We start from the raw sequence: 57671 nt of genomic DNA on the forward strand, positions 1-57671 counted from the left end.
CAGCACCTCGTACCGCATTCACGCCCCCGTATTTGATAATCATTCTCATTATCAAATAGAACCGGCGGGCGATTTTTCGATCGAGGGGCTTTTCCTATCGATTCCGGGCATACCGGATCGCATTGTTCACGTCAGTGTTCGGACTCGGCCGGCCGGACTTCGGCACCCACATCGGCGGGCGGTGGTGCGTCGGACGGCCGCCCGGCGCGGGCGAACGTCGCGTACCACGCATCGGACTCGACCAGTTGCGCGTGTGTGCCCGTCGCACGCACCCGGCCCGCGTCGAGCACGACGACCGTGTCGGCGGCCGCCGCGAGCGCCGGCTGGTGCGTGACGACGATGCGCGTGCGCTGGCCGCGCAGCGCGACGAGGCTGTCGCGCACGCGCCGCGCGCTCAGTTCGTCGAGACTCGCGGTCGGCTCGTCGAACATCAGCACCGGCGCACGCGCCAGCAGCGCGCGCGCGAGGCACGCACGCTGGCGCTGCCCGCCCGACAGCAACTTGCCGCCCGGCCCCACGTCGGATTCGAGCCCGTCCGGCAGGCGCTCGGCGTCGCGCAGCAAACCGACCGCGTCCAGCGCGTCGTGTAGTTCCGCATCGGTCGCGTCCGGGCGGCCCATCCGCACGTTCCACGCAAGGCTGCCGCGAAACAGCCCGTTGTCCTGGAACACGAGGTTGCGCGTCGCGGCGAGCGTCGCCTCGCTCAGGTGCCGTACATCGGAGCGGCCGAGCAGCACACGCCCGGTGCCCGGATCGTCGAGCCGTGCGAGCAGGCCCAGCAGCGTGCTCTTGCCGGCCCCCGTGGGGCCGACGATCGCGACGAAGCCACCCGCCGGGCAATGCAGGTCGACGCCGTCGAGCAGCGTCGCGCCGCTGGCCGACCGGTAGCCGACGCGCACCGCCTCGACGCTCGCATCGCGTAGCGGCGTACCGCGCTCGGGGCTGTCGAAGCGCGGCGCATGCAGCACCGCGAGCACCGTGTCGAGCGCGCGCCAGCCGCCGCGCAGCGCCTGGTCGAGCTGCGTGAGCTGCGCGAGCGGCTCGATGAAGCGCACGAGCAGCACGAGCACCGCCACGGCCGTCGCGGCATCGAGCCGGCCGGCGGAGACGGCCCATGCGCCGCCGACCAGCATCGCGACGAACACGCCCTGCACCGCGCCCGCGAAGCCGAGCTCGATCGGCAGCGAGCGCCGCATCAGCGCACGCGTGCGGCGATGCTGCTCGTCGAACGCATGCTGCAAAGCCGCCCGCGCGGCGCCTTCCCGGCCCGCGAAGCGCAACAGCCCCTGATGCGCGGCGAAGGTCTGAAGCTGCACGGCCATGTCGCGATCGCCCGCCGCGCGATCTTGTTCGAATGCGAGCGTGCGCGTGCCGCCGCGTTCGAGCAGCGCGAACAGCAGCACGGCCGCGGCCGCGAGGCACAGCGCGATGCGCCAGTCGATCCACGCGAGCCCCACGACGACCGCGAGCGGCGTCACGACCGCGCCGATCAGCGGCCCGAGCAGGTGCGCGGGAATCCCCATCGCCTGCATGACCGGCCCGCGTAGCAGCCCGGCCGGATGACTGTCGCGCACGGCCTGCCACGACGCGATGCGCGGCAGGTGCCGCACGAGGCGCTCGACGAGGCCGGCCGCGAGCGCGCCGCCCGCGCGATAGCCGCCGCGCTGCGCGACGTACAGCACGAACGCGTGGCACAGCGTCAGCGCGCCGAGCGCGATCGTCCAGTGCAGCACGGCCGTCTGCGCGCCGGCAAACCATGCGCGGATCAACGGCACGAGCAGCAACCCGCAAGCGCCGTCGAGCAACGCGGCGGCCACCGCCCAACCGGCGCCGCGCCACAGCGCGCGGCGCGCTTCGGATGGCAAGCACTGCAAACGTTTGAGCGATTTCGTCATCATGCGGCCTCCCCGCCTGCGGCACCGCGTTCGCGCCATAGCCGCGCATACAGCCCGCGCGCGGCCAGCAGCGCCGCATGCGTGCCGCGCTCGACAATGCGGCCGCGATCCATCACGAGAATCTGGTCCGCATGCCGGATCGCGTCGAGATCATGGCTGACGATCACTCGCGTGCGCCTGTCGCCGCGCAGCGCATTGCGCAACGCAAGCCCGGTGTGAGGATCGAGCGCCGAGGCCGGTTCGTCGAGCAGCAGCAGCGGCGCGGGCGACAGCAGCGCACGTGCAATCGCCAGCCGCTGCAGTTCGCCGCCGGACAGCCGCGCGTCACGACCGCACACGCAGTCGTAGCCGCCCGGTAGCGTGTCGATGCGTTCGTCGAGACAGGCCGCGCGTGCGGCTGCGCGAATCGCGTCACGATCGGCATCGGGCCGGTAAAGCGCAATGTTCGCGGCGATCGACACGTCGAGCGCGGCGGCCTGCTGGAACACCATCGCCACCTGCTCGCGCAGCGTATCCGACGCGAGCAGCCGAAGATCGGCGCCGCCGAGCCGCACCGTGCCGTGGTCCGGATCCATGAAGCGCGCGAGCAGCATCAGCAGCGTGCTCTTGCCCGCGCCCGACGGCCCGACGATCGCGGTGGTCGTGCCGGCCGCGATCATCGCATCGATATCGCGGAGGATCGGCGTGCCGTCGATGTCGACACTCGCGCCCAGTATCTCGATCGACGCATCGCGCGGCACCTTTGCGGCGCCATTGGCTGGCTCGGGCAAGGCCGGCTGCGCGAGCAAGGCGTCGAGGCGTTCGGCAGCAGCGCGTGCTTCGCGCAATGCGTCGGCACCGTGACCGAGCGCACGCACCGGCGCCGCTACGGCCCATATCAAAAGTGCGAACGCGCACAGCTCACCGACGGGCAAGCGGCCTGAAGTGAGCCACATCGCGCCGAACACGACCCACGCGAGCAGGAACGGCGTGCCGAGCAGCACCTGCGTGCACGCACCGGGCCCGCCGACGCGGCCGACCCACACCGAAAACGCCTGTTCGAAGCGCCCGGTCGACGCCAGCGCGGCCGCCTCGATGCCGGCGCCCGGATACTGCCGCACGAGCGCCGGGTTCTGCGCGAGTTGCGCGTAGTCGCCCATCAGCTGTTCAAGCGCCGCGTTGCGTGACGCGACGGCCGGCGCGAACCGCGCCGAACGCATCCAGCGAAACAGCGCGGCGCCCGCGACGAGCGGCACGAGCGCAAACGCAAGCAGCGCGGGATTCAGGTAAAGCAGGCACGCGAGCGCCGCGCACGGCACGACGATGAGTTGCGTGACATCGGCAGGCGCATGCGCGACGAGCTGGTGCAGCGCACGCACATCCTGGTCGACGTGACGCGCGATGCGATCGCTGCCCGCCCGCGCGAACCAGCCGAGCGGCAAGCGTTGCAGATGATCGGCGAGGCGCCTGCGCAGGCGATCGGCGAGATCGGCGTCGACCCGGTGCGTCAGATGCAGCGCGACCGTCTGGCCGCCCAGCCAGCACACGCCGGCCACCACGGCCGCGACGAGCCAGCCGCGGGCGGTCGCGTCGAGCTGCGCCGTCGCGCGCCACGCGTCGGCGAACCAGCCGAGCGCGAGCCAAGGCACGAGCGAGGCGACACCGGCCAGCGCCTGCAGCACGACCGCCGCCACGAGCGGCACCGCGAACGGCCGCAACATCGAAAACAACGGCCGCTTCATGCGGCGCGCTCCAGCAGCATGCCGAGCGTGGCCGCGCACGCGTCGCCCGGTGGCTGCTCCGGAAAGCCGAGCTGCATCGTCAGTTGCTGCCAGACACGCGTCACGTCGATGCTGCGCTGGTTGCACGCCTGCAGCCCTTCACCCGCAACGAGCCGATCGACCGCGCGCACGGCCGCTTGCGGCCAGCTGCGCGCATGAATCGCGCCCCACGTGTCGCGCGCGTCGTCGCAGATCTGGATGCTCGGCATGTCGCTGCCCGTCGCATCGCCGAAGATCGGGAACAGCCCGTGTTCGTCGATCTCCGGCTCACGCAACGCGGGGGCCCACCACAGCGGGCCGTGCGGCGACGCGAGCGTCCACGTGCCGGCGTCCGTCGTCAGCGTGATGCCGAACAGCAGGCTCATCCGGCCATCGTCGGCCGCCGCCATTTCGTTGTGCACGCGCAGCGACACCGGTGTTTCGGCCAGCACCATCGCGCACTCGCGCATCGACGACAGTGCCGGCCCGACCGGCTCGACCGACCACGGGCCCACGCCCTGCAGCGCGGCCGCGAGCACGTCGAGCGCCGCGAAACTGGCCTGCACCGAGCACACCACATCCGCATGCACCGGCGCGCTCGTTTCGCGCAGCCGTCGCGCGACGGCGATGAAGCGCGAGACGACCGGCAGGTTCGGATAGAAGCTGTTGAGCAGGCAGCGGCGGCCATGACGCGACGCGGTGCGCAGCACGCGACTCCATTCGTCGGGCAGCAGCGGATGCTCGATCACGACGTCGATTCCGCGTTCGAGCAGCCGGCACGCGAGCGCGGCCCCGTCGGCGCCGCGCGCCGCACCGCCGACCGCCACGCACGCGACGCGCACATCCTCCGGCAGCGATTCGGGTGCGTCGAACACGGGCGCGCCGACACGCGCGGCCAGCGCGGCGGTGCGCGCGCTGCCTTGCCCGAGGATGCCCGCGACACGATACGCGCCGGACGCAGCGAGGCCCGCCGCATAGAACTGGCCGAAGCGTGAGCCGGCCACGACGACCGGCAGCGGATGGACCTTCATTGCGCCTCCTTCAGGCGGGTGTCGACAAACGCGGCATTCAGGCAGTCGAAATGACCGCCGGGGATATCGACGGCCGTGATGCCGCCGAGCGCCTGCGCCGTCCAGTATTCGGTGAGCGCGGCGCGCTGCTGCGGAATCAGCGGGTTGCAGCGCTCCGGCACGAACAGCCGCAACGCGCCCGCATACGGCGCGTCGCCGGCCCAGTGGCTCGCCTGCACCGAATGCATGAAAAGCCGGTACAGCCGTTCGCGTTCGTCGAGCAGCGGATGCGCGACCGTGTCCTGCATCGACAATCCGGCGGCCGTGCGCAGCACGCGGCTGCGCAATGCATCGAGCGGCTCGCAGCGATCGCCGAAAATTTCCAGTTGCGCCTGCAGGCTGCCGGGCGCGAGACGCGCGGGGTCGGCCTTCAATGCGTCGGCGAGCGCGTCGGCCAGCACGTACGTTTCCGGAAACCCGAGCGCATCGAGCGGCAGCCCGAGCGTCGCCGCGAAATTGAACAGCACGAGCCGTTCGTCTTCGATCAGGTACGGAATCCGGTAGCTCGACACGATGTCCAGCGCGCGCACTTCGACGCCGAGCTGCGCCAGCGACTTCGCCATTTCGAGCGCGACCAGCCCGCCCGAGCAGTAGCCGAGCACGTCGACCTCGCGCACGCCGGTGCGCCACAGCGCATCGGCATAGCGCCGGCCGAACGTCGCATTCAGGTGGCATGCCGGCACATCGAGATAATCCTGCGCGTCGCGTACTGCGAAGCCGAGCACCGGGCCGAGCCGCGCGAGCGCCGGCATCACCGGTCGATACGCATGCACGGTGCCGAGCCCTTCGTGCACGATCACGCGCGGTACGCCGTCGCCCGGTGCGAGCGGAATCGGACGCACGTCGGCACGCACGCGCGGCGCGGGCGCATGAATGACCGCCGACGCGTGAGTCGTGCGCGGGGCGGCAGGCGGCGTTCCAGCCGCTTTCTGCTCACCCGCATCGCGCAGGCATTGCGCAAACGCAGCGGGCGTCGGTTGCGCCAGCACCCAGCGCAGCAGCCGGTCGAACGGATACGCTTGTGCGAGCGGTTCCTCGCCACGCAGCCGCGACACGAGCTGCGCGATCAGCAGCGAATCGCCGCCCGCCGCAAAGAAGTCCTGGTCCGGCGTGACGTTGCGCGTATCGAGCACCGCTTCCCACAAGCCGATCAACCGGGCCAGCAGCGGATCGGCGGCGGTCTGTGCGTGGGCCGGTCGCGCGGCCGCCGGCTCCGGTTCGCGGATATCGGCAATGCCGGCCAGCGTACGGCGGTCGATCTTGCCGTTCGCGGTCACGGGCAGACGGTCGAGCACGCGCAATTGAGACGGCACCATGTAGCCCGGCACGCGCTCCGCGACGAACGCCAGCAGCGCGTCGGGTGCGATGCGTGCCGCGCCGCGCTTCACGTGCGCGAGCAGGATGTCGTAGCCGAGCACATCGAGCGGCGTGCCGGGCGCCACGCAACCGAGCGCGCGATCGCCGCCGTCCGACTGCAACCATTCGAGCCACTGCGCGCGCGGCACGAACAGCCGCGCCGACCCGGCACGCGCGTCGTTCGGCGTTTCCATCATCAGCCCCTGGCTGATGCTGATCTCCGGATGCTCGGTCGTCAGTTCCTGGATCACCCACCACGCATCGGCCGCCGACAGCGCACGCAGCCCGGCGATCAGCGCGACCGTATCGCGCGCATTGTTCAGCGCGCCCGAGCTGATCGTGACGTCGATCGAATGCGGCGCGATGCCCTGCGCGTCGAACGGCGCGTTCATGTCGAACCGCACGAACCGCATCCACGGATACGCGGCGAAGCGCTCGCGCGCCGCTGCAAGGAAATAGCTCGACACGTCGCTGAACAGGTAGTCGATCCGCGCACCCGCTTCGACCAGCGGTGCAAGGGCATCGACGATCGAACGCGTCGCCGCGGCCGTTCCCGCGCCGATCTCGAGGATGCGCCACGGACGCTGCGGCTCGCGCTCGACGACCGCGCGCACGGCGCGTGCCATCCCGTTGTGCAGTGCATGCGCATGTTCGCCGTCGCTGTACATCGCATCGGCAATATGCGATGCGCCTTCCGGGAACATCAGGCCGGCAGGCGACACGCTGCCGTCCACCTGCACGTCGATGCATCCCGCGCTGTCGCGGAAATAGTCGATGAGGACGGCCGGCCACAGTTCGGGCGATGCGTCTTGCGCGAATGCATCCCAGCATGCGTGTGCGTCGACGTGGCCGGCATCGGGCCGCAGACGCCAGCCCCCCGCTTCGGCATCCGCGCGCAGCACGCCATGCTTGTCGAGCATCGCGAGCCAGTGACGCAGCAGATGCCGGCGCGGCGCCGGCACGCGCAACCGTTCGCACAACGTCGCGAAATCCGTCGCAGCATCCTCGGTCAGCTCGCCTGCCGGCACGATCCACGCGGCCAGGGACGCAACGCAGGCCGCCTCGAGCCGGGCGACCGACCGCGCCACGTCCGCATGCGCGGGCAAGCGCGCGGCGTCGAACGCCGTACGCACGTGCTTCGCGATCTCGTGCAGCGCGTCGTCCTGCGCTGACGCAGACGGCTCCACGGCGTGCAGCGAAGCGAAGCTCGCGAGCCGGCGCTCCGCACCTTCGCCGAGCACGATCGTCGCGGCTGCGCTGACGAGCGGATGCGCGGTCAGCGCAGCGTCGATCTCGGCCAGCTCGATCCGGTAGCCACGGATCTTCACCTGATCGTCCTGCCGCCCGAGGAATTCGAGCGAACCGTCGGCGCGCACGCGGCCAAGATCGCCGGTGCGATACAGCCTGCGCCCGTCGCGATGACGGATGAAGCGTTCGGCCGTGCGCTCGGGATCGTTCGCGTAACCCGTTGCGAGCCCGACACCGCCGATATGAATCTCGCCGCGCACGCCGGGCGGGCACGGCCGGCCGAGTGCGTCGAGCACTTCCATCGTCTGCCCGGTCAGCGCGCGACCATAGGGAATGCTGGCAAGCTGCGTGTCCGCTGAACGAATCGGATGCTCGATCGACCAGATCGACGCCTCGGTCGCGCCGCCCAGGCTGAACAGCGCGCTGTCGGGCCAGCGCCGCCACCAGCGCGCGGGCAGCGTCACCGGAATCCAGTCGCCCGACCACAGCGCGCGGCGCGGGCCCGGCACGTCGAGCGCCGGTTCGCCTTCGAGGTAATCGATCAGCATCTGCCCTTGCGCGGGCACCGAGTTCCACAGCGTCACGCGATGGCGCACCATCAGCTCGGCCCAGTGCGACGGATCGTTGCCGCGCGACGGATCCGGCAGCACGATGCACGCGCCGCGCGCGGTTGCGCCGAAGAAGTCGTAGACGGACAGGTCGAAGCTGAGCTCGGCCACGCCGAGCACGACGTCGCCGTCACCGACTTCGTGGCGCGCATTGATGTCGGCGAGCGTGTTGCACACGGCCGCGTGGCTCAGCATCACGCCCTTCGGTTCGCCGGTGGAGCCCGACGTGTAGATCACGTAGGCGAGCGCGTCGCCGTCGATCTCGCGCGCCGCGCGCGGCGGCCATTGCGTGTCGATCGGCAACGTGTCGATATCGATGCGCGCGCACCCATCATGTTCGAAGTCGAGCGCCTGCACGCTGACGACCGCACGCACGCGCGCGTTGCGCAGGATCGCCTGTTGCCGTAGCGCCGGCTGGCGGCTGTCGACCGGCACGTACGCGGCACCCGCCTGCACGATCGCGAGCACGGCCGCGAGCTGGTGCGCGCACTTCGGCATCAGCACCGCGACCGTGTCGCCCACGCCGACGCCGGCCTGCTCGAGTGCAGACCGCAGCGCCGCCGCGTGCTGCGCGACATCGCGATACGTGCGCGCCCCCTGCGCATCGATCACCACCGGCGCATCGGGCGTACGCAATGCCTGCGCGGCGAAGCCGGCCGCGATATGCGTATCCGCATCCGGATGGATCTCGGCGGCGGGCGCGGTGGACGGCAGCACGACGTCACCCTCGCGCGACCACCATTCGGCGTCAGCCGCGAGCCGTTCCAGCAGCGCGACGTACGCGTCGAACATCGCCGCGGGCATGCCGTCCGGAAACAGGTCGTCGCGCACATCCCAGCCGATTTCCAGCCCGCCGAACTGGTCGGTCACCTGGCAGTCGAGCCAGACCTGCGGCGTCTGGCTGATCATGTAGAGAGGCGGCTCGGCGCGGCCCGCGTGCTCGCCGAGCAGGCGGCCCACGCTGCCGATACCGCTCGTGAACACCACCGGCATCAGCGCCGCCTCCTTGCCGCGCCGCCGCGCGAGTTCGCGCATCACGTCGACACCGGTAAACGCGCGATGATCGAGGTCCTCGAACATCCGCACGCCGATCGTGCGCGCACGCTCGACGAAATCGCGCCCCTGCGTCGCGTCGACAGCAAGCAGACTCAATGCGGTGAAATCGCCGAGCACCGCGTCGATGCGCGGATGCACGGGCGGGCGGTTCAGCACCGTCAGGTTCAGGCAGAACGCGGGCGACTGGCTCCAGCGGCCCACAACTTCGGCGAACGCGGCCAGCGCGACGCTTGCCGCGCTCAGCCCGAAGCGGCTTGCGTGTCCGCTCAACGCGGCCCATTGCGCGCGATCGAGCCGCGCATGCCGGTGCGTGAAGCGCGGCCGTGCATCAGACTGCATCGCGGGTACCACCGGCAGATCGGGCCGCGCCGGCAGATCGTCGATGCGATCAAGCCACCACGCCTTGTCACGCGCATGATCGGCCCGCGTGCCCGCATGGGCTTCATTGACGACGTAATCGCGGAACGTCGCATCGAGCGGCGCGGGCTGCCATTGCGGATCGTCGTAACGGCGCCGCCATTCGGCGAGCAGCAATTGCAGGCTCGGGTAGTCGATCAACGTGAAATCGACGGACAGGTGCAGCACCGCGCCGTCCGTCCCGAGGCTCACTTCGGGCTGCAACACCGGCCAGCGGTCGAGCGCATGCACCGCATGATCGAGGCGCTCGCGCACGCGCTTCACGTGCGCGTGGAATGCGGTCGCATCGGCCTCGCGCAGATCGTGCACCGTGAGCGGCTGCCACGGCACGTCGGACAGCACGCGCTGCCATGCGTTGTCCTCGACGATCGCGCGCAGCATCGGATGCCGCGCGACGCACGCGTTCCACGCCGCCTCGAAGCGCACGCAGTCGAGATTCGCGGGCTCACCGTATTCGACATACAGATGGCACGCATTGCCGCCGAACTCGAACGATTCGTGCCGGCCGAGCACATACGCGGCCTGCACCGGCGTCAACGCGAACCGCTCATGGCGCCGCGCCGGATCGCTGCGCCACGCGCCGTCCTGCAGAAAGCGGATGAACGCATCGCGTTCGGCCTTGATGCGCGCGGCCAGGTCCGCATCGAGTGCGCCGGCCGGCGCGCGATAGCGCAACTGTCCGCCGTCGTCGCACCACAGTTCGATCTGGCGTTCGCGGCAGAGATCGAGCACGTCATCGAAGCTCACAGCACGCCCTCCTCGATCGTCGCAACCGGCGCGTCGCCTTCGGCCGGCGCGGCCTCGTCGAGCCGCGCGGCAAGACCCGCGAGCGTCGGCTGCCGGTAGAACGTCGCCATCCCGACCCGCACGCCGAGCCGCTCGCGCAGTTGCGCGAGCAGGCGCGTCGCGAGCAGGCTGTCGCCGCCGAGCGCGAAGAACGTCGCGTCGCGCGCATTCGCCGGGCGGCCGAGTGCGTGCTCCCAGCACGCGAGCAGCGTCGCCTGCCGGTCGTCGGCCGGCACGAACGCATCGTGTGCGGCCGGTGCGTCGCCGAGCGCTCGCGCGAGCGCGTCTCCCACCGCTCGCCGATCGATCTTGCCATTCGCGTTGAGCGGCCAGCGTGCGATGCACCACAGCGCATCGGGACGCATCGCGTCAGGTAACCGGTCATGCAGCCAGTCGGCCAGCGCCGCTTGCGCGACCGGCTCGCCAACATGGCGCGCGTCGATACAGGCAACGGCAGTCGAGCGCCAGCTCCGTGACGCTTCCAGCGCAAAGCCGCATGCGTGTGCCGCCGACGCCAGCGCATCGTGTGCAAACGGCCGCGGCAACGACGCATCGCCCGTCACGCCCGCAACGAGTTCGCGCAGCGGCGAATCGCGCAGCACGTCGGCGAACAGCAAGCGGCCATGCTGTGCCAGCAACGCTGCCGCGATTCTGAACGTATCGCGCGGATCGTCACGCAGGTGCGCCGCGGCGAAGCTGATCACGCAATCGAACCGGCCGAGATGGCGAACGGGCAGCAGGCCGTCCTGCATCGTCTGCAACGTCGGCATCGTTTGTGTGAAGTACGCCTGCGCGTTGTGCAGCAGACCCGGCGACGCGTCGAACAGCGTCACGTCGAAGCGCGGATCGTCGAGCACGCCGAGCCCCGCATCGAACCATTGCCCGGCGCGCGCGTCGAGCACCGCGACGCGCAACGGTTCAGTGCATACGGCGGCCTGGGCCTGCAGCGCATCACCAAACTCGCGCAGCACGCGTGCGCCATCCGGCAGGCGTGCCGCGAACGCCAGCGGTGCGATCCTCGGATCGAGCGGGACTCGCCGCGCGGCGCCTTCCCGGTCCGCGGCGAGCGCACGCAGCGCTCCGGCCAGGTCGTCGAGATCGGCGGCATGCCAGCCGAGCAGATCGAGCGCGCCGTCGATCGACATCGATACGTGCTCCTTTGCATGCCGATGCGCACGCAACGACGGCGGCAAGGCCGCATCGCCGTCGAGCAGCCGATCGGCGACTGCACGCGCGACGGCCGCTTCCGCGTGCACCGTATCGGCAACGTCCGCGTCCGCGAGCGCAGGCGATGGCAGCGTTGCATCCGATGCGCGATCGACCGGCACGAATGCCGCGGCAATGCGCGCAGCCTCGCCGCCGACCACGCTCGCACACGCACCGTCGATCAGCGGATGCGCGGCCAGCGCGGCCTCGATCTCGCCCAGTTCGATCCGGTGCCCGCGCACCTTCACCTGGCGATCCTCGCGCCCCAGGAACTCGAGCGTACCGTCGGGCCAGTAGCGGCCCCTGTCGCCCGTGCGATACCAGCGGCCCGACGCTTGCTGCACGAAGCGCTGCGCAGTCAGCTCGGGATCGTTCCGGTAGCCGCGTGCGAGGCTGTCGCCACCGATCAGCAGTTCGCCCGGCACATAGTCGGGTACATCGCGGCCGTCAGCGTCCACGACACGATAGGCCTGCCCCGGCAACGGCCGGCCATACGGAATCGAACGCCAGTGCGGCGGCACGTCGCGCACCGTCTGTACGTTCGACCAGATGCCGGCCTCGGTCGCGCCGCCGAGCGCATGGAACACGCATGCGTCGCCACATCGTTCGCGCAAGCGCGCCGGAAGATCGAGTGCGATCCAGTCGCCGGACAGCAGCGCCGCGCGCACGCTGCGGCACGCGTCGGCCGCGGCCGGCACCGCCAGCGCCATCTCCAGCAGCGCGGGCGCGGAATTCCACAGCGTTACGCGATGCTGCGCGATCAGCTCGATCCAGCGCGCCGCGTCGCGCGCGTCATCCTGGGTCGGCAACACAAGCTCGGCACCGGCACCGAGCACGCCGAACAGGTCATACACCGACAGGTCGAAATCGAGCGCCGATACCGCGAGCAGCCGGTCCTGCGCACTCAGGCCGAGCAGCGCATCGATCGCATCGATCGTGTTGAGTGCCGCCGCATGCGTCATCTCGACACCCTTCGGCACGCCCGTCGAACCGGACGTGTAGATCACGTACGCGGTAGCCTGCGGCGCCACTGCGAGCGGCGCGGCCAGCGGTTCGTGCCGCATCAACGCCGCGACGCCGAAATGCGGCAATGCTGCATCGGCGAGCGTCGCGTCGCCGATCGTGGCCTCTACACCGGCCGCGCGTTCGATCAACGCCTTGCGCGCGGCCGGCTGCGCGATATCGAGTGGTACGTAGCACGCGCCGGCGGCCAGCACACCGAACACCGCGGCTACCTGGGCAGGCCCGCGCGGCAGACTGATCTCGACAGCGTCGCCGTGCCCGATGCCGGCCGCACGCAAGCCGCCCGCGATCGCAAGCGCCTGCGCGGCCAGTTCGCCGCGCGTCACCGCTTGCTCGCCGTACCGCAACGAAACGGCCGCCGGCTCACGCGCGGCCAATGCGAAGAAGTCGGCATGCAGCGTGCGCGGCCGCCCGGGCGCGGGCACCGCGTTGAGCGCATCGCGTACGCGACGCTGCGCGGACGGCAGCTCGACGACGATCGGCAGCCGCCAGTCGCGATCGCACAGCGCCTGCACGAGCGCGACATACGCGCCGAACATCGCGTCGATCATCCCGTCGGGAAACAGGCCGTCGACGCTGTCCCACGCGAGCAGCGCGCCGTCCGGCACACGGTAGAGCTGATGGTCGAGCCACACCTGCGGCGTCTGCGAAATCATGTCGTGCAGATTGCCGAACACGCGCGCGAATGCGTCGGGCACGAACGGTGCGTCGCCGAGATTGCACGAGAACACGACAGGCGCCGCGCGCGGCGTGCCTTGCCGGCGCGCATCGCGCAGCACGTCGAGCGCCGGATACGCGGCCTGCGCGATCGCACCGTGCAGCCGATTCTGGAACGCGCGCACCGTATCGGCCGCGCTCGCGTCGGCGCGCAGGTCGCATTCGACGAGCAGCAGCGTCGTGAAATCGGCGATCACGCGGCCGAGATCGGGCGCATCACCGTGCCGGTCGAACAGCGGCACGTTGAGCAGGAACGTGTGACGGCCACTCCAGCGCGCGAGCACCGCGGCGAACGCCGCGCCGAACACTGACGACAACGTGACGCCATGCTGCGCGGCCCGCGCCTGCAGGCGCGCGAGTTCGGCCGTGCTCAGCGTATGCGCGATGCGGCTGAAACGCGGCGCACGGATCGTTTCCGGCGCACGGGCGAGCGGCAGCGCCGGCCCTTCCGGCAGCGTGGCGAGCCGCGCCTGCCACGCGTCGCGCGCCGCGGCCCGCGCATCGCTCGTTTCGGCCGCGCGACGCGCGAGCCAGGCCGGGAACCACGTCGACGGCGCGTCGGGCAATGCCGACGGCTCGGCATACGCGGCACCGATCTCCTGCATCAGCAACCGCACGCTGTCCACGTCGGCCGCGAGCAGGTCGACGCTCAGCCATACGCGGTCCTCGCCGCCGGGCATCTGCACGAGCCCCATCATGAAGACCTGCGCGTGCTCGACGTCGAGACATTCGTGCGACCGGCGCGCGCGCAGCGACACCCATTCGGTTTCCGCATCGACGGCCGTCCTGCCGCGCCAGTCCGCATGCGCGAACACCGGCGCGTCCGGCGCCGCGACGATCTGCTGGCGGCCCCCAGTGAAGCGCGCACGCAGCATCGGATGGCGCTCGCGCACGAGCCGGCATGCCGCATCGAGACGAACGGGATCGATCGCGCGGCTACGAAATTCGAGGAACGCGTGACAGCTCACGTTGCCGAGCACTTCGCCATCGCCGCGGCCAAGCCAGTACGCCTGCTGCACCGCGGACAAGTCGAACGGCGCATGCACGTCGACCTCGACGACCTCGGCCGCGTCGACGTCAGGCGCCGCGGGGGCGACGCGCGGCGCATTCGCAAGGAGTTCGGCCCACGCGCCGAGCGTCGGCGTGCGCGCGAGCGCATCGAACGTCAGCGCGTAGCCAAGGCGGTTCACGCGCGTCTGCAGATACATCAGCCGGATCGAATCGAGGCCGCAGCTCAGCAGGTCCTCGTCATCGTCGAGCGACGCGATTTCGTCGACGGGCTCGTCGAGCAGCTCGGCGATCATCGCGACGAGCTGCGAGCGAAAGGCTATGGGAGAAAAACGGGAAGGGTCGGAATGATCGATGCTGGAATCGACAGAGGTCTGGCTCATGGGCACGCCTTGTATGGGTCGTTCGATGGCGGATCCGCGCGGCGGCGGCCACCCGTGAATGAGAATCTATCTCATTCACACCCATGAGCCCGGTCGATTGCTTTAGGCTGCCGGTCAGTTGTTTTAGATTGCCGCGCGCGCCATCTCGACGTCGTCGATCGCGTTCGACGACGCACGAATATCGCTCGGCGAAATGCCGTAGCGCTTGCGGAACGCGATCGAAAAATGGGCCGGGCTGTAGCCGACGCGGTACGCCACGGTCGACACGTTCGCGTCCTCCGCGCACAGCATCGCGTGCGCGGTCCGCAGCCGGTATTCCTGCAGATACGCGTACACGCTCGTGCCGAACACCTTGCGAAAACCGGCCGTCAGCTTGCGCGAATTCATCCCCACCCTGCCGGCGAGCGCATCGAGTGTGGGCGGCTGCTGGAGCTCGCGCGTCAGGATGTCGCTCGCCGCATACACGCGCTCGACGTCCGACGACGTGACGCGCACGTCGGCCGGCGCGAACTGCCGCTGCGTCGCCAGCAGTTGCGCGCTCAACGCCGTCAGTTCGAATGCCTTGGCCTTCAGGTAGTACTCGCGAACCGCGCCTTCGAACGGGCACGTCGCGATCTGCACCGCGAGCGCCTGCAGCGCCTTCGACGCCGGGCAACTGACGATGCGCGGGTCGCCGCCCGTCGGCGCGAGCATCTTCTCCGGCAACAGGCTCAGGTTGCGGTCGAGCGCGTCGAGGCCGAGCTGCACGATCGTGTAGCGCAGCGGCATGTCGCGATCGTAGATCTGGTGCGTCGTGAATTCGCCGTCGTTGGCGATCACGCACAGGCCCGGCCCCTTGATGCACTGCTCGGGCTGGCCCGGCACGCGGCAGCGCAACTGCCCGCTCTGCACGAGGACGAGCTTCAGCCCTTTTTCGAGCGGCTCCTCGTACCAGTCGCGGCTATCCGAGCACAGCGTGCCGCTCATGAGTTTCATGCCCGCGTCGATGTGCACCACGCCCGGATGATTGCCGGGCACGAGCACCGGCGGGTGACGTCGTGACGAAGCGAAGGAGGTCGAGCTCATCGGAGGTCCGTTGGTTAGGCGGCACGCGCGGCCCGGCGCGCGCCGGCGGCAACCGGCCGATTGTCCGGCCGGGCCGGGCGGGCGCCGCGCGACAGGCGCCCGATCGAATGAAATTGCCGCGATATCGAAAGAAACGACGTTATCGCGGCACTTGTTACAAATGATAATACCTCTCATTTACATTTTCTGACAACTTGCCGGAACCCAAGGTCAGCGCATGCAAACCTCCCTTCCCTCCGTGGCGCCTGCCTTCCCGGCCGACGCGCCCGACTGGCCCGACGACTTCGCACGCCGCTACCGCGACGCAGGCTATTGGCAAGACACGACTTTCTTCGATGCGCTCGACGCGCAGGCGCAACGCGATCCCGATGCGCTCGCCGTCGTCGACGGCACCTGCCGGCTCAGCTATCGCGACCTGCTGGCGCGCATCCGCCAACTGGCGGGCGGCCTCGCGCGTCTCGGCCTAACGCGCGGCGACGCGGTCGTCGTCCACCTGCCGAACGGCGCACGCTTCATCGAGACCTGCTTCGCGCTGTTCCAGCTCGGCGTGCGGCCGGTGCTCGCCCTTCCCGCTCACCGGCACTACGAGATCGGCGCGTTCTGCCGCTTCGCCGGTGCGCGTGCGTATCTTGGCGCGGCGCAACTCGGCGAATTCGACTGCCGGCCGCTCGCGGTCGCGTTGCAGGCCGATTGCCCGACGCTCGAGCACATCGTGATGGCCGGCAACGAGCACGCGTTCACGCCGCTCGATGCGCTGTACGATGGCCCGCCGCTGCACGAATGCGCCGCGCGCGCCGACGACATCGCATGCTTCCAGTTGTCGGGCGGCACCACCGGCACGCCGAAGCTGATCCCGCGCCGCCATTGCGAATACCTGTACAACGTGCGCGCGTGCAGCGCCGCGAGCGGCTTCGACGCCGACACCGTATATCTCGCCGCGCTGCCGATGGCGCACAACTTCACGCTGTGCTGCCCCGGCACGATCGGCGCGCTGCTCGCGGGCGGCCGCGTCATCACGACCGGGCGGCCCGAGCCCGAACAGAGCTTCGCGCTGATCACGCAGGAGCGCGTCACGCATACCGCGCTCGTGCCGCCGCTCGCGCTGCTGTGGCTCGATGAACAGCCGCAACGGCTGGCCGACCTGTCGAGCCTGCGCGTGCTGCAGGTCGGCGGCGCGCGACTGATGGACCACGCGGCCACACGCGTGACGCCCGTGCTCGGCTGCCGGCTGCAGCAGGTGTTCGGCATGGCCGAAGGGCTCATCTGCTGCACGCGGCTCGACGATTCGCCTGAACGGATTGCGCAGACACAAGGCCGCCCAGTGTCGGACGGCGACGAAGTACGCATCGTCGACGATGCCGGCGAACCGGTCGCACCCGGCGAAATCGGCGAACTGCAGGTGCGCGGCCCGTACACGATCCGCGGCTACTACCGGCTCGCCGAGCAGAACGCGACCGCGTTCACGGCCGACGGCTTCTATCGCAGCGGCGACCGCGTGCGGCGCACCGCGGATGGCGACCTCGTCGTCGAAGGCCGCGACAAGGACCAGATCAATCGTGGCGGCGAGAAGGTCTCCGCCGAGGAAGTGGAGAACCTGTTGCTCGCGCATCCGCAAGTGCACGACGCGGCGGTGGTCGCGATGCCCGACCCGCTGCTCGGCGAGCGCACGTGCGCGTTCGTCGTCGCCCGCGCACCCGCGCCGTCCCGGCTGGTGCTGAAACGCTACCTGCGCGACTGCGGGCTCGCGGCGTTCAAGATTCCCGATCGCATCGAGTTCATGCCGCGCTTCCCGGAAACCGGCATCGGCAAGACCAGCAAGAAATCGCTGCGCGACCTGCTGCGCCGCCAGTTGCAGGCAGCGGCCGCATGAGCGCACGCCCGACCGATTCGAACTGGATCCGCGAACTGCGCTTGTCGCCTTGCCCGCGCGCGCAGCTCGTCTGCTTCCCGCACGCCGGCGGCACCGCGAATTTCTTTCGCGGCTGGAGCCGCGCGCTGCCGTGGGACGTCGACCTGCTCGCGCTGCAGTATCCGGGCCGCGAGGAACGCTTCGGCGAGCCGTGCCTGACGTCGATCGACGCACTCGCCGGCCCCGCCGCGGATGCACTGCAACGCTATGCCCACGCGCCGCTCGTGCTGTTCGGGCACAGCCTCGGCGCGGCGCTCGCGTACGAGGTGGCAGCGCGGCTCGAAGCGCGTGGCGCGGCGCCGCTCTACCTGGCCGTGTCCGCGCTGCCGCCGCCGCATCGCCAGCGCCCGTCGGACCTGCACCTGCAATCCGACGACGCGCTCGTGGGCGATGTCGCGCGGCTGTCCGGCGAGCACGCCGCGCTGCTCGCCGATCCGGAAATGCGCGCGATCTACCTGCCGATGATCCGCAACGACTACCGCGCGATCGAGACGTATCGCCGCGACCGGCCGCCACGGCTCGATACGCCGCTCGGCGTGATGCTGCCGCTTACCGATTCCGAGCTCGACAACGACGAGGCGCGCGCGTGGCAGGACGTCGCGTCGCGCCCGATCCGCATCGAGACGTTCAGCGGCGACCACTTCTACCTGCGCCACCAATACCCGGCGGTGATCGCGCATCTGGTCGAACGGATCGACCATTCCCTTCGTTACGGAAAGGAGTACACATGAAGACACCGGACGCCTGCACGGGGCTGCCCGACATTCGCGAAGCCATCGATCGCCTCGACGCCGACATCATCGATGCGCTAGGCCAGCGCATGCAGTACGTGAAGGCTGCGTCGCGCTTCAAGCCCGACGAAGCGAGCATCGCCGCGCCGGAACGGGTGGCCGCGATGCTGCCCGACCGGCGCCGCTGGGCCGAACAGGCCGGCCTCGACGCCGACTACGTCGAGACGCTGTTCTCGGGCCTGATCGCGTGGTACATCGCGCAGCAAACGCAGTATTGGCGGCATCAGCGGGGGCTCGCATGAACGCCGGCCTCCCGCTGCTGCACGACACGTTCGCCCGTGGCGCCCGCCGCGCCGCCGACACCGGCACGCCGACGCTCGCGTCGGTGTCGGTACCGCTACGCCCGCTCGACTTCTTCGACCTGATCGCCGCGTGGGACGACGGCGCCACACCGTGGTTCTTCCACGAAGCCGGCGATGCGTCCGTCACGCTGTTCGGCTGGGACGGCGCGCTCGAGCTGACCGCCACCGGGGACACGCGCTTCGCGCAGATCGATGCGCGCTGGCACACGCTCGTTCGCGATGCGGTGATGGCCGGCCCGCAGCCGCCGCGCCTCGTCGGCGGCTTCCGGTTCGATTCGCATGGTCCACGCAGCACACACTGGGCGCCGTTTCCCGATGCAAGCATGACTGTGGCAAAGCTGCTGGTCGTGCGCGAAGGCGATGCGCACTGGGCCGTCTGCCAGCACGTCGTCGCCGCGCACGACGATCCGGCCGCCCTCGCGCATGCGTGCCTCGCACGCATCGAGTCGCTCGGCACGCTCGCTGCCGCCCATGACGACGATGCGCCGCACCTGCTGCACACGCAGGCGCTGCAGGCGAGCGAATGGCAGCACGAAGTCCGGCGGGCGGTGGACGCGATCCGCGGCGGCAGGTTCGGCAAGGTCGTGCTCGCGCGCGACGTGCTCGACCAGTACGCGCGGCCCGTTGCCGTCGCGCCGCTGCTGCGCCGGCTACGCAAGCGCGACGCGCACGCGCACCTGTTCGCGGTCCGTCGTGAAGGAGCCTGCTTCGTCGGCGCGACGCCGGAACGGCTCGCGCGTGTCGCGGCCGGCGACGTGCGCACGCATGCGCTGGCCGGGACGATCCGGCGCGGCGCCACGCCCGACGACGATCGCGCCCTCGGCGCGGCCTTGATGGATTCCGCGAAGGAACGGCTCGAACACGCGCTCGTCGTCGACGCGATCCGCGCGGCGCTGGCGCCGCTGTCGCGCATACTCGACGTGCCCGGGCAACCGTCGCTGCACCGGCTGCCGAGGCTGCAGCACCTGAGCACGCCGATCCGCGCGACGCTGAAGGCGGATGCGACGCTGCTGCAGGTCGTTGCGGCATTACATCCGACGCCCGCGGTGGCCGGCCATCCGCGCGCCGAAGCGCTCGACCACATCCGTGCGCATGAAGGCTTCGATCGCGGCTGGTACGCGGCGCCCGTCGGCTGGATCGACGCGCACGGCAACGGCGACTTCATCGTCGCGCTGCGCTCCGCGCTGGTCGAGGGCGGCGCCTGCCGGTTGTTCGCGGGCTGCGGCATCGTCGCCGATTCCGAGCCGGTCAACGAATATCAGGAGACCGAACTCAAGTTGTCGGGCATGCAGGCGGCGATCCGCGTGCGCGATGCGGCAGCGGAAGCCAACGCAAGTGGCGCGGCAAAGGTGTCGACTTCGTCGACGGTCGAGTAATGCGTCGGCACAGCGGCCGTGCGCATCACAACAGCGGCAGCGTGAGCCGGATATGCTCGGCGAACGCCGCCGTCAGGTGCGACGGCCGCTTGCGATTGAACTTCAGCGCAATGCCCACCGCCGGCAACGGCGGCAGGCGCGGATCGCCGGTGACGATCGCCAGGTCGGCCGGCACCGCCGTCTGCGTCATCACCGCGAACGCCTGCCCCGAACGCACCAGCGCGATCAGCCCCGCGAGGCTGCTGCTCGCATACGCGACCCGATAGTCGCGGCCGGCCCGATCCAGCGCCTCGCACGCCGCGATGTGATCGAGCGTGTCGCGATCGGACAGCGCCAGTGGCAACGGATCGAAATGCGTGGGTTCGAGCCCCGGATAGCCGATCCAGACCAGTTGCTCGCGGCGAATGATGTCGTCGTTCGCGCCGTCGTCCGGCAATGAAATCATCGCCAGATCGACCGCGCGTTTCTCCAGTTGCTCGACGAGCCGCGGCGTCGGTCCGCACACGACCTCGACGATCGCCTGCGGATGCTGGCTCGAAAACTGCCGCAGCAGCGCAGGCAGCCAGACTTCCGCGTAGTCGTCCGGGCAGCCGAAGCGGATCGTCCCCGACAAACCCGTGCCGCACAGGTCGGCCATCGCCTCGTCGTGCAGCCGCAGGATGCGCTGCGCATGCACCAGCAGCCGCTCGCCCGGATGGGTCAGCACCACGCCGCGCCCGGTGCGCTGGAACAGCGGCTGGTCGACGGCCTCCTCGAGCCGCTTCATCTGCTGGCTGAGCGCCGACTGGGTCCGGCCGACGCGCGCGGCCGCGCGGCTGAGCGCGCGCACCTCGGCGATCACGACGAACGAGCGCAGCAGGTCGATTTCGAGCGAAAGCCCCAAGGTATTAGCCCCTTTTCTACCTTGCATTAGAACTATTCGTTTCCATCAAACCAGACGCGCGCCTAGACTGCAAGCGCCCCCTGCCCCTTCCTGGAGACGCCCGATGTCCCTGAACGACGACCCGACCTTCTGGCGCAACGCCCGGCAGCACCTGGTCCGCTACGGCGGCACGTTCGAGCCGATGATCATCGAGCGCGCGAAAGGCAGCTTCGTGTACGACGCGGACGGCCGCGCGATCCTCGATTTCACGTCGGGCCAGATGAGCGCGGTGCTCGGCCACAGCCATCCGGAGATCGTGTCCGTGATCGGCGAATACGCGGGCAAGCTCGACCACCTGTTCAGCGGGATGCTGTCGCGGCCGGTCGTCGACCTCGCGACGCGCCTCGCCGACGTCACGCCTGCCGGCCTCGATCGCGCGCTCTTGCTCAGCACCGGCGCGGAATCGAACGAAGCGGCAATCCGGATGGCGAAGCTCGTCACCGGCAAGTACGAGATCGTCGGCTTCGCGCAGTCGTGGCACGGAATGACGGGCGCGGCCGCGTCGGCCACGTACAGCGCCGGCCGCAAGGGCGTCGGCCCGGCCGCCGTCGGCTCGTTCGCGATTCCGGCGCCGTTCACGTACCGCCCGCGCTTCGAGCGCAACGGCGGCTACGACTATCTGGCTGAACTCGACTACGCGTTCGACCTGATCGATCGCCAGTCGAGCGGCAACCTCGCGGCCTTCATCGCCGAACCGATCCTCAGCTCGGGCGGGATCATCGAACTGCCCGAAGGCTATATGGCGGCGCTCAAGCGCAAGTGCGAGGAACGCGGGATGCTGCTGATCCTCGACGAGGCGCAAACGGGCGTCGGCCGCACCGGCACGATGTTCGCGTGCCAGCGCGACGGCGTGACGCCCGACATCCTGACGCTGTCGAAGACGCTCGGCGCCGGGCTGCCGCTCGCGGCGATGGTGACGTCCGCGGCTATCGAGGAACGCGCGCACGAACTCGGCTACCTGTTCTACACGACGCACGTGTCGGATCCGCTGCCCGCGGCCGTCGGCCTGCGCGTGCTGGACGTCGTGCAGCGCGACGGGCTCGTCGCGCGCGCGAACGTGATGGGCGACCGGCTCCGGCGCGGCCTGCTCGACCTGATGGAACGCTTCGACTGCATCGGCGACGTGCGCGGACGCGGGCTGCTGCTCGGCGTCGAGATCGTCAAGGATCGCCGCACGAAGGAACCGGCGGACGGGCTCGGCGCGAAGATCACGCGCGAATGCATGAACCTCGGGCTCAGCATGAACATCGTGCAGTTGCCGGGCATGGGCGGCGTATTCCGGATCGCGCCGCCGCTGACCGTCAGCGATGCGGAAATCGACCTCGGGTTGTCATTACTCGAGCAGGCAATCCGGCGCGCGCTGTAACGAAACGCCAGGCATCACGCCGCGCGCGTCGAAACCTAGTCGAGCCGACCGGCCCGAAACACGCTGCGCAATTCGTCATGATTGTGGACGTTGAGCCGGCGATAGATCTTGCGAACATGATCGACGACCGTGCTGTCGCGCAGCGCGAAGTCGCGCGCAATCTCGCTGTGCGAGCGGCCCAGCACGAGCTGCACGCAGAGTTCGCGCTGTCGCTCGGTCAGGCCGAACGCGAAGCCGAGCCGTTCGACCATCAGCCTGAGCGGCGGAAAGTGTTCGATATGGATCACGATCGCGGCATCGCGTTGCAACGCGGCCGCGTCGGTGCATCGATAGGCCTTGAAGCGGAAACGTCCCGCAGGGTTGCGACGCTCGAACGTCGCGGGTGGTGCCGGGTAGCCGCGCCAGATCCGGTCGAGGTTCGACCGGAGCGGCGCGAGCCAGTCCGGCAAGCGTTCGTGACGGTAGAACGCGAGCGGCTCGCCGGTCGCGAGCGCCAGCATCCGGATGCTGTTCGCGTTGTGCAGCAGGAGCCGGCCATCGTCGTCGACCACCATGGTCGCGGATTCGCTGCATTCCGATTCGCGCAGCGTGGGCTGCACGGGCTGCGACAGCGCATGCGCAAGATGCCGCGCCACGGGTTCGATGTCGCGATGGTTCTGCTCCGAGAACGGACGCGCGCCCGGTGCGCGCGACAGCAGCAGGCTGCCCCAGCCGCGCGTGCCGTCCGTCGCGGTCAGCTCGAGACAGTGGCGCATCGACACCGGCCGCCACAGATCCGCATACATGTCGCTCGCGAGCAATGCATCGTCGTAGTGCACGCTGTTGTCGAAACCGCGTCCGCGGCGCATCGCACCCGAAAACGTGATGCCCAGCACCTCCTGCCGGGACGTGTTGTGGATGTTCGCGAAATACGTCGGCAAGAGCGTATAGACCACCTCGTTTTCGCTGCACACGTCCGACACGGCGTAGTGTTCGTCGGCATAGAAGAACATGCCCCAATCGGCACCGACGATGTGCCGGGTCGCCTCAATCACCTGAGGAATGACGAGATGCGGCTCGACGGCAAGCGAACAGAGCCGACGAATATGACTCGCAAGCGCGACGTGTTTGTCAGACATGAATGCGCTCCTCGAACATGCACCGGATTCGCGCGCGGGCCGCGACGACATGCTCGACTTCACACGTTCCGCGATGTCTGTCCAGTTTAGGCATGCCACATGACAACGAGGGCAATTACCCCCTTTCAGGAGGGCGTTAAACCGGCAGGCGGGTTCTATCATTTCGCCATTCCGGCTGCATTCGCGTGACGAACCCACTTCTGCGTTCGGCGTGGAGAATTTGTCCGGCGCGATGGCATGGCGGCGGAATGACACGATTCACGATGCGCGAGTCGAACGCGCACATGACGACTCGACATGCGCGACAGAAACCCGTTGCGAAGTGCATGCCGATGCGTCAATCGCCGGAACACCTTGGGAAATTGCCGGGGGGAAGATCGACGTGACGCATGCGGAACGTCGACATACGCGGACGACGCAGAATTCGCGTCGTGGTTGTTGCATCGCTTTTTCATGTGAGGTGCCACGATGAAGAGCATGGTCAAGGCAGCACTGGCCGTCGTTTGTGTGTTGGGCGCATCCGGCCTCGCCCGCGCGCAGGACGATGGCGCAGCGGCAGCGTCGAGCAAGCCGTCCGACTCGGCGATCAGCGCAACGTCGATGGGCAGCATGCCCGGCGCCGGTTCGCAGGCGGGTGGACCGACCGGGCTCACGCGCGCGCAGGTCAAGGACGAATACCTGCGGATGCAGAGGTCGGGCGAACTCCAGCGTCTGAACCAGCTGTACGAAGGCGGCCAGTAGCAGTAGAAGTCCGGCTCGGCATGGTCGCTCGTGTATCGGGTGGGGGTAGCGATGGCGCGACCATGCATGGTCAACGAACAGACGGCGAGCAGAAGCGCACGCGGCGTTCTTTCATGCCGGGCGCGACATGCTGAAAGACACGGACCGCATCGGTCCGTGATGCATGCACGTACGTGTATGCCATCGCGCTGCCGGCCCGTTTCAGACCGGCAGCATCCTGCATCACTCACGCAAACGAGCCTGCTTGATCCGGTCGCCGGCAAGCAGGCTCGCGCCCAGGTCGGCGAGCCTCAGCCCGCTTCCGCCGCCCACGCGACGGCATCGGCGCCGGCCGGAATGCGCATCGGGCTCGACGGATCGGTCGCCGCGCGCCACACGGCTTCGGCGACGTCCTGCGCGTGGGTGATCGGCGCGGCTTCGTCGACGATGCGCGCAAAGACCGCCGCGGCAAATTCCGCATAAGCCTCGTGCTCGAAGCCGTGCATGTGCGCGCGTGCGTTCTCGGCGAAACGCGTGTCGGGCGCACGGCCCGGCAGCACGAGATGCGCACGCACGCCGAACGGCGCGAGTTCGAGCGCCACCGATTCGGTGTACGCATTGACCGCCGCCTTGCTGGCGCGATAGGCGGCGAGCAGCGGCAGCACCTTCAGCGTGACGCTCGACGTGACGTTCACGACCACGCCGGCTCCGCGCTGACGCAATTGCGGCAACACGGCCTGCGTGACCGCGATCGTGCCGAACGTGTTGGTCTCGAACAGGGCGCGCACCGTGTCGAGCGGCATGAGTTCGGCCGGTGCCGCCGCGCCGAAACCGGCATTGTTGACGAGTACGTCGATCGGGCCGGCGGCGTCGATCGCCGCGCGGATGCTGTCGGGATTCGTGACATCGAGCGCCAGCACGCGCAGGTTCGCCGACGGCGGCAGCACGTCCTCGCGCGGCGTGCGCATCGTCGCGACGACCCGCCAGTCGCGGGCCAGGAAATAGCGGGCAATCTCGAGGCCGAAGCCGGAGGAACAGCCGGTGATCAATACGGTCTTCATGCGAACTCACTCCTGTGACGTGTTGAGCATGTGTTCGTACGATAGATGGCCGGATCCGTATTCGCTACAATCGACAATCCGATTTTCATTTGCGAGAGTCCGGCGATGATCGATCCGTTAGCCGAGGTCGTGACGCTGCTGCAGCCGAGCACGCGGTATTCCAAGCTCGTTCACGGCGCGAGCCCCTGGCGCATCAGCCGCACGGTCGCCGGCGAGCCGTTCTATTGCGTGGTCCTGGATGGCGGGTGCCGGGTCGCGATCGACGGGCATCCGCCGATCGACCTGCTGCCCGGCGATTTCGTGTTGATTCCGGCTGCCTACGGCGTCGCGATATCCAGCTTTGACCTCCCGCCGCCCGGCGTCGAAACCGCCGCGCCGGTCGCGCTCGACAACGGCGAATACCGGATCGGCGACGCGAACCGCCCGGTCGACACACGCATGATGGCCGGCCATTGCAGCTTCAGTTCGCCCGACGCTGCGCTGCTGGTATCGCTGCTGCCGCAATACGTGCACGTGCGCGGCGAACCGCGCCTGACCACGCTCGTGCAACTCGTGCGTGACGAATCGCGCGCGCAGCGGCCGGCGCGCGAACTCGTGCTGTCGCGCCTCGTGGAAGTGCTGCTGATCGAGGCACTGCGATTCTCGGCGGGCACGGACGCCTCGCGCGGCCTCGTGCGCGGGCTCGCCGACAGCCGGCTGGCCGCCGCGCTGCGCCGGATGCACGAACGCCCCGCCCATCCGTGGACGATCGTCGAGCTCGCGAAGGAAGCCGCGCTGTCGCGCTCGACCTTCTTCGAACGCTTCAGCCGCGCCGTCGGCCTCGCGCCGATGGAATACCTGCTCACGTGGCGCATGGCGCTCGCGAAGGATCTGCTCCGCCGCAACGAGGGCCGCATCGCCGAGATCGCGGGGCGCGTGGGCTACAGTTCCGCGAGCACATTCAGCGTCGCGTTCACGCGCCACGTCGGCCGGCCGCCCGCGCAATATGCACGCGACGAACAAGCGGCGGCGAACGAAGCATGATGCGCACCCGCAACCACTGCCCCGCGACTTGCGTACACTATCCGTCACGCCACGACGACCCGCGACGCCTCCGATGACGACACCCGCGAAGCCCATCGACACGACCGGCCATTGGCTCGTCGCACGGCGCGATGCGGAAACCGGCATCGAAAGCCTGCATGCGCATTTCAACGGCCATGCATACGATACGCACGATCACGACGACATGCTGGTCGGCTTCACCGAACAGGGCGTACAGCAATTCCAGTGCCACCGGTCGGTGCATACGAGCGTGCCGGGCCGCGCGATCCTGATCGAGCCCGGCGCGCTGCACGATGGCCACGCGCCCGAAGCCGGCGGCTTCACCTACGGGATGCTGTACCTGCCGCAAGCGTGGGTCGAGCGCGCGGCGCGCCGGCTGGACCTGCCGGGCCTCGGTAGCGTCGAGGTGTCGTTCGGCCATACGCTCGTCGACGATCGTGGCCTCGTCGACGCAATCCGCCAGGCATTTCTCGCGATCCACGGCAACGAAGGAAAGCTCGCGCGCGACCAGACGCTCGACCGCTTGTTGATCCGGCTCGGCGGCGAACTGCGCGGGCCGCTCGTGCTGGAAAGCGCCGTCGTGCCACCCGCGATCGCGCGCGTGCGCGATCTGCTGCATGAACACATGGACGGCAACATCGGGCTCGACGAACTCGCGCACGTCGCGGGGATCGACCGGTTCCGGCTGACGCGGCTGTTCCAGCGTGCGTTCGGCACGTCGCCGCACGCGTACCTGGTGCGCTTGCGGCTGCGTGCCGCGCGCCGGTTGCTGGCGGCCGGCCGCACGCCCGCGCAGGCCGCTGCGGACGTCGGGTTCGCCGACCAGAGCCACCTCGGCCGCTGGTTCCGCCGCGCGTACCGGATCACGCCGGCCGCCTACCGGCAACTGTGCACAAACGTTCCAGACTGATCGTGCGCGGCAGCCGATCATGAGCGTCTCTACAAGGAGCACTCATGTTCGATACCAAGGTAGCGCTGATCGTGCGCGACGATCTCGCCGCGTGGCAAAAACTCAACGTCGTCGCGTTTCTCGCGACGGGCGTCGCGGCCGAAGCGCCCGAAGCGCTCGGCGAGCCTTACGAGGATGCGTCGGGACGCCGCTACGGCCGCATGCTGGGCCAGCCGATACTGGTGTTCGCGGCCGACCTGAACGGCCTGCAGGCCGCGCACCGGCAGGCGCTGTCGCGGGAACTCACGATCGTGCCCTACGTGCACGCGATGTTTTCGACCGGGCACGACGCGGCCAACCGTGAAGTGTTTCGCGCTGGCGACGCGGAAAATCTCGACTTCGTCGGGCTGGCGCTGCGCGGGCCGAAGAAGGCGGTCGACAAGGCCGTGAAGGGGTTGGCGTTGCATGCGTGAACCGGCACGTCAAATCGACGATTCAACACGATAACGGCTATTGCGCGTGCAGCAACTCCGGCTTGTTCCCGTCCATCCACGCCTTTACATCAATCAGGAGCGCCGACGCACTATCGAAACACTCGCGAACCGCCGACGCCTGAACCACATCCCCGGAGTAATCGGACAGATTGCGCTGCTTGCGCAGCGCGTCGAGTACGATCATGCGCTCAACCGGCAAGCCGATTGTCTGTGGAAGCGTCTGGATCGCCGTCTGGTGGTGCCCCGGCCGACTCGTCAATGTACGAAATCCGTTCGCGTGCAACGCCAGCATGGCGAGTTGCATGATCGCCTTATAAGCCGCATCAAAGCGGTTTTCGTTGCTCAATGCTGCGAGTTGCGCATCCGCCAAATTTCGTTCCGCTGCGGCCAGCAGGCGCATCGCTTGTTCTCGGTCCGGCCGGACCGCATCGAGACTAACGCCGAGCAAGTTCTGCAAGGTCATGGTCGCTACCAATCAAGAAAATCTTGGGTTTTCCAAGCACGTCCCGCAAAAAGGCATCCTGCCCGGCAACGCCGTCGCGAAACTCGTCCGGGGACAGCACCTTGGGATTGATATCCCGCCCCAATGTCGCCTGTGCGTCGTAAAGCAGCCGGACCACCGTTGCAAAACCAACCGAGCCGATCACCATCACATCGACGTCACTGTCCGCCGTCTCCTGACCACGCGCGACGGAGCCGAACACGAACGCCACACTGATTTCCTCGGCGCAGGGCAACAACGCGTCGGACAGCACATCCCCCATACCCGAGGTCTTTCGCATGATCGAAGCGAGTTCCTCGAAAATGGGACAACTTCGATTCGCGCGATAACGCACCTGATTGCCTTGCCGGTCCCGGCTCAGGATGCCGGCTTCGGCCAGCTTGCTCAGTTCCTTGTGCAGCGTACCGGGCGTCGTGCCCGTCAAACGGGCGATCTCGCGGACATGCAACGCCTGGTCGGGCCTCAACAGGAGCAGGCCCAACGCGCGGCGCCGATAGTCACTAAACAGGGTCGAGGCAATGGATCGTAGCATGATTGACTACGATTGTAGCTCAAATGGCTACAAGGCATAGTCCGAGTCGCCGATTCTGCATCGACTTGAGTGGATTACCTGAATGTAGCCAATTTAACTACGATCGAAGCAAATCTAGCTACATACTTACTCCGCTCAGCAAGCAGCCCGCCATGTCACAGCGCGACCGGGCACGACGCGGCCAATCGTGACGTGTTTCGCGCCGGCGACGCGGAAAATCTCGACTTCGTCGGACTGGCGTTGCGCGGACCGAAGAAGGCGGTCGACAAGGCGGTGAAGGGGTTGGCGTTGCATGCGTAAACATTCGTCAAGCCGCCCCGGCGGGCAGCGTCAGCGATGCGCGAGCACGTTGACCAGCTTGCCGAACGGGTCACGCACATAGAACCGCCGCACGCCCCACGGCTCGTCGACCGGCCCGTATTCGACCGGGATCCCGGCCACATGTACGCGTGCGAGCGCTTCATCGACGTCGTCGACCTCGATCGACAGGTCGGGCGTCGGCGTGCCCGATCCGCCCTGCGACGCGAAGCTGATCTGCACGTCCATCCGCTCGGCATTGCCGTAGGTCGCGATCCAGCCGTGGTCCATCAGCAGGTCGAGGCCGAAGATCCGTTGATAGAAGCACTTCGCGTCGTCGACTGATCGGGTGTCGACATTGGCGACGATCCGTTTGACTTTCATCGGGTTCCTTCGCGGGGCATGACAGTACCGCGACGCTACACCGGAACCGCGCGCGCAACCAGGGCATCAGCGGCCGGCCGCCTCCATGTTCGCCCGCCGCGCCCGCGCGGGCCGCTCCACGTACTTGCCGGCCAGCCATACGCCAACTGCGACGACGACGATGCCGAGATACGTCGTTACCTCGATGCGGTCGCCGAACATCCATGCGGCCCACATCAATGTCACGGGCGGCTCGAGATAGACGAGGGTCGCCACGCGCGTCGCGGGCATGCGCTTGAGCAGCGCCCACAGCGACAGATAGGCGATGAAGGTCGAGAACACCGTCAGCCACACGACGGAAACCCACACGTTCGGCTGGGTCGGCACGTGCAGGTCGCCCGTGACGATCCCGCACACCGCGAACAGCACGAGGCTCACGCAGCCCTGCACGAACAGCGGCAGGAACAGCCCGTCCTCGTTGCTGCGCGCGGCCGTCAGCGCGCGGCGGCGCTGATAGATCGTCGCGATCGACAGCCCCAGCGCGGACACCAGCGGCAGCAGGTACATCACGAGCCCGACCGACCCGGCGGGCAGCGCATATTGCCCGCCGATCACGATGCCCACGCCGACGAACCCGACGACGAGCCCGGCCCACTGGCGCGCCCCGCTTCGCTCGCTGCCTTCCACCGCCGTAATCGCCGCCGTGATGAGCGGCTGCATCGCGGCGACGATCGCGGCGATGCCGGGCGGCAGGCCATGCTGAATCGCCACGTACACGCACGCCAGATAGAGAAACTGCGACAGGAAGCCGATCACCGCGTGATAGCGAAGCTTCTCCCACGTCAGGCGCCCGAGCTGCCGGTTGAGGACGATCGCGAGGCACAGCGTGACGAGCAGGAACCGCCAGAACAGCAGGTTGAACGCACCGGCCGTCTCCGCGCCGAGCTTGGCGCCGATGAAGCCGGAACTCCACGACAACACGAAAACGAGCTGGAGCAGGAATAGCTGCATGGGGCGACGGCTCTCAGAAAGTTGCCGGGGACAGGCGCGGGTCCGCCAGATCCCCGGGGCGAATCGGTTCGAGCCCGAGGCGGTGATACTGCAGTTCGGCGTCGTCCCGGAGCGCGCGCTGCAGCGCCAGCCGCTCGCTCAACTTGCCGATCGCTTCGCGCAACGAACCGTTGCCGTCGCGGTCCGCGCACAGCGCGGGGCTCCGCACGCCCAGCTCGTTCAGGTTGCGCATCAGCGAAAACACCTCGCGCCCGGCTTCCTTTCTCCTCGCGTCATCGTCGCTGCGCTTGAGCGTCGAATACTTTTCGTGATTCTCGACCGTCCATACCGACTCGGCCTTCAACTTCCTGTCCCGCACCAATGCATCTACAACGAAATCGTTGATCGACATGAATCGTTCCCCGGATACGTGCAACGCGCGACCGGCTGCCTGCCGTTGTCTGCCTGTTGACCGAGAATATGGGATGCTCAATAATTCCGTCAATCGACATTACCTGAATCACTGATTCGGAAAAACCAAATCATGCCGCGCACCCTGGACGTCGACCTGCTGCGAACCTTCCATGCCGTCGCGAAACTCGGCCGCTTCAAGGATGCGGCCGCGCATGTGAATCGCAGCCCGTCGTCGGTCACGGCGCAGATTCAGAAGCTCGAGGAAATGGTTGCGCAGCGCTTGTTTACGCGGAACAACCAGGCCGTCGAACTCACGCAGTATGGCCACAAGCTGCTGAGCGACACCACCGAGTTCCTGCTGAGCCACGACCGGCTCGTCGAATCGCTGTCGCCGCAGATGCTGACCGGCAAGCTGCGGCTCGGCATCCCCGATTCGTACGCCGCGCACTTCATGGCGGAATTCCTGCCGCGCTTCGCCGCCGACCGGCCGCTGCTGGAGCTGACGGTCGAAGCACGCTCCAGCGAAGAGCTGCAGTCGCTGTTCTCGCGCGGCCAGCTGGACATCACGATTGCCGTGGTGCCGAAAGCGATGCCGCACGGCGAGCTGCTCGGCAAGACCCATCCGGTGTGGGTCGCCGCGCGAACCTTCAAGTTCAATCCCGACGCGCCGCTGCCGATCGCCGTGCAATTGCAGGGCTGCCCGTACCGCGATACCGCGCTGAACGCGCTCAAGAAAGCGAAGATCCCGCACCGGATGCTGCTCGAGAGCGCCAGTTCGCCGGCGGTCGAGGCGTGTATCGCGAACGGCCTCGCGGTCGGCCTCATCGAGCACGATCGCGTGTCCGGCAACCTGACGAGCCACGTCGCCGGGATCGTGCTGCCCGATCTCCCGCCGCACCTGATCACCATCCTGACGGACGACAGCAATCGCGCCGCGCTGCATCTGCGCGACGTACTGAAAAGCACGTTCAGGATCGGATGAAGACAAGGCCGGGAACCGGCCTCGCATGAGAAAGCAAAAGCGGAAGCGCCGCCGGCCCGTTGCGGGCCGGCGGCTTTCGGCATCAACCGCCGAGGTAGGCCTGCTTGATGCGATCGTTCGCGAGCAGGTTCGCGCCCGTATCGGCGAGCACCACGCGCCCCGTTTCGAGCACGTAGCCGCGATCGGCCACACCGAGCGCCTTGTTCGCGTTCTGCTCGACGAGGAACACCGTGACGCCTTCGTCGCGGATCGTCCGGATGATGTCGAAGATCTGTGCGATCACGAGCGGCGCGAGGCCGAGCGTCGGCTCATCGAGCAGCAGCAGGCGCGGCTTGCTCATCAGCGCGCGGCCGATCGCCAGCATCTGCTGTTCGCCGCCCGACATCGTGCCGGCCCGCTGCGTCGCGCGTTCCTTCAAACGCGGAAACAGCTTGAACACGTGCTCGATGCCGTCGTCGATCTCGTGACGGCTCGCGAAGAAGCCGCCCATCTTCAGGTTCTCGAGCACCGTCAGGCTCGGGAACACGCGCCGCCCTTCCGGCGAGATCGCCATCCCCTGCCGCATGATCTGGTGCGTCGACATCGCGGTGATGTCCTTGCCCTCGAACAGCACGCGGCCCGACGACGCGCGCGGCGTGCCGCACACGGTCATCATCAACGTCGTCTTGCCGGCGCCGTTGCTGCCGATCAGCGTGACGATCTCGCCCTTGTTCACCTCGATCGACACGCCCGCGAGCGCCTCGACCGCGCCATAGTGCGTATGGACCTGTTCCAGCTTCAGCATCACTCTTCCCCCAGATACGCCTTGATCACGCGCGGGTCGTTGCGGACCGCTTCCGGCGTGCCGATCACGATCGGCCGGCCGTGCTCCATCACGAGGATGCGGTCGGACACGCCCATCACGAGGCTCATGTCGTGTTCGATCAGCAGCACCGATACGCCGAACTCGCGGCGCAGCCTGTCGATCAGGTGCTGCAGCTCGATCTTCTCCTGCGGGTTGAGGCCGGCTGCCGGCTCGTCGAGCATCAGCAAGCGCGGCTCGGTGATCATGCAGCGCGCGATCTCCAGACGCCGCTGATGCCCGTACGACAACGTGCCCGCCGGCCGGTTGGCAACCGATGTCAGCCCCATCCGGTCGAGCCACACGGCCGCGCGTTCGAGCGCTTCCTTCTCGGCACGGCGATACGCGGGGGTCGAGAACAGGCCGGGCAGCAGCCCCGCCTTCACCTTGCGGTGCTGCGCGACGAGCAGGTTCTCGACGACGGTCAGCGACTTGAACAGGCGGATGTTCTGGAACGTCCGCACGAGGCCCTTCAACGCGATCTTGTGGCTCGGCAGCCCGCCAATCGCGTGGCCGTCGAGGACGACGTCGCCGCCGGTCGGCTTGTAGAAGCCGCCGACGCAGTTGAACACCGTGGTCTTGCCCGCGCCGTTCGGCCCGATGATCGCGAACACTTCATCGCGACGCACGTCGAAATCGATCCCGTCCACCGCGAGCAACCCGCCGAAGCGCATCTGCAGCCCGGCGACCTTCAACAGTTCCGTATTCGCGCTCATTGCGGCAACTCCACGTGGGGACGGCTCGCGGGCAGCAGGCCCTGCGGACGCCACATCATCATCAACACCATCACGAGACCGAAGATCAGCATCCGGTACTCGGCGAAGCCGCGCGCGACTTCCGGCAGCACGGTCAGCAGGATCGCCGCGAGAATCACGCCGAGCTGCGAACCCATCCCGCCGAGCACGACGATCGCGAGGATCAGCGCCGATTCGATGAAGGTGAACGACTCAGGATTCACGAGGCCCTGGCGCGCCGCGAAGAACGCGCCGCAGATACCCGCGAATGCCGCGCCGAGCGTGAACGCCGACAGCTTGATGCGCGTCGGGTTCAGGCCCAGCGAACGGCACGCGATCTCGTCGTCGCGCAGCGCTTCCCACGCACGGCCCATCGGCATGCGGATCAGGCGGCTCGTCACGAACAGCGTGAAGCCGACCAGCACGAGCGCGAGCAGGTACAGGAAGATCACCACGTGGTCGCCGCTGTATTCCAGCCCGATCAGTTCGTGGAAGGTTTTCGCGCCTTCGACGCTCGCGCTGCGCGCCATCTCGTAGCCGAACACGGTCGGCTTCGGGATGCCCGAGATGCCGTCCGGGCCGCCCGTGAGGCTCGTCAGGTTGTTCGCGAGCAGGCGGATGATTTCGCCGAAGCCGAGCGTGACGATCGCGAGATAGTCGCCGCGCAGGCGCAGCACCGGGAAGCCGAGCAGGAAGCCGAACGTCGCGGCCGCGATCGCGGCGAGCGGCAGGCATTCCCAGAACGACAGCCCGAAGTACTGGTTCAGCATCGCGTACGTATAGCCGCCGACCGCGTAGAACCCGACATAGCCGAGATCCAGCAGCCCCGCGAAACCGACCACGATGTTCAGCCCGAGGCCGAGGATCACGTAGATCAGCGCGAGCGTCGCGACGTCCACTGCGCCGCGCGAGCCGAAGAACGGCCACACGAGCCCGACCGCGAGCAGCACCCAGACGATCACGCGCTGCTGCTGCGCGCCCATCGCGGGCAGGGCCGGCAGCTTCACCGACGATTTCGCGCGCACGAGCCACGGCTTGAACAGCTGGAACAGGAACACGCCCGCGACCGCGATCCATACCGGCCGCCAGTGCGGCGTGAGCGCCACCTGGTAGCCTTCGAGCCTCAGCTGCAGCCCGAGCACCGGAATCGTGAGGATCGCCGTCAGGAACGCGGCGGCCACGGCATTTTTCAGCGCCTGGCCGATCGAAGCGTCGGCGGCCGGGCGGCGAACGGAAATGACTTGACTCATCTGCGTCTCCCTCAAACCTTTTCGATGTCCGACTTGCCGAGCAGGCCGGTCGGGCGGAAGAGCAGGATCAGCACGAGCAGGCCGAACGCCACGACGTCCTTGTACTCGGCCGGCATGTAGCCTGCGGCGAAGGTTTCAGCGAGGCCGAGCAGCACGCCGCCGAGCATCGCGCCCGGGATGCTGCCGATCCCGCCCAGCACCGCGGCGGTAAACGCCTTGATGCCCGCGACGAAGCCGATATACGGGTTCAGCTTGCCGATCGTCAGCCCGATCAGCACGCCGCCGACGGCGGCCAGCATCGCGCCGAGCACGAACGTGAACGAGATCACGCGGTTCGTGTCGATGCCGAGCAGGTTCGCCATCTTCATGTCCTCGGCGCATGCGCGGCACGCACGGCCCATCCGCGAATGCGAGATGAACAGCGTGAGCGCGATCATCAGCACGAGCGTCACGCAGACGATCATCAGCCGCGAATACGGGACGGTCACGTCGAAGTCGCCACCGAGATGGATGTCGAACGCGCCCGAAATCAGCACGGGCACGGACACGTCGCGCGCGCCCTGGCCGATCTGCACGTAGTTCTGCAGGAAGATCGACATGCCGATCGCGGAGATCAGCGGCACGAGGCGCGGGCCGCCGCGCAGCGGCCGATACGCGACGCGCTCGACCGCGAAACCGTACAGGCCGGTGACGATCACCGACACGATCAGGGCGGCGCCGAGCACGAGCGGCAGCGGATAGCCGGCCGAGATACCGATGGCGGTGAGGGTCACGAGGCCCACGTAGGCGCCGATCATGTAGATCTCGCCGTGGGCGAAGTTGATCATGCCGATGATGCCGTAGACCATCGAATAGCCGATGGCGATCAACGCATAGATCGCACCCAGCGTCAGGCCGTTGACCAGCTGCTGGGCGAATTGAGGAAAGAAGTCAGTCATGTGCGGGAAGCTCCCGTTGGCGTTGTGTCGCATGCCGTCGCCGGATCACGGCGTGGCCGCGCGCAACGCACGGTGTCGTCTCGGGCCGCTCCTTGGCTGCGCACTGGGCCGATGCGCTGCCAATACGCACCCGCCCCGTCCGGGTCTCGGACAGGGCGGGTGCGCGGGCGGGTACTCCGTCTTACTTGGCGGCGGTCTTCGTCGCGTCCTTGTGCCACGTGTACACGACGAACTTGAACGCCTTCAGGTCGCCCTGCGCGTCATACGCGACCTTGCCGATCGGCGTGTCGAACGTCGCCTTGTGCATGTACGCGGCGACCTTGGTCGGGTCGGTCGTCTTCGCTCCGGCGATCGAGTCGGCGATGATCTTCACCGCTGCGTACGACGGCATCTGGAACGGGCCGTTCGGGTCGCGCTTCTTGTCCGCGAACGCCTTCACGAGGCCCGCGTTGGCCGGATCGGCCGAGAAGTCGGCCGGCAGCGTGACGAGCATGCCTTCCGACGCCGGGCCGGCGATCGCCGTCACGTCCTTGTTGCCCACGCCTTCAGGCCCCATGAACGTGGCCTTCACGCCCTGCTCGCGCGCCTGGCGCATCAGCAGGCCCATTTCCGGGTGGTAGCCGCCGAAGTAGACGAAGTCGACGCCTTGCGACTTCAGCTTCGTGATGATCGCCGAGTAGTCCGAATCGCCGGCGTTGATGCCTTCGAACAGGACGACCGGAATCTTCGCGGCTTCGAGGTCCTTCTTCACCGACGAGGCGATGCCCTGGCCGTACGACTGCTTGTCGTGCAGGACCGCGACCTTCTTCGGCTTCACGTTGTTGATGATGTAGTGCGCGGCGGCCGGCCCTTGCTGGTCGTCACGGCCGATCGTGCGGAAGATGAAGTGGCGCTTCTTGCCTTCCGTCAGCTGCGGCGCGGTGGCGGACGGCGTGACCATCACGATGCCTTCGTTCTCGTAGATGTCCGACGCGGGAATCGTCGAACCCGAGCACACGTGGCCGATCACGTACTTGATCTTCTGGCTGACGATCTTGTTGGCGACGGCGACGGCCTGCTTCGGTTCGCATGCGTCGTCCATCATCACGACTTCAAACTTGTTGCCGCCCGCACCGCCTGCGGCGTTGACCTGCTCGATCGCGGTCAGCGCGCCGGCCTTCACCATGTCGCCGTATTGGGCGACCGAACCGCTCATCGGACCAGCGATGGCGATCTTCACGGTTTCCGCGTGCGCGGCGGCGGCGCCGGCGGCGAACAGCACGGCGGCGGAAATGGACGTAAGACGGGACAGCGTCATCTGGGAGCTCCTCGATGTTGTTTAGTCATACGGGCAAAGGCGGCATGACTTGCGCAATCGAACAGCACCCGGGGCGAGGACATGGGACACGCCCGAGACACATAGAAGACGGAACTCCAGCGGAATGTTGCGTAGCGGGGCCCGGCTCTTGCAGTCCCCGAAGGGGACGTCTGGTTCGGAAAGACATCGTGATGCGTCTTGCATTGCGCAAGCGTTTCGCCTGCCCCGCTTGCCAAATCGCTTGTTCGGAGGGATGGTCCGACAGCCATTGGCAAGGCAGTCGAAATTATATGGGCGTTTTTAAATCGTCTGTCAAAAATGCCGGTCGACCGAGGGAAAACACGGAGGGTTTTGGGGGTGGCGGTGGCGATGGGGGCGCAACCTTGGGCGGGGCGAGAACGTTTGTCTGGGGTGCAATTGGGTTGCTATGGGGTGGGTCGGATTGGGCAGTTGCCTTGCTGCGCTTGGCTTTCGGCGATATCGGATTTCTTGCGATGCGTTTTCGGGTTACTAAGGGACTGATCGCCGAAAATCAATCGACTGATGATTGTTTGGATTGGCACCAACTCGGGGCGGGCGGTCGGGGTGGTCAATCCTACTGTTTACAAACACCGACTAAACATTTGGAAGCTAATTGTTATTTTTATGAAATAATACGAATCCGCTTCTGCAATCCAGCCAGCCTTCCTGTGAGTCGCGCACGCAGCGCCTCGCAGCCGCTTCAGGGCCGCTTCGACGCCCGTCCGTCGCCCAGCCGCCAGCCAGTGATCTGCCGTTTTTTTCTCATTGCATATCACCTGCTTCGGAACGCTGATGAATCACCCTTTCTGCCTCTCTTCCGCCGCCGCGATCGCGTGTGCGCTTTCCGTTTCTGCCGCCAATGCTTCCGGGCGCGATTCGCTGACCGATCGGTCGGTGGGTGCCAATGTGTTTCGGTCGGAGCGCAGGGCTGCTGCTCGGGATGACGGGCATGCGGCGCGGATGAGTCGTCGCCAGGCGAAGTACGCCGCGCCGGTGGAACGCACGCCGTTTGCTACGCCGGATACGCGTCCGCTGCGGGTGACGGGCGACGCGCTCGTAGTACCGCCGCATTCGGCCAAGCATGAGCCCGATTTCGGGTTGCCCGCGAATCGCGTTGCGCTTGGTGCGGGTGGGAATGATAGTTTTGGTCGCGCAGTGCCTGGCTATGAACAGCGCGCGGAGAACTGGAATGAATACCTGCGGGCCAATGGCTCGCGACTAGCTGGTGGCGGTGGTTCGTATGTACCGCAGCGCCCGTACGATGCCCCGCGCGGTCCACATGGCTCGCCGAATCCGTTCGATCCTTCGGTGCCGCAACCGGAAACGCGGACGTTCTATGACAACGGCGCGGGGACGAAATGCAAGGCTACCGGTGGTGCGGGAACGTGGCGGTCGTCTTGCAATATCGGCTGGTGAGGGGTGACAGTGCGCGGCAGCGGCAATCCCACCACACGCGCTGCGCGATATCGCGCAGCGCGGCCGCATCCTGCGGCGTTGCCTCTTACATCTGCGTGATGATCAGCCTGCCTGGCTCAATCGTGATCTGCGCCTTGCGGCCCGGAACAAAACCCGCATCGTTGACCAGCCACATTCCACCGATCTTCATGTACGGATAAATCGTCTCTGGCCTGGGTTCCATCGTTTTCGGGGAACCCCACATTTCCTGGATCGTTACGAAACGTTCCGTCTTCGGCGGTCGTGCTTTATGATTCGGCTTAGCCATGGACAACTCCTTGAAAGTTGGCTGTGGTTAGCGGGTCGTGAGTGTTGGTAGCACTTGCGGCCCGCGCTCGTTTACCACGGTGCTTTAATGATTCGGAATCCTCCTTTACTGTTGGTTCGATACTAACGAATTCGACAGGATATCAGCGTGCGCAACGCATCCCGTCGTACATGCGACGGAAACGCGATCATCATTATTTTGACGTTGCCTATTAGACCATCATCGACGCGTATTAAGCTGAACGTTAGCCATTCGGTATAGGCACGCGACTCCGTCAGCCCTCGGAGTCATTGTGTGTGTCGATACCGATTGGGGGAGCGAATCACGGCTAGCACGATCTTTCTCATGGCAAGATTGATCAAAACGTGACGATTTGAAACGGTTCGATCACGATCGTGACTATCACCGGGCTTTGACGATCCTTCTGAAGCGTAGGAAATTAGTGCCCCATACCCGTAAGAGATCGGTTTCGGGCTAGTCGACGCGCAGTGGTACAGGAAATTACCTACTCACGTTTAGCGTTTTTCCGCTATCTAGATCAAGTATGCTGAGCGTCTCCATAGCGCATTCGGGGAGCGATAGCTTGGATACTTTTCATAACCCAGATAGATACATGTCCGACTTGCGTCAGATTCTTTCGCAAGGGCGCAAGCGAATAGCCTTGCTAGTCGGCGCAGGGGCTCCGCTCGCAATCCGAGTTAACGCCGATGGGAATCGGTTAAATAACAGCAGAATCATAATCCTCAAAAGAGAACAGATTCCCTCGTTCCCCTTAGGATTGACGGGTCATGAAAAAGCATCACCGCCGAGTCTACGGGGACCTTCCTAAAACTGAAAACTTCGCGTTTCAAAGTAGATCAGCGCCTCGGATCATAATGCAGCCTGTGGATCGTGTGCTCGCCACGAGATCGTCGCACTAATGCGGTTACCAAACTCGTCGTATGCGTGCGCGAACCAGCTGTTCGACATGTGCTCCTTGACGACCTCTCCGCGCCCCGTACACCAGATTGGCCCAACTCTTCAGCAGCGCACTACGAGTGCGCCAGTGTGTACCAATCGGCACGGACGGTTTACGGCTACAACAAAGTTCCGCCTGTGCGTCTCTTGTTCACGGTCAACTTGGAGTTTGAACAACGAGGAGCCTCTTCGTACTGGATAGCGTTACGTTTGGATCAGCCAACGAAGCACACAGATCAGTGAGCATATCCATCCTAATAGCGAAGACCTTCGGCCCCACTATTTTCACGCGACCCGAATCTGGCCGGAACATAGCGATTTTCTCCTGCTCCACCTCATCCAAACCTGACCACAAAGAATCTGATAAAGCGTCCCAGTTTCAACTGTTGTTCAGCGGTAGATCTAGCGGGCATGCGCTACGGATCGCATCATAAAACTGATCTGCGGATGCAATTCCTGTTGGCAAAAAAAATGACAAGCCAGTCACTAAGGCCGCGTTGTTCAGTGATGCGCTTCGCGTCGGTCGAATCGGTCACATAAAGTCCCGATCTATTCAGAATCATGAATCATCCGATCCGCACAAAAACACGACTTCCCGCACCACCCCACTTCCTCATGCACAACAGAATCCATCAACTTTGCCATCTCAAAATAAATTATCTAAATAATCAAATATCAAAAAACCATTCAATAAATTCATTGAATCCATTCCATCTAGACTTCATATTTCCACCCAAAAACTCCCTCAGCGAATCCCCCAACCCAACATCAAAAACCTCACCGGTTTCCTTGTTATAGAAATACCCCCGCTCCCCAGGAAACGAATCCAGCGGAATATATGGCTCTGGAATTTTAAGAGTATCGCGAACCATCTTCAATCTGCCATCATAGTCAGAATTATTCAAAAACCAGCAGATTTGATATATCTCCCCGTTGCGCGACGTGAAGGTTGGGCCATCCTCTACGTGCAAATAGAATTGCGAAAAATCCGACGAAACATCGACCCCTATCCTTATGAGGGCATCCCTATATGTCGGCTCAACATCATCAAACCACCAATTTTTACCCTGACAAAATGAAACAATTTTGCTTGACAGCATATCAACCTCCACATCGGACAGCAGCTTTTCTTCGTTCCGTTTCAGCGGCAGCACGCTGCCTCCAATACTCCTCACGGTCCGCATTGAATGTATCTCTATTCACCGGATTCACTGGGTGCGGATTGGGCAAATAAGGATGCAGCGCCTTGCTACCATAATACCGTTGATGGGTGTCCGCTGACAATTCAAACAAGGAACCCAGTCCATCTTGGTTTGAATGATGCAGGTTGAGCTGTGAATACACTCCATTTTTCACAACAAATGGACTTTTTCCACTTGCAGCCAAATCGAGATTCGTTAATGTCCCGCTTCGCGTGTTTACCGGCAAATCCCAATCAATCGCTTGTTGATAAACAGTATGAGTACTCCCGGACGGAGCATTAAACACTGACGGAGTGAAGAATCCTGTCAACCCCCAGGGATCAATCCAAGAGATCGGGTTCGGCGCGTATTGATAGAGGTTAATTCCGCCCCGCAACGAGATCGGGTCAGGGTTAATGAAGCGGCCAATGTCGGGATCATAGAACCGGAACGTGTTGTAGTGCAGTCCCGTCTCGCGGTCCAGATATTGCCCCTGGGAACGCAGATTCTGCGGTCTCGGTAAGTAAGTAGGTGTCGACGCAGTTGGCTGAACCTCGCCCCACTCCGGCACCGACCGCTGCGGAGCCCGCGCGATCCACTCCTCCTGCACCGCGTTGCCCCACACCTTGTAACGAGCCTGCCAGACCAACTCGCCATCGGCGTTAGTCAGTTCCTCCGGCAACCCCGACACATCGTTGTGGAAATAGTAGACCGCATCCCGCGCATTGTCGTCGTTAGCCGCCGCCTTGCCCTGGTCGATCCGCGCCAGCGGCACATAGCTGTTGGACTCATACAAGTACGTCAGCGCTTCCTCACCCTGACGGTCGTGATACGTCTCCTGCACGAGCCGCATGCCGTCCCACAGGAAATCCGTACTCGCATACCCCCCATTGAGCTTCCGAATCCGCCGACCGAACGCGTCGTATTCGAAATGCGTCGTCCCGACACCCAGCCGGTCCTTCGTCACGACGGTCTTCAACTGATTCCAGTCGTCGTACTCAAGCACCAACTCTTTGGCCGGCCCGTGCCCGCTCAACTTGCGAACCAGCCGCCCATAGACGTCGTATTCGAAGCGCTTGTCCTCGAACATCTTGAGCCGGTTGTGCTCAACGAAGCCCCCCGGGTGATCGCTCGACACCAGGTTCGCCGCCGCGTCCCAGCGAAACACCTCCGACGGCAATCCCGGCCCGGCAGCCTGTTCAATGCGCCCCGTCGGGTCATATCGGTAGCTCGTCGTGCCATAGCGCAGATCCCGCTTCTGGATCACGTCTCCCACAGCGTCGTATTGCCACTGCTTCGCAAGCAGTTCGTCCGCCGCCCTGCCTCGCTGCGCAACGTGCCGAGCACGACGGCCCACCGCGTCATACCCGAAGTGACTGGTCAGCTTGCCTTGCGTCCGCAGGACTTCCCGATGCAGATCATCGCGCTCGATGTCCGCAACTGCGACACCATCAACGCAAATCTGGTGCACATGGCCCGAACCGTAATGCAGCCAGTCGATCGTGCGCTCACCTGAAATCGTGGTGCTGACGCGGTTGCCAAGCTCATCGTAGGTATGCGCAAGCCAGCCCGTCGGCGTGTATTCCTCGAGCACCTCACCACGCGCCCCGTACTTCAGGCTGACCCGATTCTTCAGCAAAGGACCACGAGCAGCCAGCGTGTACAACTCGGCCGACGCGATTCGGCTCGCCTTGTCGTACAGGTACTCACATCGCTCATGCGTGGCTTGCTTCGCCGTCAGTCGCCCGATCGCATCGCGCTCGTATCGCGTCTCGATCTTTCCATCCCGCACGACCGTGCCCTGGCCGCACACGTCGTATTCGTACGTACGCTTGTGGCCATCGAGCCCGATCTGCGCAGCCACCAAATCGCGACGGTCATACTGGAAGCGATACGACTCGCGGTTTTCGTTGGTCAGGCTCGCAAGCCGGAACGCATCGTCGTACCCGAATCGCACGACGCGATTAGCCGCATCGGTACGCGAAAGCAGCAGCCCGCGCGGATTGATCTCATACCGCGTGCTGCGCTGATTCGCATCGACAACCTCGACGAGACGCCCAGCCACGTCATACCGGAACGTCTGACGAGCACCATCGGCCGTCCCGATCCCCGTGACCCGCCCCATCGCATCCGTTTCGTACACGGTCGACTGCCCGGCCGCATCGGTCACACGCGCGAGCGCACCACGTGCGTCATACGCAAACCGCGTAACCTTGCCGGAACAATCGGTATACGATGTCAACTGCGCACGACCATTCCACTCGAGGAACTTGTACCCACCCCGCGCATCGCGAATCGTATGCACGAGCCCACGCTCGTCCCGGTGATACTCGGTCGCAAAACCCGCCGGATCGCGCGTCATCGTCAGATTGCCGCGATCGTCGTAGCGGTAAATCCAGCGCGAATTCGCCGGATCGGTTTCCGCAACAGGCAGGTCGTAGTACCCGTTCCACTCGGTCCGCTCGACCTGCCCAAGCGCATCGATGCGCTGCGTCTGACGCCCGCGCTCGTCATATTCGAAGCGCGTCGTGTTCCCGGCAGGATCGGTCGTGCTCACCAACTGCCGCTTCGCGTTCCACTCTAACCGCCACACGTGGCCTTCGGCATCCGTATGGCTCGTCGGCTGCTGATCCTCGTTCCACGTCCAGCGCGTCACGCGACCGATCTGGTCGGTAATCGTCACCGCACGCTGCGCGAGATCCGCGTCGAACGTGTACGCCTCGCCGTCGTCGGTCCAATGGCGCACGACACGCGCATCGCGACCGACACCCTGCCACGCATAGAAACACTGCAGGCCGCCACGCAGCGTGTGCTGGACCATCAGCCCATGCTCGTATGCGAAGCGTCGCCCGACATGACCGCTACGATCGGTAACGGCCACCAGTTCGCCGGCGTTGCTGTACGCGTACCGAACCAACGTGTCGGGTTGTTCGCCATCGACACCACGGGTCAGCTCGATCGCGCCAATACGTTGCGGATGCAACTTGTCGTACGACAGGGTCAGCAAGCGACCGGCGCTATCGTGCAACCTTACGGGCCGCACGACCTCGTCATGCGCTTCTCGCTCGACCTCGATCCAGTTACCGTTGCGATCCTCGAGACGCCAGAGCTTGAGCGCTTCACTATCCGCGTCGGTACGAGCACGACCGAAATCGCGATACACACCGTCGACCGTCTCGACCACATAGTGGCCACCCTCGGTGCAGATCAGGTAAATGCCTTCCGGCACGCTGAAATGGCTCTCGCCGGGCGGCACGGCCGGGAACACGATATCGCGCCCCTGCTCGTCCCAGTACGTGATCGACGCAACCTCGCCATGTTCACGCGCGAGCCGCAACTCGACGCTGATCGGCACGCTCCACCCCGTCCCGAACAGGCTGTCGGCACGATCATCGAGGCTGCTATAGAAACGCTTCCAGACGATCGGCAGCGGCCCGGGCAGGACGAAGTCGGTATCGTCCGTGCCATCGAGCACCTTGCTGCCGGTAATGACGTTGACCGGATGCCCCGCCGAGGGCCTCGCCAGACTGCCCAGCCAGGTTCCGAACGCACCCGCCGCGAAATTCATCGCGATACACGGCGCCTTGCTCTTCAGAAAGTCGCCCCAACTCATCTTCCCGCGGCCGCACACCGCGAGCGCGATACCGAGCGCCGCCCCCAGCCACCCGAGCCGCGTGGCCGACTTCACATCCCGTACCCGCTGCGTGCCGCCACCGATGAAGACGTTGTCCGAGCCTTCGGCAATCGTCCCGTCGCAGGTCGTCTTGTCGCCGACCCGCGCGGCCGGTTGATCGTTGATATAAACGCTGCCCGACCCGTCGGCTATCATCTGCGGCCCGGGATGATCGGTACACGCAACGGTATCGAGATCGCCCGGCTTCGCCGCCCGTGAGGCCGGCTTGTTGTTGATGTAGACGTTCCCCGACCCGCTTGCGATCTTGCCTTTGATCACGGGCGGCACGATCGAATTGGCGAGCGACTTCGCGCCCTCGTCGATGGCGTCGTTCATGCCGCTCGCTTCCATCAACGCGCCCGAGCCGACCGCCACGCCCACGCCGATCGCAATCACGAGCGGCGTCGCCAACCCGGCCGTGCCGATTTCGAGCGCAGCGAGGCCGGCGAAGATCAGCCCCTCCATCGCCTCTGCCACCAATGCACCGACGATGGCGCCACCGACCACGGACCCGACCGTGCCGACAAGCTCCCCCATCAACGTCGTGTGCTGGATCGGATCTTCGAAGCGAGCGGCCGCGAAGTTCTCCGCGCTCACGACGCGTCACCCGGCCCGAGCAGGGACGGCCGCGCCGCGCGCGGCTGGAAACTGGCGAGCATGCGTTCGGCGATCGCCTGCTGTTCTTCGGTCAGCGGCGCCGCGCTGGTCAACGTCATCACCAGCACGCGGCCGGCGTCATCCGACGGAAACATCGTCTGCACCTGATGCCAGAGCCGGCCATCCCGCTCGAGCGTGGAATCGATCTGAACGCCCGCACGGGAGCCGACCGTCACCGGCCGCCGCGCCTTCTCGTTCAGCATCCTGGCATCGCGCGACGCGACTTCCCATTCGCGCGCGACGAACGCGTCGAGGTTCTCCCCGTCGCGCAACCGCCCGCGGGCGATCACGAGATTGAGGCCGCCGGGGCCGGCGTTCATCATCAGGATGTTGACGGTCCGATCGAGCGCCGCGTCCGGCAGTTCGAAGGTGCCTTCGTGGATTGCGTAGTGCATGGCTGGTTTCGTTCGAGTTATTTGTTGAGGTCGATACGCGTGCCGTTGATCATCACGCCGTCGTCGGTCATCAGGATCACGGAGCCCTTGTGCTCGAGCCGGATGCCTTCCGGCGCGAGCGAGATCGAGCTGTCCATCACCTTCAGCAGGATGCCGCGCTCGGCCATGTGAACCTGCGTGCCGCCGCCGCCATCCTTGGCCGGCGTCGTCACCTCGACGGTGGTCGCGGTCGTACTGCGCTTCTGGGCGATCGTCTCGGTCAGGTTGCCCTGCGGAATCTGCTTCTCTTCGCTCCCCGTCGCCACCAGCACAGTGCGCAGCGGCCCCAGCACCTTGTGCGTCTCGTTGTTCTCGACGACGGTGTTCATGTCCTTCTGCGCGTGCATGAAGAATTCCTGCATGCCGTTCGTGTCGGTCATGCGGATCTCGTTCGACCCCTGCCCCTTGTGCGTCTGGCTCTTGATCCCCATCGTCTGGCCGGCCGCACCGTGGTACGGGTTGCCCTGTTCGCCGTTGAACACGCGGCCGACGATCACCGGGTTATCCGGGTCACCCTGGTTGAACGCAACCAGCACTTCCTGCTTGATCCGCGGAATCGCGGCCGCGCCCCAGCCGTCGCCCGCCCATGGTTGCGATACACGCACCCACATCGAATCGGAGCCATCCTTCTTGCCGCGCCGGTCCCAAGGGAAATGCACCTTCACGGCGCTGCCGTTCGTGTAGATTTCCTCGCCCTTCGGCCCGACGACGATCGCCGACTGCGTGCCGTGAATCACCGGCTTCGGCGTGCCGCGCGGCGCACGGTACGGAATCTTCTTCGGCAGCAGCGCGAAGCTGTTGCGGTACGGCAGCTTCGCGCTGTGCTGTGTGTAGTCGTTCACTGCCTCGTGACGCACGTGCAGGATCACGTATTCCTGGTTGTTCTCGAGCACCGGATGATTCGCCACCGTGACGGCGCCGGCCGTCGTCATGCGCCACGCATAGCCGCCGCCGGTATAGCGGTGGGCCTGCGCCTCCTCGGCTTCCATCGCATAACGCGCATAGCGGTTGCCGTCGTCGCCGTGGTCGTACAGCGACTGGTGCTCGAACCGCTCGGTCGCGTCGAGCCGCGCATGCTTGAGGTTCTGCGGCCCGGCCTCCACCAGCATCAGCGGCGACGACGGATTCTGGTGGTTGAAGTCGCGGAACGTGACCTTGCCGACGCCAAAGCGCCGGCCTTCGTGCAGCTGGTCGATGCCGCTGTCCTCGCTCGCCTCGGTGGCCGCGAACGGCACCGTCGCCAGCCCGTCGATCGGACGGAACAGCAGGTTCGAATCGCCAATCACCAGGAAGTGCTTGTCCTTCTCGTAGCGGTGCGTCCAGACCAGCCCCTCCTGCTCCATCAGCCGCGCGCAGAAGTTGTAGTAGCTCTCCTGGTACATCACGACGTACTCGAGCGGCTTCTGGGCCGTGCGGATATCGAACACGAAGTCGGAGAAGCCGTGCTCCTGGAAGATCTCGGTGAGGATGTCCTGCGCGGTCTTGTTCTGGAAGATCCGGCAGTCGGTCGAGCGCGTCAGGAACCAGAACCACGGCACCGCCGTCAGGTGATATTGCGTGACGTTGCCGGGGTTGCCGGCGCGGTCGAACGACGCGACATAGCCGTCGAAGTAACGGTCGTTGTCGGCGGCGCCCGATGCGACGACGCGTTCGAGCGTCGACAGGCGCGCCTGCTGGTCGAACCGGATCTTGACCTGCTGGCCGATCAGGTCCTCGGGGCGCAGGTCGTGACGATGCGACAGCAGGTCGAGATGAATCTCCGGCAACCGGTTGACGTGCTCGTCGACGACGGCGGCGCTGACCAGCAGCACGTCCGGGCCGAGCGGCGTATCGAGCGTCACGTAGCGGTTGAGCTGGGTCAGGCGGGCGGGGTTGGCGGCGCCGTTGATCGCCTCGGCGATCGCGCCGGGCGTCTTGTCCATCAGCGAGAAGCCTGTCTGCGCGAGCTGCATCGCGCGCTGGACGGTGTCGACGTGCCCGGCCAGGCCCGCGAGCGGCCCGAGGCTGCCGGCGACACTCGATGCAACCGGGCCGGCGAGACCGCCGAGCGCGCTCAACGAGCCGAGCGCACTACCTCCCATTCCTGTGGGAATACCCCCGTTCGGAGCGAAACTCATGCTTGTTCCTTCTTGTGTTCTCAGGTTCCTGGTGCCGGTTGACCGGCCCGAAGCCCCGATAATGTAGGACAAAATCCGGAAGCGTGAAAGACACCCGCAAACGTTTCCATTCCGGCCCCCGATAGCCCGAAAACCGGCCGGCGGCAGGGCCGCCCGGACGCGGCTCCCCACGCCGAAGCACCGCGCCAGCACGCGCGGAACACGACACAATCTGCATGAAACGTGTGACAGATCCGTACGGGGCGAGGCATCGCCCCCGGTCACGATGAAATAGTGCGAACGCTCGGGAAGGAAACGCGCGCTGGCTGGCGCTGCTGTGCCGCTATGCTCGATCGAGCATCGCGTTTGATCGCATGACGCACGACACTTTCAAAATCCTTTCATACCAATCACCGCGGCGACACCACGATCGCCGCCCGCCGATTCTGCGCCCTTCCTCCCGGCGTCTTGTTGTCCCCGACCGGGTCGCGCTTCCCTTTCCCGACGATCGCGATGCGCTTTGCATCGAGCCCCACGTCGACCAGTTCAAGCGCGACGACCTCCGCCCGCCGCCTGGACAACTCGAGGTCATACTCGTCCACGCCTTCCTCGTCCGAATAGCCATAGACCCGTACCCCGTTGATCCCCGCCGAGTGGAGCGTGCGGCCGATCCTTTCGACGATCCGCCGCACATCGGGCTTGAGGTTGTAGCGATCGAAATCGAACAGGATCGGCCCGGTCGAGCCGAACTCGAAACCCTGCTGGGTTTCCTGGAAACCGGCCGACTTGAGCGCCGTGACCTGCGTCTGCGTCAATCCACGATGAAGCGGCGGCGGCGTCTTGCAGCCTCCCAGCAGCATGCATAAAAGCAGCGCGCTGCCGATGCACAAGCGCCCAAGCCCAACCGGAAACGTGTTGTCCATCATTGACCCCTTCGATTGCACCCGCATCGCGAGCGCTTTTTCAAGCGACTGCCGCGGCCTCGCCCGCAGCGTGAAACGATGAACCTCAAGCCGCCCCCGCGACTCCTTCGGCCAGTTGCCACGAGCCTGGCCGGGCGCGCTTGGCGCGGTACATCGCGGCATCCGCCGCCCGCAGCAAGCCGCTCGCATCCGACGCGTGATCGGGATACAGCGCAATGCCGGCACTCATCATGGTGGCCACCACGCGGCCGTCGGACAGCTCGATCGACGGCGCCATGCCGGACAGGATCTCGTCAGCAATACGACATACGCTGTCCGCGTCGCGCACGGCCGGCAGCATGACCGCGAATTCGTCACCGCCCAGGCGCGCGACCAGGTCGGCCTCGCGCACCTGCGAGCGCAGCCGTGACGCGATGCCGATCAGCACCGCGTCGCCGGCTTCGTGGCCGAGGCAGTCGTTGATTTCCTTGAAGCGGTCGCAGTCGAGATACAGGATCGCGACCCGCTGCCCCGTCACGCGGGCCTCGCCGAGGGCGAGCGCGAGGCGCGACTCGAGCTGCACGCGGTTGGGCAGCCCCGTGAGCGCGTCGTGCGTCGCCTTGTGTTCGAGCGACGCGTTCTCGTCGCGCAGCGTGTTCTGCCAGTCCTCGAATTCGTCGAGCAGCGCGTTGAAGTCGTCGCCAAGCTGGTTGAGTTCGGCAATCGCCGCGGGCTCGACGCGCTGCGCGAACGCACGCTCGCGCCGCACCGCGTGGGCGACGCCGGCCAGCGCGCGCAACGGCGAAACGATGCTACGCAGCAGGCGCTTCGAGCTGATGTACGCCCCGATCACGCTGACGGCCAGGCAACCGAGAATGCCGCCCACGCCACCCAGCAGGAATCCGAAGAACTGATGGCCGCGGCCGCGCACGACCACGTGGCCGACGATGATGCCGTCGTGCATCACCGGCGCGGTCACGGGCCCCGGCAGCGCGAGGTCGGCAACGACGCGCTCGAGCCGCGCGATCCCGCTGCCGGCAGGCAACTGCCACGTCGCGAACGGTTCGTCCTTGCTATCGGTGACCACCACCTGTGCGACATCCTCGTCGCCGGCGATCAGCCCGATCGCCTCGGCCGCCGCGACGCGGTCGCCGAACACGAGCGCGGCCTCCACCGTATAACCGAGCGAGCGGGCCAGCAGGTTCAGGTTGTTGCCGGCATACGCACGCAATGCGATCACGGCCACCACGATCAACGACACGGCGGCCATCGTGACGGCGACGAATGCGAGGCGCAGGTGCGCGCGACGCAGCACGCTTTGCAGCGTCGGGCGCGGCACGCGCGACAGCGAAACCGGAGGCGTGGGTCGTGTCATGGTGCCCCCGGCCGCCGCGCGAGATTGAGCACGTTCGGATGCACGCGCACGCCGCTGCGTGCCACCGCGTCGAGATTGATGTCGAACGACACGCGATCGCCGTCGACGTTGAGGCAGAACATGCCGCCTGCGGTGCAGGACGGATCGTGTTCCGAAATCGTCAGCACCGGATGGCCGGCCACCGCGCTTCTCACGCGGGCTCTCTCGTCTTCACTCAGGGTGCCGAGATAGACGATGTCGCAGGCGATGCCGAGCGCGGCATCGTCGAAGCGCACACGCTGCACGTCGAGCAGCGTCGAGCCGGCCTGCAGCGTGTCGGTCAGGCCGCGCGCGTAGTCGGGCCGGCCCGTGACGCACAGATGCAGGCGAACGGGTGTGGTCGGCCAGTGGGTGAAGCTGATGATGCCCAGCACGACCTGACGCACGGCCGTGTCGTGTGACGCAGCTTCGGAATCGGCGGGGGCAGGATTCGCGCCGGCAACCGTGCGCACCATGTCGACCGGATCGACAACCTCGGCGGAAGCCCCGGCGAGCACGGCCTGTGCAGTGCCCAGAACGCAAACGATTGCGGCCAGCGCGTGGCGCAGCGGAGCGGTTCGACCCGAGCAGCCGGGCACCGTTCGTGCGGCGATTGCCGCCGCGTCCGCTGGCGTCGCTGCAGTCGCGAGACTGGCAGCCGGCGCGCACACTTTCGCATCCATGATGGCAACATCCGCTGGCGTCGCTCCGGCGCTGCCTCCCGCCTCCCTCCATGCGCGTGCAGGCACCGAATTACGCGCATGATGGCTTCATCTTAGGTAAAAATTCGCACCGCCAACCAGTGGGAAACACCCGCGAGAAGCAGTGGAAAGTATGCGGAATCGGCGCGTGTGCGGATGTGTCTTCCGGTGTCGAGCCGGTGCCGACGTCGGTGCCGGGAAATTGATCAGTGGAATGGACGCATGGTCCGCGCAAACTTCATACGATCCTCGACGGATTTCGAAGCGTCGATCTCCGCGCGTTGTGCCGCATTCGAGTCACGAATCTGCGTTGCCCGGCAGCGACGAAATCGAACCGCACACGTTGCCCGCGGTCGCGAAGTTGCACAAACAAATTGCGTGATCGCGTATCCGAAGGTACGGGGCTCGTAGGTTCGAAAGTTATCCGGCTGGCCATCGATCGAGTTGACCTCGTCGGGCTGAACGCCGTAGCCGGTCGATCGACCGATCGCAGCGGTACGGCTTGCGCAATCGATCGACCATTGCGATATGACTTTCTCGGTCGGAAAGCCCACGCGTAGCGTTGACGCGGGCCTGTCGTAAACCAGCTTCACCAGGACGTCGGCGCGGACACCCTTGCGATCGAGCGATGACGACGAAAGGCTCACGGCGACGCCATCGTCCCGGGAAATCTCGACCCGGTCGTTGTCGTACTTGCTTGCAACAGCATTCGATGCGACCAGAGCGACAACACACGCGACAGTCGCTTTCATCGTGATCATGGGCAATGCGGAGCGGGCAAGTGGCCGGCACGCGCATGCTGATGCCCGCGCTGTCGCGACGATCACGAATCATCGCGCGCGGGCCACCCGCCATGCGCAGGCCGCGCGCGTCCTCTTGGTGCCCCACGCCGCCGCGAGTATGCTTGCAGTTCGAACGCTCTCCAACCCGGGCGCTGACGCCTCATCACGGGCGCGCGCCGCTCACCGTCACTCACCACTGATGGATTTCGACGTCATCGTTCTCGGCGCAGGCATCGTCGGCGTCTCCGCAGCACTCCACCTGCAGGATCGCGGGCGCAAGGTCGCCCTCGTCGATCGCGGCGCGCCCGGCGAAGGCACGAGCTTCGGCAACGCGGGGCTGATCGAGCGCTCGTCGGTCGAACCGTATCCGTTCCCCCGCAGCCCGTTCACGCTGATGCGCTATGCGCTGAACCGCTCGACCGATCTCTACTGGCACAGCGCGTCGCTGCCCGCATTCGCGCCATGGCTTGCACGTTTCTGGTGGGAATCGGCGCCGCTGCGTCACGCGGCCGCATCGCGCGACATGCTGCCGCTGATCGAGCGCTGCATCGTCGAGCACGACGCGCTGATCGCGCGGGCCGGCGCCGGCGAGCTCATCCGCGCGAACGGCTGGCTGGAAGCGTTCCGCACGCCGGCCGCGTTCGAACGCGGCGTGACCGAAGCCGGACTCACCGCGCGCCGCCACGGGCTCGGCATCACGCCGCTCGATGCCGCCGCGCTGCACGCGCACGAACCGAGCCTCGCGCCCGGCTTCTGCGGCGCGCTGCACTGGCTCGATCCGAAAAGCGTCGTCGACCCGTCCGCGCTCGTCAAAGCGTATGCGCAACTCTTCGTGCAAGGCGGCGGCACGCTGCTGACGGGCGATGCCGCGAGCCTCGACGCGCTGTCGCCGGGCTGGCAGGTCAGGACGCAGGACGGCATGGCCGCCGCGCCGGCCGTGGTCGTCGCGCTCGGCCCGTGGTCCGACACGGTATTCGGCAAGTTCGGCTACACGATCCCGCTGCGCGAGAAGCGCGGCTATCACATGCACTACGCACCTTCCACGCGCGGCGTGCCGTCGGCGCCGATCGTCGATCGCGAATACGGTTACGTGATCGCACCGATGAAACGCGGGCTGCGGCTGACGACCGGCGTCGAAATCGCGCGGCGCGGCGTGCCGCCCACCGGCGTGCAGCTCGAACGCGCGGAACGCGTCGCGCGGCCCGTGTTCGGTTTCGGCGAGCGGCTCGACCCGCAACCCTGGCTCGGCTTCCGGCCGTGCACGCCCGACATGCGCCCGGTGATCGGCCCCGCGCCCGCGCATCGCGGGCTGTGGTTCGCGTTCGGGCACAACCATCACGGGCTGACGCTCGGCCCCGTCACCGGCCGCCTGCTGGCCGAGATGATGACCGGCGAAGCGCCGTTCACCGATCCGGCGCCGTATCGCGCGGATCGCTTCTGACCGGGCAACAGGTATCGCTTCGAAGCGCGCTCAGTCGAGCGCGCGCCCGAAGATGCGGATCACTTCGTCGAGATGCTCGGCCATCGCGCGGCGCGCGGCGTCCGGGTCGCGTGCGCGGATCGCGTCGAGGATCGCGCGGTGTTCGAGCTCCGACCGGTGCGGCATGTCGTTCGGCATGTACAGCGACTGCAGCCGCTGGAACATCAGGTCGTACTTGTGCGCGAGCAGTTGCTTGATCATCAGCGCATACGCGGCGTTGTCGCTCGCCTCCGCGATGCGGATGTGAAACAGCCGGTCGCCCGGATGCGTGAGCGAGCCACTGAGGTTGTCTGCCTGGTTGCGCAGGAACGCCTCGTGGATCGCTTCGATCTGCTCGTCAGAGCCGTGCTTCGCGGCCAGCGACGCCGCTTCAGGCTCGATCAGCCGGCGCGCCTGCAGCAACGCGAACGGCGGGATTTCGGTGTCGAGGTCGAGTGCGATGCCGAGTTCGGGATCGATCTCGACGATCGTGAACGGCGCGGCCTTCTCCGCCGGCACTGGCGCAGGCTCGGGTGCGACGGCCGTTTCGGGATGGCGCACCTTCACGCCGTCGCCGACCCGCACGCTCACGAGCCCGCTCACTTCGAGCGCGATCAGCGCCTCGCGCACCGAGGTGCGCGACACGCCGAACTGTTCGGCCAGTTCGCGCTCGGGCGGCAGGTAGCTGCCCGGCGGAAAATCGCCGGACTCGATCATCGCACTGAGCTTGTCGGCGATCTGCTGGTAGAGGCGGCGGTTCTGAATCGGCTGGATGGACATACGTTGATGCAGGTGAGCGGTTTCGTTCCGGACGGTCTGACGAATCGAACAGACCGTTCGCGCCTATTCTATATGCCGCGCGTCGCCGCGCCCGGCACCGCGTAGCAACGCGCGGCGGTGCCGCCCCACAGCGCGTTGCGCTCGGCGGCCGACAGCCGCGATTCGGCCCAGCGCTCGATGATCGACGCCACTTCGTCATACGACGCGGCCAGCTGGCACACGGGCCAGTCCGACCCGAACATCAGCCGCTGCGGGCCGAACGCGTCGAGCGCCGCGTCGAGACACTGCTCGATGCGCCGGACGTCCTTCCCGCGCAGCCCGCGCTTCCAGTCGGCCTCGGTCACGAGCCCCGACAGCTTGCACACGACATGCGGCAGCGCGCCCAGCTCGCGCAACGCGGCGCGCCAGCGCGCGAACGCCGTGTCGTCGCGCTCGAAGTCGGCGAGTGCCGGCTTGCCGACGTGATCGAGCACGAGCCAGTGCGCGTCGTGCCGCGCACAAAACGCCCACACGTCCCGCATCTGGCGCTCGAACACGAGCACGTCGTACACGTAGCCGTTCGCCTGCAGCCAGGCGATGCCGCGGTTGAAGCCCGGCTCCGCGACGAACGCGCCGGCATCGGCTTCGTCCTGCACCTGGTGACGGAAGCCGCGCAGCTTCGGGCTGCGCCATTCGGCAATGCGATCCGCGAGTTGCGGCGCGGCGAGATCTTCCCAGCCGACCACCGCCGCGATGCGCGCATCGTCACGCGCGAGATCGAGCAGGAACGCCGTCTCGTCGCGCCCGGCGCGCGCCTGCACCGCGATCGACGCGCCGATCGCCTGCGCATGCATCAGCGGCCACAGCGCATCGGGCAGGTAGTCGTGCGCGAGCACCGTCATCCCGGCGTCGATCCACGGGTAATCGGCGGCGCGATAGCGCCAGAAGTGCTGATGGGAATCGATACGCACTGCGCCCATGATGCCCTCGTGTCCGGTCGCCGTGGCGGCGGCGCGCGCCACCGCCGCTCGACGCTACGTTCAGTCGTACAACACCGCCGCGATCTTCGGATCGTCGATATTGGTCTTGTCGTACCAGTAGAAACCGGTATCGATGACCTTCGGCAGCTTCTCGCCCTTGATCGCCTTCACGGCCGCCTCGACCGTCTTGTAGCCGATCCCGATCGGGTTCTGCGTGATCGCGCCGGCCATCAGCCCGCTGCGGATCGCGTCCTTCTGCTGCTTGCCGGAATCGTACCCGACGATCACGACCTTGCGCTTCATCTCTCGCACGCCGTTGACCACGCCGATCGCCGAGCCTTCGTTGGTGCCGAACAGCCCCTTGAGCTTCGGATACGCCTGCAGGATCGACTTCGTCACCTCGGTCGACTTCAACTGGTCGCCTTCGCCGTACTGCACGGTCACGACCTGCACCTTCGGGTGCGCCGACTTCATCCGTTCGAGAAAGCCGTCGCGGCGGTCGATGCCGGTGCGGCTCGTCTGGTCGTGCGCGACCACGGCCACCTCGCCTTCGTCGCCGATCAGCGCGGCGAGCTTGTCGGCGGCGAGCGACGCGGCGGCCTTGTTGTTGGTCGCGGCCGTCGTCACCGGGATGTCGCTGTCCACGCCCGAGTCGAACGCGATCACCGGGATCTTCTCGGCCTGCGCCTTCTTCAGCAGCGGCAGCGCGGCCTTGCTGTCGAGCGCCGCGAAGCCGAGCGCGGCCGGCTTCTTCGCGATCGCGGCCGACAGCATGTCGATCTGCTTGTCGACCATCGCCTCGGTTTCCGGGCCTTCGAACGTCACTTTCACCTTGTAGTCCTTCGCGGCCTGCATCGCGCCCGTTTTCACGGCTTGCCAGAACTGATGCTGGAAGCCCTTCGAGATCAGCGGGATGTAGGTTTCCTGCGCCTGCGCGCCGGCCGTGACGCCGACGGCGAACGTCAGCCCGACGATCGCGTTCAACACCTTGCTCCTGATCACTTCACGTCTCCTTTTTTCGTATCGACTCAACCGACTGGAACGACTGGGACGCCGGCCGGAACCGGCGATGAAGCACATGCCTGCGTCAGTGCATGCATCAGCGGCGCCGCCGGCGCAGAATGTCGACGTAGACGGCAAGAATGATGATCACGCCCGTCACGACCGTCTGCCATTCCTGCGCGACCGACATGATGCGCAGGCCGTTCGTCAGCACGCTCATGATGAACGCGCCGATGATGGTGCCGACGATGCTGCCCGCGCCGCCCGACAGCGACGTGCCGCCGATCACGACGGCCGCGATCGCGTCGAGCTCGTAGCCTTGCCCGAGCGCGGGCTGCGCGGAATTCAGCCGCGACGCGATCAGCAGCCCGGCGATTCCGCACACCGCGCCGCTGAACGTGTAGACCGCGATCTTCCACGCATCGACGTTCACGCCCGACAGCCGCAGCGCCTCCTCGTTGCTGCCGAGCGCGAACGTATAGCGGCCGAAGATCGTGCGGTTCAGCACGATCGACGCGCCGATTGCGACGAGGAACAGGATCAGCACCGCGTTCGGAATCGGCAGCGCGGGGACCAGGTTGCCGATCAACGAATCCTGCGCGATCGACGTGAAGCCCGGCGTGTCGTTGAAGTAGATCGGCCGCGTGCCCGAGATCACGAGCGACAGCCCCTTGAGCAGCATCATCATGCCGAGCGTCGCGATGAACGGCGGCACCTTCATCTTCGCGATCACGAAGCCCGACACGCTGCCCGACAGCGCGCCGAAGCACAGCGCGGCGAGGATCCCGAGCGGCAGCGGCATCCCCCATTTCGTCAGCACGACGCCGGCCATCACCGCGCAGAACGTCATCAGCGTGCCGACCGACAGGTCGATGCCCGACGTGATGATCACGTACGTACAGGCGACGGCCAGCACGCCGTTCACGGCGGTGGCCTGCAGGATCGCGACGAGGTTGTCGACTTCGAGGAAGTTCGGCGACGCGAAGCTGAAGAACACGATCAGCAGCACGAGGCTCGCGAACGCGAGCAGCTTCTGGCGCGCGGCCGGGTTGAAGAAGCGCGACTTCAGGCTCGATGCGGCGGCCGGCGTGTCGCCGGAAGCAAGGGGCGGAACGGAGTGCGTATCGTTGGACATGATCGGTAAGCGTCGAAATCAGGACAACACGGTCGACTCGCGCTGCGTCGCGAGCTGCATGATCTTTTCCTGCGTGGCGTCGGCGGCACGCAATTCGCCGGTCACGCGCCCTTCGCACATCACGAGAATCCGGTGGCTCATGCGCAGCACTTCGGGCAACTCCGACGAGATCATCACGATCGCCTTGCCGTCGGCGGCGAGCGCGTCGAGCAGCTTGTAGATCTCGCTTTTCGCGCCGACGTCGATGCCGCGCGTCGGCTCGTCGAAGAACAGGATGTCGCAGTCGCGCAGCAGCCACTTCGCGATCACGATCTTCTGCTGGTTGCCGCCCGACAGCAGCCGCGCCGGCTGCGCGACCGACGGCGTGCGGATCGCGAGCTGCCGCACGTACGCCTGCGCGGTGTCGCGCAATTCACGCGCGTCGAGGAACACGCCGCGGCGCACGAAGCGGCGCATGCTCGACAGCGCGATGTTGTTCTGCACGTCCATCCCGACCGCGAGCCCGAAGTGCTTGCGATCCTCGGACAGGTAGCCGATGCCGTGCTTCACCGCGTCGGCCGGCGTGCGGATCGTCACCGGCTTGCCATGCACGCGGATCTCGCCCGCATCGACCGGGTCCGCGCCGAACACCGCACGCGCGACCTCGGTGCGGCCCGCGCCCATCAACCCGGCGAAGCCGAGGATCTCGCCGCGCCGCAGCGTGAAGCCGACATCGCGGATCGCACGGCCGCGCGACAGCCCGCGCACTTCGAGCGCGACGTCGTTCGCGGACGTATCGGGCGGCGTGCGGAATTCGGTCGCGAGCTGGCGGCCGACCATCATCGCGATGATCGCGTCCATCGACGTGCCGGCCATCGGCACGGTCGCGACGTACTTGCCGTCGCGCATCACGGTCACGCGATCGGCGATCTGGCGCAGCTCGTCCATCTTGTGCGAGATGTAGACGATGCCGACACCGTGCGCGCGCAGGTCGCCGATGATGCGGAACAGCTCGGCGATCTCCGCGTTGTTGAGCGCGGCGGTCGGCTCGTCCATGATCAGCACGCGCGAGTCGAACGACAGCGCCTTCGCGATCTCGACCATCTGCTGCTTCGCCACCGTGAGCCG

The 57671-nt window shown here is 66.5% G+C and carries 45 protein-coding genes and 2 pseudogenes (2 of these 47 only partly in view); 13 read left to right on the top strand and 34 right to left on the bottom strand.

All coding sequences use genetic code 11. The features are described from left to right. The 7 genes from LXE91_RS21880 to LXE91_RS21910 all read right to left on the bottom strand — a co-directional run. A protein-coding gene (locus LXE91_RS21880) for a TonB-dependent siderophore receptor (protein WP_039366354.1) crosses the window boundary here: on the bottom strand, nucleotides 1–18 show its beginning. The gene continues 2214 nt to the left of window position 1, outside the view; 18 of the gene's 2232 nt are visible here — the first part of the coding sequence; its start codon is at nucleotides 16–18; the stop codon falls past the left edge of the window. 113 nt (nucleotides 19–131) lie between these two features. Next, entirely contained in the window at nucleotides 132–1895 is a 1764-nt protein-coding gene (locus LXE91_RS21885) for an ABC transporter ATP-binding protein (RefSeq protein WP_039366566.1), read from the bottom strand. Beyond that, nucleotides 1895–3616: an ABC transporter ATP-binding protein gene (locus tag LXE91_RS21890; protein WP_039366353.1), complete on the bottom strand. Its 1722-nt coding sequence runs from the start codon at nucleotides 3614–3616 to the stop codon at nucleotides 1895–1897. The genes LXE91_RS21885 and LXE91_RS21890 overlap by 1 nt, the downstream gene beginning before the upstream one ends. Then, nucleotides 3613–4665, bottom strand: a complete 1053-nt coding sequence (locus tag LXE91_RS21895) for a Gfo/Idh/MocA family oxidoreductase (protein ID WP_039366351.1) — start codon at nucleotides 4663–4665, stop codon at nucleotides 3613–3615. The genes LXE91_RS21890 and LXE91_RS21895 overlap by 4 nt, the downstream gene beginning before the upstream one ends. Beyond that, the gene (locus LXE91_RS21900) at nucleotides 4662–10136 is read right to left on the bottom strand and encodes a non-ribosomal peptide synthetase (protein ID WP_039366349.1); all 5475 of its coding nucleotides are present in this window, start codon (nucleotides 10134–10136) and stop codon (nucleotides 4662–4664) included. The genes LXE91_RS21895 and LXE91_RS21900 overlap by 4 nt, the downstream gene beginning before the upstream one ends. Continuing rightward, entirely contained in the window at nucleotides 10133–14512 is a 4380-nt protein-coding gene (locus LXE91_RS21905; RefSeq protein ID WP_039366347.1) for a non-ribosomal peptide synthetase, read from the bottom strand. Before LXE91_RS21905 ends, LXE91_RS21900 begins: the two co-directional genes overlap by 4 nt. A gap of 123 nt (nucleotides 14513–14635) precedes the next feature. After that, nucleotides 14636–15577 carry a helix-turn-helix transcriptional regulator gene (locus LXE91_RS21910; protein ID WP_046196569.1) on the bottom strand — a complete coding sequence of 314 codons (942 nt, stop codon included), beginning with the start codon at nucleotides 15575–15577 and terminating at the stop codon, nucleotides 14636–14638. A 217-nt stretch (nucleotides 15578–15794) separates the two neighbouring features. On the opposite strand from LXE91_RS21910, the gene LXE91_RS21915 reads away from it, so the two are divergent. Genes LXE91_RS21915 through LXE91_RS21930 form a run of 4 tightly spaced genes read left to right on the top strand, consistent with a single transcriptional unit; the run spans nucleotide 15795 to nucleotide 19955 of the window. Then, the gene (locus tag LXE91_RS21915) at nucleotides 15795–17447 is read left to right on the top strand and encodes a (2,3-dihydroxybenzoyl)adenylate synthase (RefSeq protein WP_039366344.1); all 1653 of its coding nucleotides are present in this window, start codon (nucleotides 15795–15797) and stop codon (nucleotides 17445–17447) included. Beyond that, a complete protein-coding gene (locus tag LXE91_RS21920) occupies nucleotides 17444–18217 on the top strand; it encodes a thioesterase II family protein (RefSeq protein ID WP_039366340.1) in 774 nt (257 codons plus the stop codon). Before LXE91_RS21915 ends, LXE91_RS21920 begins: the two co-directional genes overlap by 4 nt. Next, complete coding sequence (locus LXE91_RS21925; RefSeq protein ID WP_039366337.1) at nucleotides 18214–18519, top strand: isochorismate lyase; 306 nt, start codon at nucleotides 18214–18216, stop codon at nucleotides 18517–18519. Before LXE91_RS21920 ends, LXE91_RS21925 begins: the two co-directional genes overlap by 4 nt. Beyond that, the gene (locus LXE91_RS21930; protein WP_039366334.1) at nucleotides 18516–19955 is read left to right on the top strand and encodes an isochorismate synthase; all 1440 of its coding nucleotides are present in this window, start codon (nucleotides 18516–18518) and stop codon (nucleotides 19953–19955) included. Before LXE91_RS21925 ends, LXE91_RS21930 begins: the two co-directional genes overlap by 4 nt. Nucleotides 19956–19980: 25 nt before the next feature. On the opposite strand, the gene LXE91_RS21935 is transcribed toward LXE91_RS21930, so the two are convergent. Next, complete coding sequence (locus tag LXE91_RS21935; protein ID WP_172625564.1) at nucleotides 19981–20865, bottom strand: LysR family transcriptional regulator; 885 nt, start codon at nucleotides 20863–20865, stop codon at nucleotides 19981–19983. Between the two features lie 76 nt (nucleotides 20866–20941). On the opposite strand from LXE91_RS21935, the gene LXE91_RS21940 reads away from it, so the two are divergent. Then, nucleotides 20942–22243 carry an aspartate aminotransferase family protein gene (locus LXE91_RS21940; RefSeq protein ID WP_039366328.1) on the top strand — a complete coding sequence of 434 codons (1302 nt, stop codon included), beginning with the start codon at nucleotides 20942–20944 and terminating at the stop codon, nucleotides 22241–22243. A 35-nt stretch (nucleotides 22244–22278) separates the two neighbouring features. Here LXE91_RS21940 and LXE91_RS21945 read toward each other — a convergent pair whose 3' ends face one another. Next, a complete protein-coding gene (locus tag LXE91_RS21945) occupies nucleotides 22279–23361 on the bottom strand; it encodes a helix-turn-helix transcriptional regulator (protein WP_039366326.1) in 1083 nt (360 codons plus the stop codon). Between the two features lie 468 nt (nucleotides 23362–23829). Here LXE91_RS21945 and LXE91_RS21950 point away from each other — a divergent pair, with 468 nt between their 5' ends. Continuing rightward, entirely contained in the window at nucleotides 23830–24102 is a 273-nt protein-coding gene (locus LXE91_RS21950; RefSeq protein WP_039366323.1) for a hypothetical protein, read from the top strand. A 290-nt stretch (nucleotides 24103–24392) separates the two neighbouring features. Here LXE91_RS21950 and LXE91_RS21955 read toward each other — a convergent pair whose 3' ends face one another. Beyond that, nucleotides 24393–25142 (bottom strand): SDR family oxidoreductase, encoded by a 750-nt coding sequence (locus LXE91_RS21955; protein WP_039366320.1) that lies wholly within the window; start codon nucleotides 25140–25142, stop codon nucleotides 24393–24395. A 45-nt stretch (nucleotides 25143–25187) separates the two neighbouring features. Here LXE91_RS21955 and LXE91_RS21960 point away from each other — a divergent pair, with 45 nt between their 5' ends. From LXE91_RS21960 to LXE91_RS21970, 3 genes are all read left to right on the top strand, one after another. Continuing rightward, a complete protein-coding gene (locus tag LXE91_RS21960) occupies nucleotides 25188–26165 on the top strand; it encodes an AraC family transcriptional regulator (protein ID WP_039366317.1) in 978 nt (325 codons plus the stop codon). 73 nt (nucleotides 26166–26238) lie between these two features. Further along, on the top strand, nucleotides 26239–27096 hold the full coding sequence (locus tag LXE91_RS21965; protein ID WP_039366314.1) for an AraC family transcriptional regulator: 858 nt from the start codon (nucleotides 26239–26241) through the stop codon (nucleotides 27094–27096). A gap of 44 nt (nucleotides 27097–27140) precedes the next feature. Further along, nucleotides 27141–27548 (top strand): DUF2000 domain-containing protein, encoded by a 408-nt coding sequence (locus LXE91_RS21970; protein ID WP_039366311.1) that lies wholly within the window; start codon nucleotides 27141–27143, stop codon nucleotides 27546–27548. A 37-nt stretch (nucleotides 27549–27585) separates the two neighbouring features. Here LXE91_RS21970 and LXE91_RS21975 read toward each other — a convergent pair whose 3' ends face one another. Continuing rightward, the gene (locus tag LXE91_RS21975; protein ID WP_039366307.1) at nucleotides 27586–28032 is read right to left on the bottom strand and encodes a hypothetical protein; all 447 of its coding nucleotides are present in this window, start codon (nucleotides 28030–28032) and stop codon (nucleotides 27586–27588) included. After that, the gene (locus LXE91_RS21980) at nucleotides 28004–28603 is read right to left on the bottom strand and encodes a nucleotidyltransferase domain-containing protein (protein WP_039366304.1); all 600 of its coding nucleotides are present in this window, start codon (nucleotides 28601–28603) and stop codon (nucleotides 28004–28006) included. Before LXE91_RS21980 ends, LXE91_RS21975 begins: the two co-directional genes overlap by 29 nt. A 162-nt stretch (nucleotides 28604–28765) precedes the next feature. Here LXE91_RS21980 and LXE91_RS21985 point away from each other — a divergent pair. Beyond that, nucleotides 28766–28903, top strand: a pseudogene (locus LXE91_RS21985) (DUF2000 family protein); the annotation flags it as partial. A gap of 30 nt (nucleotides 28904–28933) precedes the next feature. On the opposite strand, the gene LXE91_RS21990 reads toward LXE91_RS21985, so the two are convergent. The 3 genes and pseudogenes from LXE91_RS21990 to LXE91_RS22000 all read right to left on the bottom strand — a co-directional run. After that, nucleotides 28934–29284, bottom strand: coding sequence for a VOC family protein (locus LXE91_RS21990; RefSeq protein WP_039366301.1), 351 nt, complete (start codon nucleotides 29282–29284; stop codon nucleotides 28934–28936). Nucleotides 29285–29350: 66 nt separating this feature from the next. After that, nucleotides 29351–30274: a DMT family transporter gene (locus LXE91_RS21995; RefSeq protein ID WP_039366298.1), complete on the bottom strand. Its 924-nt coding sequence runs from the start codon at nucleotides 30272–30274 to the stop codon at nucleotides 29351–29353. Nucleotides 30275–30287: 13 nt separating this feature from the next. Then, a pseudogene (locus LXE91_RS22000) lies at nucleotides 30288–30404 on the bottom strand (2OG-Fe(II) oxygenase); the annotation flags it as partial. 393 nt (nucleotides 30405–30797) lie between these two features. Between LXE91_RS22000 and LXE91_RS22005 the strand changes: the two are divergent. Beyond that, on the top strand, nucleotides 30798–31649 hold the full coding sequence (locus tag LXE91_RS22005; RefSeq protein ID WP_039366292.1) for a LysR substrate-binding domain-containing protein: 852 nt from the start codon (nucleotides 30798–30800) through the stop codon (nucleotides 31647–31649). 82 nt (nucleotides 31650–31731) lie between these two features. Here the strand turns inward: LXE91_RS22005 and LXE91_RS22010 are convergent, their stop codons facing one another. From LXE91_RS22010 to LXE91_RS22030, 5 genes are all read right to left on the bottom strand, one after another. Next, entirely contained in the window at nucleotides 31732–32433 is a 702-nt protein-coding gene (locus tag LXE91_RS22010; RefSeq protein WP_039366289.1) for an ABC transporter ATP-binding protein, read from the bottom strand. Beyond that, on the bottom strand, nucleotides 32433–33206 hold the full coding sequence (gene livG, locus LXE91_RS22015; RefSeq protein ID WP_039366287.1) for a high-affinity branched-chain amino acid ABC transporter ATP-binding protein LivG: 774 nt from the start codon (nucleotides 33204–33206) through the stop codon (nucleotides 32433–32435). Before livG ends, LXE91_RS22010 begins: the two co-directional genes overlap by 1 nt. Then, complete coding sequence (locus tag LXE91_RS22020) at nucleotides 33203–34474, bottom strand: high-affinity branched-chain amino acid ABC transporter permease LivM (RefSeq protein WP_039366283.1); 1272 nt, start codon at nucleotides 34472–34474, stop codon at nucleotides 33203–33205. Before LXE91_RS22020 ends, livG begins: the two co-directional genes overlap by 4 nt. Before the next feature lie 11 nt (nucleotides 34475–34485). After that, the gene (livH, locus tag LXE91_RS22025; protein ID WP_034186151.1) at nucleotides 34486–35412 is read right to left on the bottom strand and encodes a high-affinity branched-chain amino acid ABC transporter permease LivH; all 927 of its coding nucleotides are present in this window, start codon (nucleotides 35410–35412) and stop codon (nucleotides 34486–34488) included. Between the two features lie 181 nt (nucleotides 35413–35593). Then, entirely contained in the window at nucleotides 35594–36709 is a 1116-nt protein-coding gene (locus LXE91_RS22030; protein WP_046544110.1) for a branched-chain amino acid ABC transporter substrate-binding protein, read from the bottom strand. A gap of 813 nt (nucleotides 36710–37522) precedes the next feature. Between LXE91_RS22030 and LXE91_RS22035 the strand changes: the two genes are divergently transcribed. Then, nucleotides 37523–38146: a hypothetical protein gene (locus tag LXE91_RS22035; protein ID WP_223274255.1), complete on the top strand. Its 624-nt coding sequence runs from the start codon at nucleotides 37523–37525 to the stop codon at nucleotides 38144–38146. A gap of 85 nt (nucleotides 38147–38231) precedes the next feature. Here the strand turns inward: LXE91_RS22035 and LXE91_RS22040 are convergent, their stop codons facing one another. The 9 genes from LXE91_RS22040 to LXE91_RS22080 form a co-directional block, all read right to left on the bottom strand. Continuing rightward, complete coding sequence (locus tag LXE91_RS22040; protein ID WP_039366271.1) at nucleotides 38232–38453, bottom strand: SymE family type I addiction module toxin; 222 nt, start codon at nucleotides 38451–38453, stop codon at nucleotides 38232–38234. Between the two features lie 1625 nt (nucleotides 38454–40078). Continuing rightward, nucleotides 40079–40564, bottom strand: a complete 486-nt coding sequence (locus LXE91_RS22045; protein ID WP_198113700.1) for a hypothetical protein — start codon at nucleotides 40562–40564, stop codon at nucleotides 40079–40081. Further along, nucleotides 40512–44861, bottom strand: a complete 4350-nt coding sequence (locus tag LXE91_RS22050; RefSeq protein WP_082139578.1) for an RHS repeat-associated core domain-containing protein — start codon at nucleotides 44859–44861, stop codon at nucleotides 40512–40514. The genes LXE91_RS22045 and LXE91_RS22050 overlap by 53 nt, the downstream gene beginning before the upstream one ends. Then, the gene (locus LXE91_RS22055; protein ID WP_039366268.1) at nucleotides 44858–45316 is read right to left on the bottom strand and encodes a DcrB-related protein; all 459 of its coding nucleotides are present in this window, start codon (nucleotides 45314–45316) and stop codon (nucleotides 44858–44860) included. The genes LXE91_RS22050 and LXE91_RS22055 overlap by 4 nt, the downstream gene beginning before the upstream one ends. A gap of 17 nt (nucleotides 45317–45333) precedes the next feature. After that, entirely contained in the window at nucleotides 45334–47472 is a 2139-nt protein-coding gene (locus LXE91_RS22060; protein ID WP_039366266.1) for a type VI secretion system Vgr family protein, read from the bottom strand. Between the two features lie 389 nt (nucleotides 47473–47861). After that, a complete protein-coding gene (yfiB, locus tag LXE91_RS22065; protein ID WP_039366562.1) occupies nucleotides 47862–48374 on the bottom strand; it encodes an outer membrane lipoprotein YfiB in 513 nt (170 codons plus the stop codon). Nucleotides 48375–48459: 85 nt separating this feature from the next. Further along, nucleotides 48460–49728: a diguanylate cyclase DgcN/YfiN gene (gene dgcN, locus LXE91_RS22070; RefSeq protein ID WP_039366264.1), complete on the bottom strand. Its 1269-nt coding sequence runs from the start codon at nucleotides 49726–49728 to the stop codon at nucleotides 48460–48462. Next, nucleotides 49725–50429 carry a regulatory sequestration protein YfiR gene (yfiR, locus tag LXE91_RS22075; RefSeq protein WP_039366261.1) on the bottom strand — a complete coding sequence of 235 codons (705 nt, stop codon included), beginning with the start codon at nucleotides 50427–50429 and terminating at the stop codon, nucleotides 49725–49727. Before yfiR ends, dgcN begins: the two co-directional genes overlap by 4 nt. A 224-nt stretch (nucleotides 50430–50653) precedes the next feature. After that, on the bottom strand, nucleotides 50654–51208 hold the full coding sequence (locus LXE91_RS22080; protein WP_039366258.1) for a surface-adhesin E family protein: 555 nt from the start codon (nucleotides 51206–51208) through the stop codon (nucleotides 50654–50656). A gap of 220 nt (nucleotides 51209–51428) precedes the next feature. Here LXE91_RS22080 and LXE91_RS22085 point away from each other — a divergent pair, with 220 nt between their 5' ends. Further along, entirely contained in the window at nucleotides 51429–52670 is a 1242-nt protein-coding gene (locus LXE91_RS22085) for an NAD(P)/FAD-dependent oxidoreductase (RefSeq protein WP_039366256.1), read from the top strand. 30 nt (nucleotides 52671–52700) lie between these two features. Here LXE91_RS22085 and LXE91_RS22090 read toward each other — a convergent pair whose 3' ends face one another. The 5 genes from LXE91_RS22090 to LXE91_RS22110 all read right to left on the bottom strand — a co-directional run. Beyond that, entirely contained in the window at nucleotides 52701–53468 is a 768-nt protein-coding gene (locus LXE91_RS22090) for a FadR/GntR family transcriptional regulator (RefSeq protein WP_039366255.1), read from the bottom strand. 68 nt (nucleotides 53469–53536) lie between these two features. Beyond that, nucleotides 53537–54427, bottom strand: coding sequence for an L-fucono-1,5-lactonase (locus LXE91_RS22095; protein ID WP_039366560.1), 891 nt, complete (start codon nucleotides 54425–54427; stop codon nucleotides 53537–53539). Between the two features lie 60 nt (nucleotides 54428–54487). Continuing rightward, nucleotides 54488–55429 (bottom strand): ABC transporter substrate-binding protein, encoded by a 942-nt coding sequence (locus LXE91_RS22100; RefSeq protein WP_039366253.1) that lies wholly within the window; start codon nucleotides 55427–55429, stop codon nucleotides 54488–54490. A 97-nt stretch (nucleotides 55430–55526) separates the two neighbouring features. Then, the gene (locus LXE91_RS22105) at nucleotides 55527–56564 is read right to left on the bottom strand and encodes an ABC transporter permease (RefSeq protein WP_039366251.1); all 1038 of its coding nucleotides are present in this window, start codon (nucleotides 56562–56564) and stop codon (nucleotides 55527–55529) included. 18 nt (nucleotides 56565–56582) lie between these two features. Next, on the bottom strand, nucleotides 56583–57671 hold the 3' portion of the coding sequence (locus LXE91_RS22110) for a sugar ABC transporter ATP-binding protein (protein ID WP_039366249.1). 450 nt of this gene lie beyond the right edge of the window; only the last 1089 of its 1539 coding nucleotides appear in the window; its start codon lies beyond the right edge, outside the window; its stop codon occupies nucleotides 56583–56585.

The sequence above is a fragment of the Burkholderia contaminans genome (assembly GCF_029633825.1).
GTDB lineage: Bacteria > Pseudomonadota > Gammaproteobacteria > Burkholderiales > Burkholderiaceae > Burkholderia > Burkholderia contaminans.

Bases quoted from the DNA above. Each gene is read 5' to 3' on its own strand.
- LXE91_RS21885 (WP_039366566.1), bottom strand. From the start codon at position 1,895: ATGACGAAATCGCTCAAACGTTTGCAGTGCTTGCCATCCGAAGCGCGC.
- LXE91_RS21890 (WP_039366353.1), bottom strand. From the start codon at position 3,616: ATGAAGCGGCCGTTGTTTTCGATGTTGCGGCCGTTCGCGGTGCCGCTC.
- LXE91_RS21895 (WP_039366351.1), bottom strand. From the start codon at position 4,665: ATGAAGGTCCATCCGCTGCCGGTCGTCGTGGCCGGCTCACGCTTCGGC.
- LXE91_RS21905 (WP_039366347.1), bottom strand. From the start codon at position 14,512: ATGAGCCAGACCTCTGTCGATTCCAGCATCGATCATTCCGACCCTTCC.
- LXE91_RS21910 (WP_046196569.1), bottom strand. From the start codon at position 15,577: ATGAGCTCGACCTCCTTCGCTTCGTCACGACGTCACCCGCCGGTGCTC.
- LXE91_RS21915 (WP_039366344.1), top strand. From the start codon at position 15,795: ATGCAAACCTCCCTTCCCTCCGTGGCGCCTGCCTTCCCGGCCGACGCG.
- LXE91_RS21920 (WP_039366340.1), top strand. From the start codon at position 17,444: ATGAGCGCACGCCCGACCGATTCGAACTGGATCCGCGAACTGCGCTTG.
- LXE91_RS21925 (WP_039366337.1), top strand. From the start codon at position 18,214: ATGAAGACACCGGACGCCTGCACGGGGCTGCCCGACATTCGCGAAGCC.
- LXE91_RS21930 (WP_039366334.1), top strand. From the start codon at position 18,516: ATGAACGCCGGCCTCCCGCTGCTGCACGACACGTTCGCCCGTGGCGCC.
- LXE91_RS21935 (WP_172625564.1), bottom strand. From the start codon at position 20,865: ATGCAAGGTAGAAAAGGGGCTAATACCTTGGGGCTTTCGCTCGAAATC.
- LXE91_RS21940 (WP_039366328.1), top strand. From the start codon at position 20,942: ATGTCCCTGAACGACGACCCGACCTTCTGGCGCAACGCCCGGCAGCAC.
- LXE91_RS21945 (WP_039366326.1), bottom strand. From the start codon at position 23,361: ATGTCTGACAAACACGTCGCGCTTGCGAGTCATATTCGTCGGCTCTGT.
- LXE91_RS21950 (WP_039366323.1), top strand. From the start codon at position 23,830: ATGAAGAGCATGGTCAAGGCAGCACTGGCCGTCGTTTGTGTGTTGGGC.
- LXE91_RS21955 (WP_039366320.1), bottom strand. From the start codon at position 25,142: ATGAAGACCGTATTGATCACCGGCTGTTCCTCCGGCTTCGGCCTCGAG.
- LXE91_RS21960 (WP_039366317.1), top strand. From the start codon at position 25,188: ATGGCCGGATCCGTATTCGCTACAATCGACAATCCGATTTTCATTTGC.
- LXE91_RS21965 (WP_039366314.1), top strand. From the start codon at position 26,239: ATGACGACACCCGCGAAGCCCATCGACACGACCGGCCATTGGCTCGTC.
- LXE91_RS21970 (WP_039366311.1), top strand. From the start codon at position 27,141: ATGTTCGATACCAAGGTAGCGCTGATCGTGCGCGACGATCTCGCCGCG.
- LXE91_RS21975 (WP_039366307.1), bottom strand. From the start codon at position 28,032: ATGACCTTGCAGAACTTGCTCGGCGTTAGTCTCGATGCGGTCCGGCCG.
- LXE91_RS21980 (WP_039366304.1), bottom strand. From the start codon at position 28,603: ATGCTACGATCCATTGCCTCGACCCTGTTTAGTGACTATCGGCGCCGC.
- LXE91_RS21990 (WP_039366301.1), bottom strand. From the start codon at position 29,284: ATGAAAGTCAAACGGATCGTCGCCAATGTCGACACCCGATCAGTCGAC.
- LXE91_RS21995 (WP_039366298.1), bottom strand. From the start codon at position 30,274: ATGCAGCTATTCCTGCTCCAGCTCGTTTTCGTGTTGTCGTGGAGTTCC.
- LXE91_RS22005 (WP_039366292.1), top strand. From the start codon at position 30,798: ATGCCGCGCACCCTGGACGTCGACCTGCTGCGAACCTTCCATGCCGTC.
- LXE91_RS22010 (WP_039366289.1), bottom strand. From the start codon at position 32,433: ATGCTGAAGCTGGAACAGGTCCATACGCACTATGGCGCGGTCGAGGCG.
- livG (WP_039366287.1), bottom strand. From the start codon at position 33,206: ATGAGCGCGAATACGGAACTGTTGAAGGTCGCCGGGCTGCAGATGCGC.
- LXE91_RS22020 (WP_039366283.1), bottom strand. From the start codon at position 34,474: ATGAGTCAAGTCATTTCCGTTCGCCGCCCGGCCGCCGACGCTTCGATC.
- livH (WP_034186151.1), bottom strand. From the start codon at position 35,412: ATGACTGACTTCTTTCCTCAATTCGCCCAGCAGCTGGTCAACGGCCTG.
- LXE91_RS22030 (WP_046544110.1), bottom strand. From the start codon at position 36,709: ATGACGCTGTCCCGTCTTACGTCCATTTCCGCCGCCGTGCTGTTCGCC.
- LXE91_RS22035 (WP_223274255.1), top strand. From the start codon at position 37,523: ATGAATCACCCTTTCTGCCTCTCTTCCGCCGCCGCGATCGCGTGTGCG.
- LXE91_RS22040 (WP_039366271.1), bottom strand. From the start codon at position 38,453: ATGGCTAAGCCGAATCATAAAGCACGACCGCCGAAGACGGAACGTTTC.
- LXE91_RS22055 (WP_039366268.1), bottom strand. From the start codon at position 45,316: ATGCACTACGCAATCCACGAAGGCACCTTCGAACTGCCGGACGCGGCG.
- LXE91_RS22060 (WP_039366266.1), bottom strand. From the start codon at position 47,472: ATGAGTTTCGCTCCGAACGGGGGTATTCCCACAGGAATGGGAGGTAGT.
- yfiB (WP_039366562.1), bottom strand. From the start codon at position 48,374: ATGGACAACACGTTTCCGGTTGGGCTTGGGCGCTTGTGCATCGGCAGC.
- dgcN (WP_039366264.1), bottom strand. From the start codon at position 49,728: ATGACACGACCCACGCCTCCGGTTTCGCTGTCGCGCGTGCCGCGCCCG.
- yfiR (WP_039366261.1), bottom strand. From the start codon at position 50,429: ATGGATGCGAAAGTGTGCGCGCCGGCTGCCAGTCTCGCGACTGCAGCG.
- LXE91_RS22080 (WP_039366258.1), bottom strand. From the start codon at position 51,208: ATGATCACGATGAAAGCGACTGTCGCGTGTGTTGTCGCTCTGGTCGCA.
- LXE91_RS22085 (WP_039366256.1), top strand. From the start codon at position 51,429: ATGGATTTCGACGTCATCGTTCTCGGCGCAGGCATCGTCGGCGTCTCC.
- LXE91_RS22090 (WP_039366255.1), bottom strand. From the start codon at position 53,468: ATGTCCATCCAGCCGATTCAGAACCGCCGCCTCTACCAGCAGATCGCC.
- LXE91_RS22095 (WP_039366560.1), bottom strand. From the start codon at position 54,427: ATGGGCGCAGTGCGTATCGATTCCCATCAGCACTTCTGGCGCTATCGC.
- LXE91_RS22105 (WP_039366251.1), bottom strand. From the start codon at position 56,564: ATGTCCAACGATACGCACTCCGTTCCGCCCCTTGCTTCCGGCGACACG.